The sequence below is a fragment of the Paenibacillus sp. 203 genome, assembly GCF_037027525.1.
GTDB classification, from domain to species: Bacteria; Bacillota; Bacilli; order Paenibacillales; family Paenibacillaceae; genus Paenibacillus; species Paenibacillus polymyxa_B.
Genome location: NZ_JAXCHD010000009.1, coordinates 173014 through 213737, shown reverse-complemented (window position 1 = coordinate 213737; position 40724 = coordinate 173014). Strand labels below are relative to the sequence as shown.

Here is a 40724-nt window from a genome sequence, read left to right as displayed (position 1 = left end):
TCACCCGTCCGCCGCTAGGTTATATAGAAGCAAGCTTCTACACAACCCCGCTCGACTTGCATGTATTAGGCACGCCGCCAGCGTTCGTCCTGAGCCAGGATCAAACTCTCCATTAAAGACCAACCGAAGCTGGTTTATAGAAAGAGCGATAAGCTCATTTTGAAACTGACGAGATAAAATATCTCTTGTTTTGATTTTGCGAACAAAATCGTTTTACTCACTCGTTGTTCAGTTTTCAAAGATCAAACTTGTATAATGTCTCACTTTGTTTCACCACCGCGTCTCAGCGGCGACTTAAATAATGTAACACATAACCTCATTTTTCGTCAAGCTTTTTTTTGAAAATTTATTTTTCCGCTTGATGCAACACGTTTATCCTGCTTTAAACAGTTCTAAATTATTCATGCTGCTTAATGGGGCGAGTTATAACTTAGCACATATTTTATATACTCGTCAACCTAAATTAATAATTTATATTTTGTGACTATCTATAAATACTAAATCACATACAAAAAAAGGAAGAAAAGTCGATTTAACAACCTTTCTTCCTGACAAATCAACCCTGCACATCAAATAAGGGAGTAACGCAGTTCACGATTTTGCCCACGATCCCTAAAATCCCCGGCAGCTGTTTCTCTAATAAGTGAACGATATACCAGTTTACGGAGCACGACGGTAAGATCCAATTGAAGATTCTTTAGCTCTGGATGGTTAATAAGTTCATTTATAGACCAGGGTTCCCGTCTGCTGCCTAATATACGGAATAGCGGAGATGAGCACTCCTCCATTTTTGACATAACTGAAAATTCACAAGCAAGCAATACTAGTTCAACCCGTTGTTCCAAGGTTTCCGTACTTAAGGTGAGTTCGTTATACAGTTTGTCAATCGTTCGATCCAGAGGCTGTACCTGAACCCATAAATGAATCTTTGGATAAATCCCCCGTTCAATGAGTTCAATAGATGCCCAATGATCCAATGCTTTCAGAACACTTTGATAAGCGTCAATGATCCGCCCTTCTCGCACCGCTCTTTTACCATGAACGTAATTGACCAGAAAGCGGGAGAACTCATGAAATCGCTTCTGCTCCCGTAGTGGATCGTTAAAATCAACAATTTCCTGTCTTAAAAAACGGACCCTCTCATCCCGTTCCCAGACAATACGACCTTCTAGCACATAATCTATAATGTTGGCTTGTTCACCAGCGATAATCCATTCCTTCAGACAACTGAGCGTTGCGTACAACACTTGGCATCTTAATCCATTCATAAATAAGTGTTGAATAGAACGAACTGGCTTGGTGCCTTCTCCAATAATTAGAATGAGTTCATCAAAGTCATACAACATCGAACCGTGAAAATACTCTCCCGGCTTTCTGTACGAAATAATACCTATTGAATCTTCCTGCAACATTTCATCATACATTAGGTTTAATTTGGTTAGCTGCACTTCTCCCTCCATATCTGCAAGGCGGCTATGACCGCAAATTGGATATTTGGATACATGTGATCATTTCTACATAAATAAGAAACTTCCTTCTTCAATTGTATAAATTTTTATCTTATTCACTTATTTTTTTCAGTGTTACCCAAGCGTTTTCATCTGCAAAGGTTCGATTCCACGCCCCAATTCCTCCGAGCTTCAGCGATTTGGCAAGTTCTACTCTTGCCTTCAGAGATATCTGATCCTCTAGCCAAATCTTTTTGACCACGCCGTCTTCTGTATACTCGACATAATTCTGGCCTTCAGCAGCTCTAAACTTGGGCTTCAACTTAAATTCGGCTATGATACCGGCTGCTGACTTCATACCAAGTGATTTGGAGGTGACCTTAATCTTCCCTTCTTTGGGAGTCTCGGACCACACGCGAGTATATAACGGAATACCTAAAATCACTTTTTGAGGCGGCACTTCATCTTCCTGAATAATTCGCTTAATTGACGCTTCCGTCCATGGTAGCGAGGCGACAGAACCAGCCTTTGGACTAGCCGCCCAATGCTCATCATATGCCATTACCATGAGGTAGTCTGTGATGGTGCCCAATGATTTTCGATCCAAAAAAGCTGACCACATCTCACTTTGAGATTTAGGCGTAACATCAATGGACAGAATCAAATCATGTTCCCGAGCCATCGGTTTAAGTTCCCGCAAAAATTGGGTGACATTGGGGCCATCCTTCGTATGAACATTTTCAAAGTCAATATTAATACCATCCAGATCATTTTCTAGGGCAAGTGAAATCATCTGATCTACAATCGCCTTTCGACGTTCAAAGGTAGACAATGCTTCAGTTGTTAATTCGGGATTAAAGCTGTTGCTCAACAAGCCCCAAACCTCCATCCCCTTGCGATGTGCCCAGCTGACATAGGCAGGATCTGCCTTGCTTTCTACAGTGCCCTCAGGATCGACGACACTGAACCACGTAGGACTCACCACATTTACTCCAGGCATAGGATCAAACTTGGAAGGATCGGGCTTGCGATTATAGACGGCTTCCCAAGCGAGGTTTACTGGCCTACCCTCCCAATGTTTTTCCGAGATGGACAAATCGTCTTTAGCCGAAGGGATCACAAGCTCTTCTCCTTCAGCGATATGGTCTGACTTAATGTATCCCGTATAGCCATTGTCTAATTGAACAAAATACCAATCTCCTTGTTTGGACCAAATACGTACCTTCGTCCGCTGAGATATATCTGTCAAAATGAAAGATAGGCTGGAGGCTTCTTTACGTAAGGCAATTCTAGCATCCCGTGGGCCATCCTTCTTTTCTACACTCCCCAACCTGACCTTCTCTCCAGCTTTCATTAGGATGACAGCACCAGTTACAGGGTCTTCGTGTATAGAAACGCCGTATACTTCACGTACAGCCTCTATCGGGATATATACCTCTCCACTGATCACCTGAGGGGCTACGCTAAGCGCATATGTCTTACCATTCAGTTCCCCTTGTGCCTTCGAAACCTTCATATAGAGCAGGCTTTGTCTCGTCGCCATAATGACGGATTGGCTATCATCCTCATAGCGAACCGTAGGATCAATTTGACTTTGCACCAATTTAAGCGGCATCAGCATGTTCTTGCCCGAGCTTTGAGCTTCATACCCAGTCAACTTGCCCTGCATAAAAATAGGACGGACACTGCCCTGCCAATCGGGTTTCTCGTGAAGGGGATTACCAAACCATACGACAGTAATTGCGCATATAATCGCTGCAAATAATAGCAGGCTTGCCGCTCCTTTGAATCGTGAACGTTTACGGCGGCGTCTGGAATGATTTCTGGCCAATATTGAACCTCCATTGTATGAACTTTGAATTACAAAAATAAAGTGATTTAAATAAAAAAACGCGGTAAATCCCCGCTTATGGGGAATTCCTCACGTTTCCAATCCATTACAATATATACATACCGCACAAAAAACTTCTATTCCTTGTTTCGTTACGTTTGTTTGTTACTACAAGCTTTGCATACTCCGTGTAACTCCATACGATGTCCATGCACCTCGAAGCCTGTTTCCAACGCGGCATGGCGTTCCACATCAGCCAAATAGGGATAACTGAAATCTTCAATTTTTCCGCATTTTTCGCAAATGATGTGATAGTGCTCCGAAATATTGGCATCATAACGACTGGCGTTATCTCCATAGGTCAACTCATGTACCATACCCGCTTCTATAAACATCTTTAAGTTATTATAAACCGTAGCCACACTCATACTTGGAAACTTGGACTCAAGCGCTCGATATATTTCATCTGCAGTCGGGTGCCCCATAGTTTCCATTAAATAGTTTAATATGGCATGACGCTGGGGTGTTATGCGTACACCTGTCTTCTTCAGAAGTTCCAAAGCATGCTGGACGCGTGCCGCCATATATGTCCACCGCCTTATCCCTTACTTACGATCCTATCAATTACCACGCATCTATTTACAACTTACTTCTAAACCTACTCACATTGTACGGTCTACTCAAGTTTCTTGTCAACGCGCTGTATTGTCGCCGGATGTTCCTATAGAGGTATCTGTCTCAGGAGCTCCGGTTTCAGCCGGAGAGCTTTCAGATGTATCGGGCGCAGTCGTACCCCCGGAATCATCCAAGTCGGGTAACGACGGCATCAGTAACTTTTTAATGGTTAAATCGCTGTTACCCTCTACGTTGATCGCATACTTACCTGTCCCGTTCTGGCCTGAGATACTTTTACTATCTATTTTAAATGGAAAATCGGATTGAAGATTACCATAACTGCTTGAACCCTCTAACTGAAAATCTCCATTCGACGGAAGATCCAATACGATATCACCGACAGCACTGTATATTTTCCAATCTCCGCCCACCTGCTCGCTATGCACTTTGATAGAGCCATTAAGCGAATTTGCATTCAGCTTGGCTGTAGAATTCAGCACATTCATGTCACCATTCTGAGTATCTACGGTGATGTCCCCTTCCGAACGAGCGAGCTGAATATCACCTACCATGGTGTGTAGTGTCACAGCTCCTTCAATATCTCCTGCCTGCATATCGCCACGGTTCGTGCGCACATCTACATCTCCAGAAATCCGATGCAATTTAACCTGACCGTTCAGCGTGCCTCCCTTGACATTGCCGATAGCGTCATTAACGGTGAGATCTCCATTACCGCTCTCGAGCCGAATGCTATCAATAGCATCAACTCCATTCAGGGTAATATTCCCGTTGGAGGTTCTAATCTGCACATTGAACCGTCGGTCCTCCGGCACGGTGATCAGCATGTTCACACGGGGCTGACGTTTGCTTGAAGCTCCGTATGACTGTGCCTCCGGACGAATCTGGATGGTCTTGCCGTCGGTAGAAGTCAGTGAAGAAGCCTGAGCAATCTTGTCCGCTTCGGCAGCAGGCGCTTGATCCACCCATAGAGTCCCACGTACCTCTATATTGGACACAGGCCGTCTGATCAGTGTTACATCACCATTAACCGAATCAACTACTAAATCAGACGTCTGCATAGTTACAGGTACCAGTACACCACCCATATCATACCGATTCTCTTTAGCCTGACTAAAATCCATAGAGGCTGATGTCAGATTGAGACTGACCCGGTTCCACAGATACATATAATGATTTTGCTGGGTCACGATAAAAACCGAGGCTGCCACTACCAAAGCGGACAGAATCCCTTTTAGGTCAGGTCTGAATCGCCTTCCGTTGTCAGACTTGCCTTCTTTCCGATAGTACACAGCAAAAAAAATCAGATATTCCAGTCCCCAAAGCACGAAGATTACGGGCCACCAAACGAGGAGCTGAAGCATATATTCAGTATTTTGAAACACATCTACAATAAGCAAAATGCCTACAGCCATCAACAGAAGCGAAGAGGTGTAGCGACCGACTCTTATTTTACAGTGCACGCCAGCTTCACCCTCTTTCTTTCAACTTTTTACGCTTAAAGGATAGAAAGGCTTCCCTTAGAAAAAGGGATAAACCGATCATCATTAATAAAATGGCCAGTGTCAGGAATCCATAATCCTCAAAGAAGTTGCTCAACCAGCGAGGTTTCATGCGAAACAAAATCATAAGCCCACCGCCTGCCACCATCAGCACAGCAAAAGCAAAGCCTCTCTCCCATGCATAAAAAGGACTACTTTGCTGGCCTTTAGCATCCATCCGTGCATAACGATCTGGCTTACGCCGATAACGAACCATGTAATCTGCTGACTGTAAGACATCATATACATTATAAAAATATAAAACGGGTATGAACAATCCAAGCAAAATAAGTAATGGGATGTTAATCCTCAAGCCATCAGAAGAAACATACAGCATCGCAAAAATATCTAGCAGGAGCAACACAATAAAACTAAGCCCCCTAATAAACAGCCCTAGAAAAAGATGTCCCAGTCCGGGTAACAATGCTGCCATGATAATGGCAATCACTTTGCGAAATTTAGCGTATTTTAGACGCTTCCCCTGTCTGGGTTGTTCCCGCTGTTCCGGCGCTTGTAGCTGCCCAGCCTCTCCAGACGGTAACGGTTGTTCCGAGTTCATGCCATCCTCCCCTTTGAATCCCATGCGTGGCTCCGCTGAAAAATACTTCAATGCTTACATAGTACCCCAATCGGATTTAAGAGTAACTGTTAAAAAAAGGTAGGCTATTACTCAACAGAGACTGCAGCTATATCTTCCCATTGTCGTAAATCAGCTGCAATACGTACGGGATTAAAATCATGACGGGACAGCACCTCTAGGGAAACCTCCATACTCTGCCGATCTGGATGTAATTCGTGAAATGGGACATTTTCATGTTCTTTAATCATTATTTTACGTATTTCCACTTTTTCTTGCTCTAAATAAGTCGAAATCTGCTCCAGCAATCCGTGAGACGACAATCCGTACAATGTAATAAGATGACGCTTGCGTCCACGCATATATCGGAGTTCGACTTTGTTAAATACCCATAAATTTAAAAACACGAGCACCGTTGCCGCAATAGACGGGAAATAAAAGCCTGCTCCGACCCCAAGACCAATGGCAGCCACGACCCAAATGGAAGCCGCAGTCGTTAGTCCGGTAATGGATTTACCTGTGAACATAATCGTCCCTGCACCCAAAAAGCCTACGCCAGTGATTACCGCCGTAGCCAAACGAGCGGGATCTATGCGTACATTAGCTTCTTTAATAAAATCGGCAAAGCCGTAAATGGAGAGTAGCATAATCAGCGTCGAACCAAGACTGACCATAATATGAGTCCTCAAACCAGCTGCGTGATTGGAACGTTCGCGTTCAAAGCCAATGAATCCACCGAGAAGCATGGACAGCAAAAGCCGTAAAATGATATGTGAATCGTCTATAATCCACGGATTATCCATTCAAGTCACTCCTCCCGGTTATGTCGTGCTTCCCACTCCGGGTGCGCGGTTTGTGGGCTTATGTGCATTTTTAATGCCAATTTAATGATATCTCAATGCTATTCCAACTTATGCAGATGGTAGGTGGTTAATTCCACGCCTGGGGCGACCTCCGCCGCAGATACGGGGCGAAAGCCATGTTTTCGATACAATGTCACCGCAGGAGTATTTAAAGTTCCTGTAGAGACGATAAACAACGGGATATTTTGATATTCATTCAAAACATGCTTCATTAAAGAGTCTGCAATGCCTTTTCGAAAATGATCTGGGTGAACCATCATACGTGTAAGGGTAAGCGAATCGGGCGACTCAGACTGCACAGCCAGTGCCCCTAGCAATTCACCTTCCTCCAGCCACCCATAAAAAGACTCTCCACAGCTTCTCAGAGTATCCAATGTATCCATCAGTGGAGGAATCTCATCAAACCCAATCAACTCAGCTTCCAGCCTATAGGCAACGTGCTGTAGACGCCATATCTGACTGACGATATCATCATCTTCCAATGAACATAGGGTAACCATGCTGTTTTCCCTCCTAAGGAAACTCATAAAATGCCATCAGGATTCTAAAGTTTGCTCGCGCCAATCGTTCTCAGCGTCTATGCAAAAGGGGCCTGTCCCTAAAAGACAAGCCCCCTGTCAAATCTATGCCATTAGCGGTTCAGCACTTCCGTCAGCAACTTATTAGCAAGGCCAGGGTTTGCCTTTCCCTTGCTCTCCTTCATCACTTGACCGACTAGGAACCCGATGGCCTTTTGCTTGCCGGCTTTGTAATCTTCGACCGATTGCGGGTTAGCTGCTACAACTTGTTCGACAATGGTCAGGATTGCACCCTCATCACTGATCTGTACAAGCCCTTTTTCTTCAACAATTTGCTGTGGCAGTTTATCACTTTCCAGCATTTCCTTGAAGACCGTTTTGGCGATTTTGCTATTGATCGTTCCCTTCTCCAGCAGTCCGATCATTTCGCCCAAGCCCCGACCGGTCAATTTAACCTGCGACAGCTCTACACCGGCACTGTTCAAATAACCGAGTAGATCCCCCATAATCCAGTTGGATACTGCTTTAGCATCCTTGGTGAATTGAAGGCTATCCTCGAACAAATCGGCCAATGGCTTGGAGGACGTAATCACCTGCGCATCATACTCAGGTAAGCCATATTCCGAAGTGTAGCGTGCTTTACGCTGGTCAGGCAATTCAGGAATCGAAGCACGGATACGTTCTTTCCATTCCTCATCTATATGCAGTGTAACCAGATCCGGGTCTGGGAAATAACGATAGTCATGGGCCTGTTCCTTACCACGCATGGATAAGGTTTTACCTTGCGCCTCATCCCAACGACGTGTCTCCTGTACAATCGTTCCGCCTTCGTCCAGCGTCTGCTCCTGCCGGAACTGCTCATATTCCAGTCCGCGCTGTACGCCACGGAAGGAGTTCATGTTTTTTAGTTCCGCTTTAGTTCCCAGCTCTTTTTGTCCATGCGGACGAAGACTGATATTCGCGTCGCAGCGAAGTGATCCTTCCTCCATCTTCACATCGGATACGTCACAATACTGCATAATGGCACGTATTTTTTCCAGATAGGCCTTGGCTTCTTCCGGCGATGATATTTCCGGCTCCGAAACGATCTCGACCAATGGTGTGCCGACCCGATTAAAGTCGACCAAAGATGCGTAGCCACCATCAACATGTGTTAATTTCCCTGCGTCCTCTTCCAGATGCAGTCGAGTAATACCGATACGCTTTGTCTCACCATTCACTTCAATATCAATCCAGCCATTTTCGCCAATGGGTTGATCGTATTGTGAGATTTGGTAAGCCTTAGGTGAATCGGGGTAAAAATAATTCTTGCGATCAAACTTGCTCACATCAGCAATGGTGCAATTCAGAGCCATTGCTGCTTTCATTGCATAATCAACGGCCTGACGGTTCAATACCGGCAGCACCCCTGGATGACCGAGACAGACCGGACATGTATGAGAGTTGGGTGGTGCTCCGAAGGATGTCGAGCATCCACAAAATATTTTAGACTTCGTATGCAATTCCACGTGCACTTCAAGTCCGATGACCGTCTCATATTTGGATGTAGTTGTAGACATGAATAGGTTCCCTCCTTTTTAGCAAATTACAGCTGCGGACGCTGCTTGTGAAATTCGGTATTTTGTTCAAAAGCATGAGCTACGCGTAGCACGGAAGACTCGTCAAAGGCCTTTCCGATAATTTGTAGTCCGACTGGCATTCCATCTGCAAGACCACAAGGAATGCTGATGGCTGGCACGCCAGCCAAGCTCACCGGAATCGTCAAAATGTCGTTCAAATACATCGTCAATGGATCATCCACTTGTGAGCCGATTTTGAAAGCTGTTGTCGGCGCAGTAGGTCCAATAATTACATCATATTGTTCAAATACACGATCAAAATCCTGTTTAATCAGCGTGCGCACTTTTTGAGCTTTCAAATAATAAGCATCGTAGTACCCGGAGCTGAGTGCATAGGTGCCCAGCATAATCCGACGCTTCACCTCGGGACCAAACCCCTGCGTACGGGACTGATGGTAAAGATCAAGCAGGTTGTCCGGATTGTCAGAACGCACACCATAGCGCACGCCGTCAAAGCGGGCCAGATTGGATGACGCTTCGGATGAAGCCAGCAGGTAGTATGTCGCTACCGCATATTCCGTGTGAGGGAGAGATACTTCTTCCCATACAGCGCCCAATCCTTCCAGCGTTTTCAGTGCGTCGAGCACCTTTTCCTTAACCTGTGGATCTACGCCCTCACCAAGATACTCTTTAGGCACAGCGATACGAAGTCCTTTTACATCCCCGGTTAAAGCGTTCAAATAATCAGGAATGTCTACCTTTGCAGAAGTGGAGTCCTTATGGTCATAGCCTGCAATGGCTTGTAGGACATAGGCCGAATCCTGAACATTTTTAGTAATAGGTCCAATTTGGTCTAAAGAGGAGGCAAAAGCCACCAATCCAAAACGGGATACTAGACCATAGGTTGGTTTCAGGCCAACTACACCGCAGTAAGAAGCGGGCTGGCGAATGGAACCACCTGTATCCGAACCGAGCGTGAAATAAGCCTCACCTGCTGCAACAGCCGCAGCCGAGCCGCCACTGGAACCGCCGGGAACACGTTCTAAATCCCAAGGGTTACGTGCAGGGAAAAAGCTGGAGTTCTCGTTAGAGCCGCCCATGGCGAATTCGTCCATGTTCATTTTACCGAGTGTCACAGTTTGCGCTGCGCGCAACTTGCTAACAACTGTGGCATCGTAAACGGGATCAAAATTTTTCAAAAACTGACTGCCACATGTTGTACGCAGCCCTTCTGTCACAATATTATCCTTAATACCAACCGGCAGACCAAACAACAACCCTCTTTCCTCTCCGGAAATCAGCTGATCATCCAGCTGACGTGCGGATGCACGGGCCTGTTCCTCGTCAACGGTAATATAAGCTCTGATCTTGTCTTCCCGCGCACCAATCGTCTCCAGAGCGTGTCCCACCAGATCACTCACGGAAATTTCCTTTTGATGCAGCTTGTTATGTATCTCGGGCAATGTGTTATTGAACAAGCTCAACTTGCATCCTCCTTTCAAATATGAGATCTATTCCAGAACAGCAGGAACCTTAAACTGTCCGTCTTCTTCTTCAGGTGCATTGCGCATCACTTGCTCATGTGTCAAACTTTCACGAACTTCGTCGTCTCGCATGACATTGCTGACGTGCAGCACATGAGTGGTCGGTTTTACCTGCTCCGTATCCAGCTCATTCAGCTTCTCCGCATAATGGAGAATGGCGTTTAATTGTCCTGTCATCGTTTCTTCTTCAGCCGCGGTCAGATTCAACCTAGACAGCTTGGCTACGTGACGGACATCTTCCGTGGAAATGTTCATACAAAACCCTCCTCATGTATATGAGGATTTTGCAAAAAGTCCAATAAATGACTGGAATCGAATTTTGCAAAATCCTGATATTAAAAAATGCTACACCGAACTTTGAAATAACGTTTTTAATTATAGGATAGAACCCTTTACAATTCAATCTTTGACGCGGTACAGAAGCAAACTGTACATCAATGAGGGAAATGTTGCTAAAAGAATATAAAAAAAGCACCTCTCGGTGCTCTTTCGAGATAACTATAAGAGCTGAGATTGTGCCCATTATATATTTTTAAAAAGAGTCGGCAGTAGCCGACTCCTATATCCAAGCACGCAAATTGACTTGTCTGATAAAATCAGCCTGTGACAACAACTCTGCCGCGGTTTCTTCTTCTTCAGTCTCTACCGAATCAAGACCACCGTTCATTACATGCTTGAACAGTTGCTCATTATGAGTAGCAAGGGCATAATCTATCAGCGCTTCACGCTCAATCCGCTCGGCTTCTAGCTTGAGAATACTCTCCTCCAGCTCGATGTCCCCGGATGGTACAAAAAAATTGCGGTTCACCTTCGGTACGCGAATGACATAGTCAAAAGCATTGTCCGCATTACGGTCGTAAGCAATGATATAACCATGTTCGCCCACAGGAAGATTCTGCTCAAAAGCATCCGCGACGATCATAATTCTAGCTCCTAAATGATGCATCGTTAGCCCCCCCGTTTGTCTGAACTTATCTGCTAAGTCTACTAAAAAAAAAGTAGCTTGTCTATATCATCTATGTATCTTCATAATCGACCGTCTCCACGTCCCAACCTGTGTTCATTCAGCCTCACATGCCAGTTTTGTGAAGGGATTCCGCCCTGTCGTCTCACCTTTTTCCAAGTTATGATCTTCGGTTCGGAACCTACCACAGAATCTTCAATATCTATTATATTGGGAACACGGAAACTACCTCCAATCTCACGTTGTACCCCATATATATGTTTTCTTTTCATTCTTGCTCCCCCTTGTGATCTGACGGCCTCATGCCTGTTTATCCTCTTAATGGGCAAAAAAAAGAACGCAAACCGGGATTCATCCACAGCTTGCGTGCTTCGCGAGTTTAGTATGTAACTTTAATAAATTTATGTTAACAAAAATAAAAACCTTTGTCTATACGTAATTTATAATTTGTTGTCGAAATGGGGCAAAACTTGTCACACCTTTGATTTTGCCCCTCCTGAAAGTTTCATCACATTTACCGGATATACGGATTGTTAGCTTTCTCATAACCGATGGACGTTTTGGGACCGTGACCGGAATAGACTGTAACGTCATCTCCGAGCGGGAACAATTTGTTTTGAATAGAATCGTATAGATCCCGTTCCCGCCCACCCGTCAGATCCGTGCGTCCAACGCCCTGACGGAATAGCACATCCCCGGAAAAAAGATCTTTGCCACACAAAAAGCTGACACTTCCGGGTGAATGGCCCGGTGTATGGAACACCTTGAACGTGTGCCCGATCAGGTTCAATTGTTGACCTTCCGCCAAATCGTATTCGGCAGGACCGGTTGAGATTGGTGGAGATGCCTCTGGCCACATCAAGGAGCCATTCAGCTTAGGAGATGTGAGCCAGTCTTGCTCCAAGGTGTGCAAATACACCGGACATCCTTTGGCATTGCGAATCTCCTCCACCCCTCCAATATGGTCAAAATGGGCATGGGTCAGCAGGATAGCTTCAATAGTCAGAGACTCAATCGCCCTCAGCAAAGGACCCGGATTCATTCCTGGATCAATAATAATGGCGCGCTGTGGATCATCCCCTTGAAGCAAATAAGCGTTCGTCTGAAGTGGACCGAGATTAAAGCTGCGAATAGATAGCACCATAAGTTAAAATCCCGAGATCAGCTCACGTAATTCCTGAACAATCACAGGATGGACCTCGGTTCCCTCCCCATATTTTTCAGCCATTTCTTTACGAGCAACTGCGATTTTTTCTTGATAATCATCGGCTTCCCGATCTGGATTTTCACGTTTGAATTCGATCATAATTTGTTGGACATGTGCAGGGCGTGGTCCCCAGTGGCCAAGTACGTGACCTCCTGTATCCGCAAAAATCACAATCGGTACAGCACGTCCGCCCATTGTCAGGAAGTCATCCATCAGCGCCTGATGGTTTTCCAAGATTAATACTTCGGTCGGAATCCCGCTATTCTCCAGTGCACGGAACACAACTGGCACATTGCGTACCACATCCCCACACCAGTCGGCAGCCAAAATAAGCACGCGCAGATCATCCCGATGGTTCAGGCTTTCAAAATACTCTCGATCCTCTTCGCGATTCCACACAAACTGATCGTACCCAGAGCGGAAGGCTTCTTTGTTCTTTTCCATGCCCTCCATAAACTGTTCAGGGCTTAAGCCCTTTCCGAAGTATTGCGATACATTAGTACGGCTCATGTTATACACTTCCTTTTTTGTTTTTGGACAAAATCCATTTGATAACAAAATAAATGATCAAGAGCGCAAGGGCAACCAGCAAAATCGGTTTGATGTAAGGTGCTGCCACTTCGTCAATTTGCTCCCACTTGTCTCCTAGCAGCATACCTAAATATATAAACAAAACAGACCAAGGTATAATCGCTAGCGTTGTCAAAATAGTAAAACGCCATACGTTCATTCGAGCCAACCCGGCAGGGATTGAGATGGCATGACGCACAACAGGAATAAAGCGAGCTGTGAAAATGACCCCTGTGCCGTATTTGTTAAACCAGGCTTCAGCATGGTCGACATGACTTTTTTTGATAAGTATGTATTTCCCGTACTTATCTAATACCGGTCTGCCGCCATAGCGTCCAATCCAGTAAATGAACAACTGGGCCAGAACCCCGCCAATCGTTCCAAAAACGACTGCGCCAAAAAAATTAATATGACCCGAGGATACTAAAAAGCCACCATAAGCGAGGACAATTTCGCTTGGAATGACCTCAACCATCAAGCCTAGCATAATACCAAAATACCCAAGACTACGAATGATCTCAAACAAATAATTAATGATACTAGATATTTGGTCCAATTCTCTTCCCACTCCCTGCCTGTTTCTCTATTTTCATTAGTGTATCACAGCGGCAGAACAAGTCGCCACTTCGCCCAATAGGGAGGTCAGTGACCCCGGCTCCTCTGCCCGCATAAGTTGGGAGAGAGAGGAGGGGGTACAATATGCCTCCCGGCAAATTCCCCAAACATGACAATTCACAATCCCGTTTACCCACGGCTCGTGGTATCCGCCGCGCATGTACCAAAGAGTTGTATCGAACCTGCAAACGTCTGCCTGTTCACATTGCTCCTGATCTGGTCAAGCAGGGCGAGGAGCTATACTGCCGCAAGGTCGTCGGACACCTTATCTGGATTGCGGAAAACCATAGTAATCGCAAACTACTATGCGACTGGTGGGACGAAGACGTCAGCGAGGAGCTCGCGGCATTGTGGAAGGTAGATCGCGATGTCTTGTGCACCGCTTTTAGAAGCGCCTATGGCGGATAGATGTTTTGCGTACTGCAACCATGAACTGTAAACTACAAAAAAGTGGAGCTACCCCGCAGTGGCCCCACTTTTACTATATTCCTAGCTATGTGTCTGCTTCTTCCCCGCTCCTTCGGGAAGCAAATCCGCACAAGCGCGTTCCAAATAAGGATCAGCATGAATAAAATCCCGAAATGCTGTGTATTCACGCCACAAAACGGATTGTTCTCCCGCCTGCCCTTTGACGGCACGAATCAGAATATTTTTAGGTGTATGCTCCATGTCGATAAATTCCAATAGCTGTGTCCGATATCCCATCATATCCAGCAATTTGGCCCGGATTCCATCCGTTGCCAGTGCAGAAAAACGCTCCTTTAAAATACCGTGAGATAGCAAAGGCTCCATTACCGGATTTTCTAGTTGGCTGAACAGCTCATGCTGGCAACACGGAACCGACAAAATAACGGATGCTCCCCAGCGGACGGCCTTTTCCAGCGCCGCATCTGTTGCTGTATCACAAGCGTGCAAGGTAACAACCATATCCACCTGTTCCAGTTCGTTATAGTCTGCGATATCGCCGACCAGAAACTCCAACTGTCGATATTGCAGCTTTTGAGCCAGAACATTACAGGTTTCAATGACATCTGCCTTCAAGTCCAAACCAACGATCTGCAATGGTCGCTTTTGCTGTACAGCCAAATAGTGATACAGCGCAAAGGTCAAATACGATTTGCCACAGCCAAAATCCACAATCGTCAGAGGGCGGCCTACCGGAAGGCTGGGCAATACATCCTGCACCATTTCGAGAAACCGGTTAATTTGACGAAACTTATCATACTTGCGGGCCAGTACCTTACCATCCTCATTCATAATCCCCAGCTCAATCAGGAAAGGAATTCGTTCCCCTTCTTCAAGCACATACTGCTTTTTGCGATTATGAGACAGGTCGGCTTTACTTTTGCTCGGTGACTTTGTCAGAATGGATACTTTGTATTTTTTACTGATCAGCACTTGGTAGTCTGCATCCTTGGCGCATAAAAGTCCTTGGCGGAACGTGTCCTCAAACAAGGCAGTCATACGCTCATTAGCTTCGTCAGGGGTCAGATTTTCATGAATGACTTTGTTGCTGTAATGAAAAGCAAACTGGTAATGCAGCTTGTTTTTCAATTCCACTGGTTTGATTTGTACTTTAGTAAAAGAAGCATCCTCCCGTTTGCGAAGCTGACTCAGCGTCGCTGTTATGAGGGATCCTCCCGTAGTCAATTGGTATATAAGTTCGCGCAGTGAATCCAAAAGGTACATCTCACTTTCTTTCATGTAATTGGGTGATCTCGGTCAAACCCTCGGTGACTTCCTGGCGTGAAATTCCACCCAGCTCCAGCTCTGCATTGGTCTTATCCAGTAAGTGACTGTAAAACGCCTCCGCTTCGGATAGAAGCTCTGGCTGCTCCCATGCCAATCCAAACCAGACATCGGCGGCTTCGTCCAGCCTGTTTTCTCGCTCGTAATGAACAGCCAACAGTTTGCTGGTTTCAGAGGGAAGCTCATATTCACGCACCAGTTTTACGATACACGCTATTCGTTCAGGCAGGACCTGCAGATCACGAGTCGCGCCATTCGTATCGCTGTACAAATATAAATGAAGAGATTTCATCAAGATTCGTATGCCCTCGTCTGTTCTACTGGTTTCCAGGTAAATCACGGCTTCTTCCTCTAAAATGCGAGCCACCTGCTGGATCTTGTCTGCTTCAATTCCAGGGCCCAATCGGAAAAGCTCAATAATTTGTTCCGGCGGTAATCGTCTGAGCAGATCTGAACGAAGACGAAACTGCTTGTTGAGCAGATCATCTAACTGTTTTAGCGCTTCGACATGTTTATTTTCACGCCTTAGACCGAGCACCGATGCTACTGCGGATGTCAATTCTTCCATCATACTGAGCAAATAATCTTTTCTAAGCAAGCCGTTCCCTTCCTTTCATCCCGATGCCTAGACAACCAGAAACTCTGTCTTCTGATTGTATGACATCCTTGTCTAAAAGCCAAATGCCCTACCATGCAGAAATACCACTTATAACCTTCACCCTCAGTTAATAACATCAATGATCAGGAAGTCAGAATGCTCACGTATGGCAGTGAATTCCTACGGTACAGTACTTTATAGCTGATCATGTGACTAGCGAATGACGAGTTTTTTTAATCAATATTGCTTCTTCGTTAGTGTTGTGTTATTTTTGTTTCATACGAAACAAAAAATAATCAGTATATTTAATCATTCCATAAAATTATTTATAATAATTAATTTCTTTAGAAACAAAATTTATATGAATATTTTTGTGAGAAAGGATGATGGAGTTTGGGTAAACAATTTAGCTCGATATTACCGGAACATCAAGAGTTTATACAGCGGCAGCACATTTTCTTTGTAGGATCAGCACCGCTATCCAAGACAGGGCACGTTAACCTTTCCCCCAAGGGATATGATTCCTTTCGTATTCTATCGGACCAAAGGGTAGCCTATCTCGACTTGGCGGGAAGCGGCAACGAGACAAGCGCCCACATTATCGAGAACGGACGGGTAACAATCATGTTTTGTGCATTTGAGGGCGCTCCCAGTGTACTAAAGCTCTATGGTACTGGTACCGTCGCACTGCCCGATACTAAGCAATGGAATGAACTGTACCCTCTCTTCAACCCGCTTCCCGGTGCAAGACAAATCATTGTTGTGGACGTTCATATGGTGCAGAATTCATGTGGTTTTGCGGTTCCCTTTATGACATACACGAGCGAACGGGAAAAGCTGAAGGAAGTCTCGATTCAGATGGGAGAAGAAGCACTTAAAAAATATGCCTATGAGAAAAATCTGGAGAGTATTGACGGTTTGCCGACAGCGTTTGCCTTTAACAAAAGCAATATAAATTAGACACCTTACACACCTAAAAATAATTGACTACCCAAAAACCGGAACCTTCTAATTATCACATCAGAATTGTTCCGGTTTTTGGGCTTACCTCAGTCTACTTTTTCAAGTTTTGCTCTAAAAATGTCAAGATGGTGTTCGCTAATAACTCCGGTGCCTCGAACAAGCTCATGTGACCTACTTCCGGTAGGCTAACCTGAGTTACTCCGGCCCGATCTGTTGTAAACGTCCGCGCTGGAGGAACCGCCTGATCCTGCTCCCCCGCTACTAAAAGGGCTGGCAATGCAGAAGCCGACAATACATCCCGACGATCAGTACGCTCGCGCATAGCCAGTGATGCTCCTACGGCTCCTTGTGGTGGTGTTTTGTAGCCAATTTCTTTGACTTTAAGTAATTGGCTAGACATTGACTCCACATGATCAGGAGCAAACAGTCCCGGTACGAGTCCATCTACAAAGGTCGTAATCCCCTCCGTTTGGATGGTGGATACAGCCTTATTCCGCTTTTCTTTACCTTCATCCGTATCTGCATATGCTGTGGAATGAATCAGTCCAAAGGCTGTCAGGCGTTCTGCATGTCTCTGCACTGCCGAAAGGGCAAGATAGCCTCCTAGGGAGTGACCAAACCAGGCAGCCTGAGGAATGTCCAATTGTTCTTGAAGTTTAAGCACATCATCTGCCATTTGATCAATAGTATAGGCTCCTAGTGGAGCATCGCTGCGTCCGTGTCCACGCAAGTCTGGAACAATACAACGATAGCTTTGGGATAGCAAGGGAACAACCTCATCCCAGTAGGAAGAGCTTCCGCAAAATCCGTGCAATAGAATGATCGGATCTCCTTTTCCCTGTTCGGCATAGCAGATCGTCGTTCCTTCGCATAATACCTTTTCCATGTGGAACCCTTCCTTCTCTGTATATAATCTATTGGATCTGAATATATTAGTGAGTAGAACATGCTGATGTATATTATTAAGCAGACCATCAATATCTGAAACGGTAACCCTCTGGAAAATCTTGCGAAGCTGTTTTTAAACCAAATTCATAAGCCGCCGCATTAGCAATATGCGCAGCCATGGTCATGACCAAGTGAAGCGACGTCATTTGGAGTGTCCAATAGGGCTTGGGACTGCGCTCATTCACAATCGCTGCAACACTATAATGACCAACAGACGGCAGAGACAGCCCCACCGATCGCGCAGGAGTTAGCGGTTCACGCGCAATAAGAAACATTCCCGTTGAGCCGTGCTGTCCAAGACAAGCATCTATGGCGATCACATGATGATCTTGGGGAATGCACTCCAAGTATGAAACCAGATGATCTGCATCACAGGGCTCCGTCATTGTGCCAATCACGTGCGGAAAGCCTTGCTCCTTGAGCATGGTGCCTACCAGTGGCCCGAGTGAATCACCCGAGGAGCGATCTGTACCGATGCAAACAAAAGTCAACTTATCTATAGCATGCTGATGATGAATTTCTCGGAAAAACGGCGCAAGTCCATCTCGATCTGTTTTCTTTACATTATGTTCTAAGGACGAGCGACCAGGTGCGGAAGCTCGATTATACAAAGACAACTTTGTCCATCCTCCTTGATTCGGTTGTATATCAGTAATCTGGCTTTCAGTACATTCTACAACAAAAACATGATACAATACAGGCAACTTCCCCTGTTATGAAAGGATGGAAAATTAACGATGGATTTGTCTGTACCGTCTCATGCCAACATTGAGTATATGATTGAGGGTATTAAAACCAAGCTCCGTATGGCGAGTGGTGCTGCTATGCAGGCATCCGCTTTCTCGCTGGAGCAATACGAGGACATCCATGATGTCTATGATATGGTGATAAGCAAGCCTAACCTGAGCATTTCAGAGGTTGAAGCTATTGTTTCTGAACTGGGTAGATTGCGTAAGTCCTCCTGAATTAGCTTATAGTAATACAGCTTAGCTGTATTACAACCTATCATCATGAACAACAGCCTTCATGATAGTGGCCCTGTCAGCGTAAATAAAGCTCGTATCTCCGCTCGTCTCAACAGACGTGCAACGCGGGATACGAGCTTTATTTTTTCGATTGCATATATGCATTTCCATACACTTTTTCACTCACTCAAGGATGCTTCAAGGCAAATCCGCAAACACCAATTCAGATATATCCTCATTGCCTGTTGCTCGTATCTTTAATGTACAGCTTTTTTGAATTCGCGCGGCATCGCCAGGCCCTAACTGAAAATCCCCATCCTGGCACGTAACTTCCACATGACCGCTAACTACATAGATGTGGGTGCGGCGCTCCTCTTGCTGCGGATATTCAAGCTGCTGTCCTTTTTCCAATCTGCTCAGATACAGATTTATATCCTGCGCGATGGATAACGCTCCCTCCACTTCTGAACCAGACACAACAGGCTGAAGCCGATTTAGACGTTCACTGTGCTTGAATCTTTGCACTTGATAAGAAGGCTGAATGCCAGGACTCTCGGGTAAAAACCACATTTGCAAAAAACGAACCGGTCTTTCATCCCCAGTATTTCGCTCTTCATGTTCAATTCCGGTGCCTGCACTCAGAACCTGGATCGAGCCGCTTTTCAAATCCTGCTCATGTCCTAGGCTGTCGCTATGATGCAATTGACCTTCAATCACGTAGGTGACGATTTCCAAATCGTGATGCGGATGTTTTTTGAAGCCTTGCTGCGGTTCAAGCTCATTATCATTATGGGCTAGCATACAGCCAAAATGGGCATTGCTCGGATCTTCATAATCGGCAAACGAAAAGCTAAACTCACTATGAATCCATCCTTTATTTGAGGTATGTCTTTCTGCCGATGTCACTATTTTAATCATCCTTAACACCTCCATGGATTACAGTTCCGTAAAGCAGCTTTGCTTCGTGATGACTATTCCACTTCCGGCCCTGGCATTACAAACGCTGTGATACGATCCCTTTACCCCGGGCTTATATGCCTCAATCAGCCTGTCGTCTCCGTCGGGTTTTGCTCTTAAGTTCATTATTAGTTAAGTTAATAGTACGAAAAATTGAATCTATCACAGCCATAAGGAGGAGATTTATTACATATGCTATCTCATGAACCCCAACCATCTCGGTTCCTACCAAGCTATTTGCGTCGTAGTCTGTATGCATCTATTATCATGATCGCTGTGTTGCTTCTCATCGCCTACTCTGTGAAGTGGATTGGCACAGCTCCTTTTCTATATTGGGATGAACGCATACAGGATGCCGTTTTTCCAGACACAGCAGCTGCTCGTTACCAACTGCTAACCATCGCTATATTCATTACATCTTTCGGTTCATTCCGCATGTCGTTGATCATCGCCCTCGGTGCTGCTACCTTGTGTTGGGTCAGCCTTCGTTCAAAAGCTTATTCCTTTGCGATCCTAAGCAGCTTTACGGCGATGTGGGTGCTGAATACGCTCATTAAGGAAATTTTGCAACGGGAACGCCCGTCACTTCAACATTTGGTTGAAGCCGGGGGTTATAGTTTTCCCAGCGGTCATGCGATGATTTCCATGGGATTTTTCGGAATGGTATTTGCCATTTGGGCCATAGAACGAAAGATTCGTGGGCGTTCGCTCTTTCTTCCGTGCGCTCTGGGTGCACTACTGATTCTCTTGATTGGATTAAGCCGCGTATATCTAGGCGTTCACTTTCCTACAGATATTGTGGGCGGCTATATTGCAGGTATAATTTGGCTGGTGTTTACCGTTCCTGTGATCTATTGGCGAGCGCGCATGAAGCTTCCTTCCACTCCCCACCGGTAAATGTCTGAGTCGGCTTTTTGTTTCACTCCGGGTCACGACGTTTATATACGAAGTAAGCAAGGCTCAGCAATATCGAAGCTCAGCCTTCATTAAAAACGTTATGGTTTTGTGAACTTAGGATAAGGGAGGCGATCCTTGTGTGGGGAATTGTACTAAGTATTGTAATGGCTATTATTATCGGATTGATTGGCGATGCACTAGCTGGTCATGAAATGCCTGGCGGCATTGCGGGCTCTATGATTGCTGGATTTGTAGGAGCTTGGCTAGGTGTCATGCTATTGGGAGACTGGGGCCCGGTCATCGGAGATTTTGCAGTCATTCCAGCCATACTCGGAACCGCATTGTTCGTGTTCTTGCTCGGACTGGTGTCCAGGCTATTAAGAAGGGCTACCTAAAATTTTATATATATTTTTTTTATTCTTTAATTCTATAAGAGGAGTGATATAACATGAGTAACATTGACAATCAAAATATGGCAAGTACTTCAGGTTTTGCAAAAGGTTTATTTATTGGAGGTTTGATTGGTGCTGCCGCAGCCCTGCTGTTCGCGCCGAAGCCGGGTCGTGATTTGCGTAGTGATCTGTCTGATAAAATTACAGTTGTCTCTGATAAAACAAAGGACGTGGCATCTGTAGTGAGCAGCAAAGCGACCGATTTGGCCAAAACCGTTTCCACCAAAACAGCAGATGTAGCCAAAACGGTATCCGAGAGCAAAGACAATATCGTATCCAGCGTAACCAAGGCTTCTGCAGATGTCGCTAATGAAGCAGCCAAAGCGGATAAAGAAGTTATGGATGCAACGGCTCAAGCGGCCAAGGATACGCAAAAACAATTGAATGCAAATTCCTAATAGCTACACATTCTGATGGCAAAAAAATAAGCCCTACACTGAACAGCCAGCATGCAAGAAGCTGGCTGTTTTTAAATGATAGAAAGGCTGGGATGACGATGAACAAGCCAAATTCCTATGGAGATGATCTTACCGCGAACAACAAAAGAACCTTTCATCCCCTACAGGCTCAAGATCAGCCAGATGAAGTTTCATCCAAGCAGACTTCTTCTACTCATAATCATGTTAAAACACATGATCAGGAGAGGGACTTTGATGTAAATGAGCATCCTTTTGAGTTGCGCCATGAGGTCAAGCGGCTTAACAAACGCTTAGATCAAATAGCAGATACGCTCGAAAGAGCAGAATTCAAAGATATTCTGGAGAACTACTCCAGCACTAAAAGAAGAATTATGAGCAATCTGACCGCAGGCATTGCACGTGGTCTCGGTCTTACGCTGGGTACAGTGGTCATACTCGCCTTGCTCGCTTGGTTGCTCAGTTTCCTGGTGCAATTAAATCTTCCGGTCATCGGAGATTTCATCGCCGAATTATTAGGATATATCAAAATGAGCCAAGGTACTAAGTAATTGTCCCTATCTCATTTAAAAACGATCCATCGTAACCGGTAATAGACTCCTCAAAGAGCCTCCAGTTACGATGGATCATTTTTTATTTGTAAATTGTAACAGCTGTAATCAGCCGCTACAATTTGTTGCGCTTGTTAGCCTTCAATAAGTCTCCTGTCCACCCCTTCATCATCAGCCAGCCGTACATTCCCGCCATACTTAGCAATGTGGCAATAATCACGGTGGTAAAACCCCAGCCTGTTTTAATCCAAGGCAGATTTTCAAAGTTCATGCCCCATATAGCGCCCACTACGGTTGCTGGTGTAAATACGGCGGTGACAATGGTCAGCGTCTTCGTAATCTCATTCCCCCTAAATGCGGAAATGGCGTCGTCAATGGAGATCAATGTGTCGATTTCCTTTTCATAATGCAGGAAAAGTCCTTCCATCCGAGTAACACGGTAAAGTAACTGCTTAAAAAAACGATTCTCCTCCAGTTGATCCAGATATGCCTCCCGAGAAGCCGTCACCAGCTCTGAAAAAGGAATGAACATATTGCTCCAATACAACAGCTCGAAACGTGCATTCAATATAGAATCCATCAGCGTACGGGCATTCCTTTTCTCCATCTCCTCTTCCAGTCTTCTCAGGTTGATCTCGAACTTATCCATACCTGTATGAAAATAATGAAGCACGGCTCTCGCCAATACAAACATGCCGTCAGCTGCATCCTCACACTGTTCCAGCATTTTTTGGCGTTCCGCGGTGTGCATGATTTCACGGGTATTTTGATCCAGATTTAACGTCACTAACTTTTGGTTTAGAACCAGAAAATAAAACTTGTTGCAATTACGCTGACTGTCGATCTCCTCCTGAACGGAGTAGATTAGCGACCCGTACATTAAGGGCTGATTGCCATCTGGAAAGCGCACAGATATAAAGCTGGATGGACTGTCCTCTACCTTGTCCAGCCATTCCGCGGCTTCTGGGAGCTTCTCCTTCAAGTGCTGTATGACCGAATCTTGCCAATTCCCAGCACTGATGTCCCACCATTCCCATCCTCCACGAAAGGAAGAAATCTGTTCAAATGCTGTCATGGATTCCAACCTTCCTCCCAACCTTTTTCGCTTTATAAAAAGGACACGCTTCCCATATCGGAATAACGTGTCCTTACGATGTGACGCCAAATATGTTAAGCCAAGAATTCCGCGGTCTTCTCATGAAATAGAGGAATTAGACATAATCTGCTTCAGCTTTTCTGTTGCCCGCTTCTGAATACGGGAAACGCTCATCTGCGATACGCCCAACGTCTGTGCAATCGCACGTTGAGATTGACCGTCCTGAAATGCCAGAAGAAGCACCTTTTGTTCCTGCTCCTTCAGTTGGCTTAAAGCCTGCTGCAAATCCATTCGTTTTTCCACAGTGTCATAATCGTTAGCATCCGAGCTAATGAGCTCGCCTAACGTAGCTGCACTCTCTTCCTGGGATAAAGGCGAGTCCAGTGAAACATAGTGATAGCACTCACGGCCTGCAAGCACCTCAATCGTTTCTTCCACGGTAAGATCCAAATAGGTCGCAATCTCATCCACATTGGGTGAACGTTCCAATTTAACGGTCAGTTCATCAATAGCATGTTGAACAAGCGCACCCTTTTCCTTAATACGGCGAGGAACCTGGATGTACCAGGATTTGTCGCGCAAATAATTTTTCATATGTCCCAACATACTTTTCATAGCGTACGGTTCAAATGGGATACCCAAGCTGATATCGTATTGCTGAAGCAGACGTATCAAAGCCATCTGACCGGTCTGATATAAATCCTCGTATAAGTCCGGACGGTTACGGGAGATCTTCCCGGCAGCCATCTTGACCATTGGCTCATACTTGCGGATCAGCACGGTAGCAATCTCGTTATCTTTGGTTTGCTGGTACTCCCAGATTAGACCAACGGCTTCATCCATCGACTCCGGGGGAGTTACCTTTTCATTCATACTCTTTCCTCACTTCTGGTTAGGCGCTTTACCAGCACCACTTCGGTGCCTTTTCCTGTCTCATTCAAGATATGGACATCGTCCATAAGCGCCTGCATGAGATAAAAGCCTAATCCGCCTATCTGCGCATCATTCAACTCCTTGTCATGCAAGGATGCGATACGGGACGGGTCCTCCACACGCTCAAAGCTCTCCCCTTCATCTTTGACACGAATGGACAACGAAGCTTCATCAAATTCAAATGTCACTTCCACGACTCCCCCCTCATGACCATATGCATAAAGGACAGAGTTATTACAGGCTTCCGATACAGCCACTTTCATGTCTTCAATATCCTCATAAGAGAATCCCATTTTCGCGGCAATACCGTATAAATTTAATCTTACAATATCAACAAAGTCAGCAGTTGCCGGCAAATTAAGAACTACTTTTTGAATTTGAGCATTCATTTCTTTTTCTTTCCTTTCCTATTGGGAATTCTCCTGGGGGACAAAGAATTTGGCAATACCGGTCATATCAAACAGCTTTTGAATTTGAGGCGGTACCTCTTGGACAGCAAAGCGAGATTCCATCCCATGCCTTGCTTTTAAAATGGATAACAAGATACCAATACCCGTGCTGTCAATGTATTTAAGGTCTCTCAAGTTAATAATCAAATCTTGGCTGGACTCCCCCACCAAAGGCTCCATCACCAGACGAAAATCAGGTGCTACCGAAAGATCCAACTCTCCACTCAGATAAACGGTATTTACGCCATCGGTTGTTTCTGTAATTGCATTAAATTTCTCATTTTTATTTGTATTCATAGGCCTACTCTCCCGAAAAAAGATTTCCCTACATACTAACCCATTATACGAGCGTTTGAATCACGGTATAACTTTTTAAACACTACCAAATGCCACCATCTAGGCTTCATTGATTTGATCTTTACCCGGCTGCATTGGAAAATGGTCCGGAGAATGCCGTAGCAACGCCTGTTTTACACTGCTGATTTTAACGGGCTTACTAATATAATCGTTCATCCCAGCTTCAATACATCGAGGCTGAATACCCTCCATGACGTTAGCCGTCATGGCGATAATGGCAGGTTGGGATCTTCCCGCCAATTGTTCACGCACTCTACCCGTACACTCCAGACCGTCCATCACAGGCATTTGCAAGTCCATAAAGATATAGTCATAGTCCTGATTCGCCATGACCATATCAAGCGCCTGTTGCCCATCTGCTGCCACATCTGAAGCTAAACCGAGCTTATCCAGTATATTAACCATTAGCTTCTGGTTGATCGGATGGTCATCCACCACCAGTACAGGTTTACGACTTGGAGACTCCTGATGTGGAATTTCCCAATCGTGGCTGGACTCCCCCTCCAGTTCATTTTCCTCAGCAAAGCCAAGCTTCATTGTAAAGTGAAACGTCACGCCTTGTTCTCCGCTCGTATCTACACGGATATCTCCGCCCATCATATTCACCAAGGTTTTACAAATGGCAAGTCCTAACCCGGTACCACCATATTTACGCGTCATTGAAGAATCCAGTTGGGAAAAGGGCTGAAATAGCCTTCCGACCTTAGCCGAATCAATGCCAATGCCTGTATCCTTCACAGAAAACTCAACGGTAAGTCCATTGTCGCTTTGCTCTTTGACAGATGCGAAGACATATACCCCGCCCCGGTCTGTAAATTTGACGGCATTGGATACTAGGTTAATCAACACTTGTCGCAATCGCCCCATATCTCCATATAACACCGGTGGCATCTGTTCATCGAGAAAATAAACCAGCTCCAAGTTCTTTCGGTTGACTTCTACTGTAAACAGGCTGAAAACTTCCTTGATACAGGAAACCAAATCAAAAGGATATTCCTCTACCTCCATTTTGCCTGACTCCAGCTTGGTAAAGTCCAGAATATCATTAATGACCGCTACCAGCGCGTCTGCGCTACGACGGATGATATCAGCATATTCCTGCTGATCGGTCTGCAGCTCTGTCTCCATCAGCAGATCAATCATGCCAATAACACCGTTCATTGGTGTGCGGATCTCATGGCTCATCATTGCCAGAAATTCTGTTTTGGCATTGGCAGCAATCTCTGCTGCCTCCTTGGCGGCAATCAGTTCGCTGTTCATCTTCTCGAGCTCCTGCGTCTTGTGGTGAAGCAGCATGGACTGTGTCTTCAAGCGTTTGTTTGTCAGATACATTTGCACGAAGCCTTCAATTTTAGACTTGAGAATTTGAGGGATGAACGGCTTCACCATATAATCAATACCACCAGCTGAATATCCCGCAAACAAATGCTCCGCTTCCTTGCTGTTAGCTGAAATAAAGATAATCGGAATATCCTTTGTTTTCTCTCTGGCCTTGATTAACTTCGCAGTCTCAATTCCATCCATACCCGGCATCTGCACATCAAGGACTACAAGTGCGAATTCATCTTTTAATAGACATCGCAGCGCTTCTTCCCCGGATGTGGCTTTTACCAGATTATATTGTTCACTCTCCAGCACTGCCTCAAGAGCGAGCAGGTTCTCAGGTCTGTCATCTACCAGCAATATATGAATCGGTTCATGAAGCCCCATGGAATCCTCCTAAGCATCTCTATTTAATCTTCCGGTATATTTTTTCTATCCGGTCCAGCGGCTCGTAGGAATCACTATAATCGGTAAAATGTATGGATTCCTTGGCCCCAAGCACCAACACACCAAAATGACTCAAGCTATCATAAAACAACCCATGTACATGGTTGCGAAGTTCGTCGTTAAAGTAGATCATGACATTCCGGCAAAAAATCACATTGAACTCGTTAAAAGACCGGTCTGTCGCCAAGTTGTGCTCCGCAAAAATAATATTTTTCCGTAAAAAAGGATGAAACATCACTGAATCATACTTGGCTGTATAATATTCAGAGAACGATTGTGTGCCCCCGGACTCCAAATAATTTTTGGTATACAGCTTCATTCGGTCGATCCCGTATACGCCTTCCTTCGCCTGCTGTAAAGACAGGTTATTCATATCCGTCGCATAAATGCGAGCCTTATCATATAAGCCTTCTTCATGCAGCAAGATCGCCATAGAATATACTTCCTCACCAGTGGAACAACCTGCATGCCAGATTCGAATGTACGGATACGTTCGTAAAATAGGAATGATTTTCTGCCTGAAGTTCAGAAACAGCTCCGGGTCACGGAACATCTCGGTCACCGGAATGGAAAGGCTTTGTACCAGTCTATCGAAGGCGCTGCGATCATGCAGCACCTTCTCCTGTAGTCCTGATATCGTGCTTACATTCTCGGACTGCGCATGATAATAAACACGCCGCTTAATCGAAGGCAGAGCATAGTTACGAAAATCGTAGCCGTACAGCCGATGTATACCTTCCAGCAACAGCTCAATCTCAATCATTTCCCGCTCAGTATCATTCGATTTCACTTCATTAGCAGCATTATCCGCCATATCCTTAGATGTCATAATCTCTCTCCAATTCCTAAATAGGTTTTGCCTATGCCGCTCCAATCATGTGTCGATTTATATTACCCATTTTTTTGGGTTACGAATACAACCAAACCCGCATTAATGATAAAAGCTGTTCGGTTTGAATCGGTTTTTTCACATAATCGGAAGCGCCTGCCTCAATACACTTGGAACGATCATCCTTCATGGCCTTGGCTGTCAGGGCAATAATAGGCATCTTCTCGAATTGTGGCATTAGCCGGATACGTCGCATCGCTTCATATCCATCCATTTCCGGCATCATCATATCCATCAGCACCAGATCAAAATCAGGTGTCTGTTCCAGCAGTTCCAGTGCTTCTCTTCCATTTTCCGCAAAGGTAACCTCCATACGATAGCTTTCCAGCACACTGGACAGAGCAAATACATTACGAATATCATCGTCTACCAATAATATTTTTTTACCTTCAAACAGCTCTTCCTTGTTGTATAGCTTCTGCAAAATTTTGCGTTTGTCCTCTGGAAGGTTCGCCTCTACACGATGCAAGAACAACGTTGTTTCGTCCAAAAGCCGTTCCGGCGATTTAACATCCTTAATAATAATAGACTCTGCATATTTACGAAGTTGCGTTTCTTCTTTGCTATCCAGATCTTTGCCTGTATAAATAATGATCGGCAGATCAGTTAGCTGCTCATTCTCTCGAATACGATCCAGCAGTTCAAAACCAGTCATATCGCTCAGCATCAGATCCAGTACCATGCAGTCATACCGCTGGGTAGCCAGCTCATTTAGTGCTTCCTGACCTGTCGATACCGCCGTAATGGCAACATCATCATGATCGATCAGCTCAATAATGGATTTACGCTGATTATCATCATCTTCAACCACAAGAAGACGTTTGACCATCTGGTCCGTATACGATTTGATATGTGAAAATGCCTTATCCAGACTTTCCTTCGAAGATGGCTTTTTGAGATAGGCAATCGCGCCCATCATCAAGCCCTGCTTCACATCATCTATGACCGAAATAACATGCACTGGAATATGACGTGTCGATGAATTTCCTTTTAGCTCGCCCAAAATGGACCAGCCATCCATCACAGGTAATTGAATATCTAATATAATAGCGTCCGGCAAATAAGACCGAGCCATGTTGAGCCCATCGTCTCCTTGGAGAGCGATCAGGGCCTTAAAGCCCCGGCTACGGGCCATATCGTACAAAATATTAGCAAAATTAATATCATCCTCAATAATCAGCAGCACTTTATCCTGCGAGGTAATCTCGTTTCGGTCATCCCCCGGATGTATAATGTCCGCCGCTTTGTTTTTCGAAGGCATCTGATATAATGGCAACCGTTTTGCAGGCATAATCATGGGAAGATCTGTCTCTGCCGAGGCTGCGACATTCTCAAAATCCGAATTCACAACCGTACCGTTAAATTCCTCTCTCGAATGAGAATCCATATCCTCAGCCGTTGGCGTTTGTTCCGGCAAATACAGTGTGAAGCAACTGCCCTGTCCCTGCTCGGATTCCACCGTAATAACGCCGCCCAACAATCTGGAAAGCTCGCGGCTGATCGACAGACCTAGTCCTGTCCCTCCGTACTTCCGGCTGGTTGTACCGTCTACCTGCTGGAAGGCTTCGAAGATCAGATCCGTTTTATCGGAAGCAATCCCAATGCCCGTATCACGCACGGATAGAGCCAGATAGGATCTTCGTGGATTTAGCAGACCGGGAAGCTGTTCTCCGTTTGCCCGGGATACATTGAAAGTAATAGAACCTTCCGTGGTGAACTTGAACGCATTGGACAGCAAATTACGTAAAATTTGTTTGAGACGATAACCGTCACTGATAATGGCATCCGGCAGGTTCTCTTCGATTTCGGTATGCAGTTGAAGCTCACGTTGGGCTGCAACCGGAGCAAAATTCTGCTCCACAAACAGTTCCAGTTCCTTCAAGTGGACCGCTTCATGGTTAATATCCATTTTTCCAGCGTCCACTTTGGATAAATCCAGAATTTCATCAATCATTTTCAACAAATCGGCGCCTGACATATAAATGGTTTGTGCATATTCCACTTGCTTTGGCTTGAGATTGCCTTCCTTGTTCTCAGACAAGAGCTGAGAAAGAATAAGCAAGCTATTTAGCGGAGTGCGTAGCTCATGAGACATATTGGCCAAAAACTCGGATTTGTATTTGCTTGTAATTCCTAGCTGCATTGCCTGTTGCTCCAACTGAGCTCGTGCATGTTCGATCTCGTCGTTCTTTTCTTCTACTTCTCGAACCTGTTCTTCTAGCGCTCTAGTTTTGGCAATCAGTTCAGTATTAAAATGCTCCAATTCTTCTTGTTGACGTTGTAACAATTCCTCTGAACGCTTGAGTTCTTCTGTTTGCTCCTCCAAATTTTCGTTGGAGCGCTTGAGTTCCTCTTGCTGAGTTTGTAGTTCTTCGGATTGGCATTGCAATTCCTCAGTAAGTGCCTGAGATTCGCGCAGCAATTGCTCTACACGCATCCGTCCCTTGATATTGTTCAGAATGATCCCCAAGCTCTCTACTAATTGAGCAAACAGCTTGGTTTCCAGATCACTGAAGCGATCCAGTGACGCTATTTCTACAGCACCGATACACTCATCCTCGAACAAAATAGGAAAAATCATAATTCCCACGGGCTTACTTTCTCCTAAGGCAGAGCCTATGGACAAATATCCGTCAGGAGCCTCTGTAATCAAGATCGGCTTACGATCCAGAACACATTGTCCGAGCAAGCCTTCGCCCACAAGGATAACGTCCCTAATCGAATTTTCGCCAGTCACCTTTGCATAGGAACCGTATAACTTAAAAAGGTTGTCTTCTACATCTTTCCCTTGCAAATAGATGGCTCCATAGCTGCCTCCCAAGATGGGCGTAAACTCACTAATGAACATCTGAGCAACCTGCTCCAGTGAATTCACACCACGGAACAGCTCAGTTACCCGAGCAGTATTGGCATTAAGCCAAGTTTGATCCTTCTGCGTTTGAAGGACAGAATGCTCAAATCTCCGCTTTTCTTCCAAGTCTCCGGCCATTTGTTGAAATACACGAGCGACCTCCCCGATTTCATCCTTGGAAGAAACACTCATTCGGCTAATGGCCCTGTATTTTCCCTTGCCAAAACCATTAATCATGAGATTAACGATATTTAGACCTTTGGCAATGCTTGGGAGCACCCACAAAATAACCAGTAAGCCCATGATCAGACCGGCGGCCATCAAAATTGTGGTAATCTGCACAGATTCCTCATAAGCCTGATTGGCTTGCTTCATGTCGTTATCAATCTCCCGATCCTGAAAAACGGCAAGGGCATTAATGCTATCCATTGCCTCCTCTTGTGCAGGCAAACCAGTACTATTGCGGAAAGCGTTAGCCTCATCAATGCGATCTTGTCCCAGTAAGGAAACTAACCTTTGTTCGTAACTTAGAAATTCATTCCAGGCGACGGCTACCCGATCAACCTGCTGCTGCTCTTCACTAGTGCCTGAATTTGTTTGCAAACTTGCCAGCACTTTCGTTCCAGTAGCAGAAATATCATCAAGCTCACGTTTGGCCTCGCTGACGGAGGAGCCAGGATTCAAGATCAGGTTGGCCATAACTTTGGCCATATCATTCACCTGACCGCGAATAGCCGTTGTTTTCCGGACCTTCATATATCGGTCCTGGTAAACCTGATTCAGCTGCTCATTCAGGCTCCCCATACGGTCATAGCTGATTAGCGTCAGCACAAGGAGGATTGCCATAAGCGATCCAAAGCCGATCAGCAGTTTATTTCTGATTTTCATGCAAGCTCTCTCCCTCTTTCAATGAAATCCAGATCAGGCACTTATCATCATCACGATCCTGTGGCACCTCATTACGAAAAAATGCATCCAGCATCGCTTCTTCATTCCATTCCTCATACTTACGCAGACACCCAGTCAGATACTCCAACTGCTCCTCATATTCACCTTCCACCGCCTCCAGCAAACCATCCGTATACAAAGCGATGTGTCCAGTTCCTTCATAATGAATCGTGTGCATTTCTGCATCAATCTTATCAAACAAACCAACCGGGCTACATGCACGGTCAAATTTGGTAATGCTGCCATCCTGGTTAAACAGCAAACCGGGAGGATGTCCCGCATTTACATAGTCAATTCGCCGTGAACGGGTATCAATCACCATATAAATCGCCGTAAAATAATACTGTACCAGCTGCTTGCCCAGATCCAGTTGATTAAAACGGCGATTCAGCTCTTGTATGACTTTCTCTGGCTCCACATATGTGGTCACCGTATCCTTAAGTACAGACGCAATGAACATGCAGAACAACGAGGAAGAAATGCCATGCCCCATCATATCAAGCAAAATGATGGCATATCGCCCCTCCCCTAGCGGATACCATGAATATAAATCCCCCGCCAGTTCAAAGGAAGGCTGATAGAGCGCATTCACTTGCAGCACTGGGTCATGGATGGCAGGACTAAGCACCGCCTGCTGCACCATCGCGGCCAGCTTCAACTCATCCTGAATTCGCTGATCCCGATCCTTATGCCAGTCCTTCTCCTGTTTGAGACGCAAGGCAGACCGGATTCGCGCCATGAGCTCTACCTTGTTGATCGGCTTCGTGACGTAATCGACGGCTCCCACATCTAGTGCTTCGGCCAATTTTTTGGAATCGCCTACCGCCGTTACCATAATAATCGGGATATCTTTTAAATGCTCATATTCCTGCACAATACTGCAAGCTTCAATGCCGTCCATTTCAGGCATCATCATATCCAACAGCACCAGATCAATATCGGAAGGACGGGGCCTGAGACTAATGGTACGATCGCCGATTCCCAGATGCTCCAACATTTCTGCGGCCGAGCTAGCAGAGATCACATCCCGATAATTTTCTTTTTTCAGTATTTCACGAATAATAATGACATTCGTCGGGTTATCGTCAACAATTAGAATTCTCATTGGCCTCTCCTTATCTGTAACTCATGTATTATACTATACCTACTTAAACGGCAACACCCTTGTTGATTGGAAGTAGTGTTTCCGTAAGAAGGCATTCCAAAAACATAGATAAGGAATGAGGCTAAAACCCCATTCCTTATCTATGTTTTTGGAGGACCCGCGAAACACTTGTGCTGCGGTCAACTTCCTCTTTTTCGAATCTAATGTCACTTTGCTTTTATGGTGAACAGCAATATCACGCTTTTTTAGCAATGACCAGCACTTTACCCTGATCCAGTTCTTTTTCATAAAAGTCAGCTTCGGTATCTGTAAATCCCAAAGAAGTAATTTTAGCGCGAAGCTCATCGCCACGGGAACGGAACAAGTTGGCTAATGAATCGAAAACGCCCTCTTCCTTAATCCCGATTTCCTTGGCATCCACCGTATCGGCAATACGATCTGTCCGATCCTGATCATGAGCGAGCACGAACACATCCTCATAACGATAGCCCGTGTTACGCAACTCATTTACTGCTTCAACGGCTTGTACACCGTTATCTACCACTTTGGCATAAGATTTATGATTGGTCTGATTCATGTTTCTCACGCTCCTTTAAGGATTGACTTCTCTGACTATTACACTTCACATATCCATTTGAAACTTCCATGTTATGTCACGCCTCAAAAAAATCGATTACCACTCCGTTTCATCAAAAAACTCAACATACTTAGGTTTATCAGAATTCTCATCCATAAACACTTTGATTGCACGTTGTCCGCGTACATAGACCTCTCCGTCTTCCGCTGTGAATTGCGAGCCACCCAGCGCCTGATCCAACGTTTTCCGTTGCAGCGGCAGCCACTTATCATTTACCTTGATTCGACCAGCAGCAGGATCTACATGCACATAAGAAACGACGTCCTCACGCATACCTACGACAACATCTGGATATTGGTATTCTGTAGAAAGCAGCAGCATATCCTTTTTGACTCGTTGTGGCTTGCCTAGCTTCTTCAACACATCCGCACGGGTGTCATCCAATGATATGCCATTTAAGGTATGAAAATCTGCTGGTACAGCATGTGGAGCGGGTATCGTCTGCACAGTCCTAACCATATGCCCCGCTGTTTGCGGGGAAACGGTTTGCTGAACCGTATCCTGTCCGGAAAAGGGAGTGAGCAAACCAGCAGCTAGTAATAACGTCTTCATCATAAATCTCACCCTTTCAATGAATTTCCTGTAGTTTACGATTCAGCCACTATGCATGCTACTGACGCATTTTCTGCCACACCCCAGCAGCGATGTCTACATAACCCAACCAGTTTTTAGCCGATTTGGCCGCAGGCTCCTCATAAGTCGCATTGTAGCTCTGAACCGTCCGCTCCGTTGCGGTCAAAGGTCTATTCGGTGTCGTTGCCTTGATCGCGTGATCCGTTCTGGAGGTATTACTCGCCGCGCTATGCGATTTCTGAAACCGTGTCATTAACGCTGTTGAAGCCTGCTTGGCAGCCAGCGTCACTTCGCTGAGTACCTCTCCCAAGTTTCTAACCGATTCCATCACTGGCTCCACTTGCTTCAATTTATGATCAACGTCTGCGGTGATGTCATTCGCATGTCGAACCGTTTGTTTTACTTCATAACTCAGTTCATCTATCGTTTTTTGTACATCCTGCAAGGTTTGAGTCACCTTATCCAGAGAGCCTTGTGCTGCTTTTAACGTTTTGATGAGGAAAATAACGAGAACTGCAAATGCGATAGCAATAATAAAAATGCTGACCTGTGTTAACATAGCGTAACCTCTCTTTCGTCTTTCACGATGATGTTTATGATTACTGCATAGTTACCCTTTAGATTCAGACACGAAACAACGTCCAAGCTGGCTTCTTCTCCGCTCCAAACGTTATGATTCACGGACTCTCGCACCGTTTAAAACACCATATAACGATGGCACAGCCACGAATAATCTATAGAAGTCACTGTCATCTGCAACCACGCTCTATCGGAGCGTGAGTATGCCACATTATATACAACTAAAGGAGGATACAGAACATGCTAAAATGGTCCGCTTTATTCTTAATTTTTGCTGTGATCGCCGGGATCTTGGGTTTTTTTGGTATCGTCGTGTCCATAGCTGCTACAATCGCTAAAATATTATTTGTGATATTTCTGGTATTGTTCGTCATTTCACTCTTTACCGGAAGAAAACGGGTTTCATAGTTATCGGATGTTAGCTGCACAAGAGCAATATTCTAAATGTTTATAAAAAAAGGATGTTCCCACCCTGGTTAACAGGGCTGTGGAACATCCTTTTTTGATGCAGCTTTTTAACAGTTAGCGGCGCTTTATTGAATCACGCTGCCCCCAAACAGGAAACGATCCTGCCAAGGCTTGCTGAAATCCGTAACTTTTACACCGCCACCCGCTACAGAAAACGTATGGAGAAGCTTGTTGTCTCCCAAATATACAGCTACGTGTGTAATCGTTTGGGAGGAGTTATCCAAGGACGTGTACGCCCCGGAAGATGCATTATAATTTGTAAAGAAGAGCAAATCGCCACGCTTCAGCGTAGTCATGTCCGTATTCGGCTGACTGTTTTGCTTGATCCACTCACCCTGTGAACGAGAATCTGCCGGAAGCTGGATACCTACAGCCTGACGGAAAATTTGACGGGTAAATGCCGAGCAATCAAAAGTAGCCGTACTGTTGCGATCTGAACCATATTCATATGGAGTTCCGAGATAAGTCATCCCCGTGTTAATAACCTGGTCTATTGCAGCCGCTGCATCACCGGAAAACATGTTCATAGTTGACACAGGAGAGGCTGTCGCAGGTATTACGGTAGTATCAGGAGTGGTTGTCACCGGGGCAGACACAGGCTGCTGCACAACAACGCCCTCACCAATACGAATATACTGTGGAGACGAGCTGACGTAGCCCACCGTACCATCAGCTTTGGTAACCTTGAACCAATAAGCATTACTTGGGTCGGTAATCGTTACGACATCCCCTGCATTCAAATAGCCCAAAACCTCGGAAGAAGTGGATGCCTCCGCCCGCAAACGAACGGACGTTTGAATCGTGGCTTTCGTTTGACCGGCAGAACTATTCACTGAGGCCACTGCCTCTTTAGCTGAAACATTTTTAACTGACTCTGTGGCTTCCGATTTACGAGTAGTAGACGGGGTGACAGCAGCAGCGACGCTGGTAGCGCCAACTTTTATGTACTTGTCGGAGCTGCTAGTGTATCCGGTTACTCCATCAGAAGTCTTGATCTTATACCAATAGCTGTTCGTTTTCTCCAATACCGTTACGGCCTCTCCCTGCTTCATAAAGCTGACTACATCCCCTGTAGTCGAAGGACCGGATCTAAGCTTTACAGCCGCCTGAATAACCGCCTTCTGTCCTGTGGATGCTGTTGATGCCGCTGCGTCAACCTGACCCGGCGCCACATGAATTGCTGCCAACAGCGCGGCTGACGTCATGAGCATTCCCATCACGCGTCTTCTCAATGTTGCACCTCCTGGCTGTTTTTACGAATTTGAAGAGCATATCCAATTCCGACGAATATAGCCGGACATGCCTTCATTATAGTAAAAGCAGCAGGAAGAGAGATATAATCCAAACGTCACAAAAGGAAGCGTATACGCCTTTTACATATAGGTCTAAAGTCACTTTTAATACTAACAATTTAATAATTAATCTATAATTTGGGTTCTACATGGACATGGACATGCATCGTGTTATGAACCTCTTGCAGGCGTTCCTCAATCCGGTCGCTGATCCGATGCCCTTCAATCAGGCTGAGTTGCGGATCCACCTCAATGACCACATCCACCAGCGCATGATTGCCGTGTACACGTGCCTTAACGTCCCGAATCCCCTCTACTCCAGGTATACAGGCAATCGTACTCCGTAAGTCAGACAGTTCTTGCTCATCAAATCCATCGGTCAAGCTGTGCGTGGAATCCTTAAAAATATCCCACGCTGTTTTACATATGATGAATCCTACCGCGATCGCAGCTACAGTATCCAGCCAGGGTAGCCCGAACTGTGCGCCGATAATGCCAACTGCTGCCCCAACACTGACAAGTGCATCCGATAGGTTATCCTTGGCCGCTGCCAGCAAAGCCTTATTGTTAATTTGCCGTGCCAGTCTGTTATTGTAAAGGTACACTCCCAGCATAATCACCGCACAAATCACAGCTACACCCGCGGAGGTGATATTCGGTATTTGCTTTCCGCCCTTAAAAATGCTCCCGATCCCATCAATAAGCACCTGCAAACCGACGACAGCCATAATAAAGGACGCCAACAGCGCCGCGATCGTTTCTGCCCGAAAATGTCCATAGGCATGGTCAGAGTCCGGTGGTTTTTGGGAAATTCTCAGCCCCACCAGTACAGCAACCGACACGACAATATCGGTGACATTATTGAAGCCATCCGCCCGCAACGCGCTAGAAGCAAATATATATCCGCTAATCAGCTTAAAGGCGGACAGCAAGAGATAAGCAGCAATGCTCACCCACGCCCCACGCTCACCTTTTCGTATTTCTTCATAGACATTTACCACAACGTAGGACACTCCTTCAAGTATATAGTTTCCAGCAGAACGATCTCACCGGGCCCAAAATAAAAATAGCAGCATCGCTGCCCTGAATAATAACAATTTGTCTTTGGTTAACTGTTATTTTCAGGATAGCAGACGAACTTTGTGTGGGTCTAGAGAAACAGTCTTTCCGCTCTGCATCGCTGTAGTAACAACGAAAAAGTATTGCCAGACCCCATTCCTGTAGGTTACACAAAACATTTTTTCCTTCACACAAAAAACAGACGTTTTCTCTTCCACCCCACCCGAGATGTGTGTTATCATTGTTGCCCTTGTCCCTTCTTTTAAAAACGTATAAAATGAGGACACAGCCGCGTTTTTCTTCAATCCAGCATGATTGACATGAACCTGGCGGCAACAGGAGGAATTTATTCATGAGCGATGCCAATGAACCACGTAAAGTTAATCTCGCAGATGCCATTCGGGAAAAGCTGGCACAAAAAAAACAGCAGTCCGGCGCTTCACAGCAGGGCGGCTTTCAAGGCGGTTCCACCAAAACACTGAAAAGCCAAAATACGAAGAAGCCGAACAACCAACGCCGTCGTACAGGCGGATCATAATCCACCTCATAGCCTTAATAGGGTATCAAAGGTCTGGCGTACCTCACTGCCAGAACCAAGTAAGCTATGGGCAGGTACAAAAACGAAAAAGAGGAGTCTCCCTGCCATCTTAATGGCCTCAAGGAGCTCCTCTTTCGTTTATCTAGTTATTTGAAGTTAGCCGGTTTGAAGTTTAGCCAATTTCTACCGGATACATACGTTCACGCAACTTTGTGATTTCTTCATTTTCCAAGTACTCATCATAGCTCATCGTACGGTCGATTACGCCGTTTGGTGTAATTTCCACGATGCGGTTCGCGATCGTTTGAATAAACTGGTGGTCATGGGATGTGAACAATATAGTACCATCAAAATCAATCAGACCATTGTTCAGCGCTGTGATGGACTCCAGATCCAAGTGGTTGGTCGGTTCTTCCAGCAGCAACACATTGGCACCGTTCAGCATCATTTTCGCCAGCATACAGCGAACCTTTTCGCCCCCGGACAGCACACTTGCTTTCTTAAGCGCTTCTTCACCAGAGAAAAGCATACGTCCCAAGAAGCCGCGCAGGAACGTTTCGTCCTGATCCTTGGAATATTGACGGAGCCATTCCACAAGATTCATGTCCACACCTTCGAAATAGGTGGAATTATCTTTCGGGAAATAAGCCTGGCTAGTTGTAATCCCCCAAGAAAATTCTCCGCTGTCTGCTTCAATCTCGTTCATCAACACCTGGAAGAGCGTCGATTTAGGCAAACCGTTCGGACCCACAAACGCGATTTTATCGCCCTTGTTCACTACCAGACTGAACTCGTTCAACACTTGCTCGCCTTCAACGGTTTTACTGAGACTGTCTACGGTCAGCAGTTGTTTGCCCGCTTCACGCTCAGGCTTGAAGTTAATGAACGGATATTTACGGTTTGAAGGACGGATATCGTCCAGCGTAATTTTATCCAGTTGTTTTTTACGTGAAGTTGCCTGTTTGGATTTGGAAGCATTCGCGGAAAAGCGCTGAATAAAGGCTTGCAGTTCCTTGATCTTTTCTTCCTTCTTCTTGTTCGCATCACGAGTCAATGCAAGCGCAAGCTGGCTGGACTCGTACCAGAAGTCATAGTTGCCGACGTACATCTGGATTTTACCAAAGTCGATATCCGCAATATGCGTACATACCTTGTTCAGGAAGTGACGGTCATGGGATACAACGATGACGGTGCCTTCATAGTCCATCAAGAAATTTTCCAGCCATTGAATGGATTCGAGATCCAAATGGTTGGTAGGCTCATCAAGCAGCAAATTGTTGGGACGACCAAACAACGCTTGAGCCAAGAGAACGCGTACCTTGTCGTTCCCGCTCATCTCAGACATATTTTTATCATGCAGGTCACGCGGAATACCAAGACCGATCAGCAATGCAGCTGCATCCGGCTCGGCATCCCAACCGTTCAGCTCTGCAAATTCGCCTTCCAGTTCACCGGCACGCAAACCATCTGCTTCGGAAAACTCCGTTTTAGCGTACAACGCATCCTTTTCCTTCATGATTTCATACAGACGCGTGTGACCCATAATAACGGTTTCCAGAACCGGGAATTCATCGTATTCATAATGGTTCTGCTTGAGGACTGCCATCCGTTCGCCCGGTGTCATGTGAACCTCACCAGAATTGGCTTCGATTTCACCAGAAAGAATTTTCAAAAAGGTGGATTTACCCGCGCCATTCGCCCCAATCAGGCCGTAGCAGTTCCCAGGAGTAAATTTGATATTTACGTCTTCAAAAAGTGGGCGTTTACCATAACGAAGCGTTACGCCGCTTGTACTGATCATATAAGCATACCATCCTTATCATTAGTAAAGTGCTAAACACAAAATTACCGACGGCAATAGTATAACACACAAAAGATCGGATTCGAACCGTAGTATAAGCATAACTGCCCCTGAATCTCATCCAATATCTTATAAATAAAATAAAAAATGCTTCTGTCTCCACGATTGTCACCTGACAAACACATGGATCAGAACCATTTTCATGTTTTAAATTCGCCGTGAGGACAGACGCGTTATTCAGTCGCAGCATTGATTGTTCTGTGCGTCGTAAACGTCAGGAAACCCCGACACCTATCGGAATGAGGTACATGCCCGCTTCATCATCCTGTTTGATTACGACCTCCACGTCATAGACAGCCTGGATCAGCTCAGATGTAACGACCTCTGAAGGTGGGCCGTTCGCTATAATACGTCCTTCCTTCATGGCAATCATCACATCGCTATACCGAATAGCCTGATTGATATCATGCAGCACCATCACGATGGTCAGTCCATGTTCCTGGTTTAACTGCCGAATGAGCTCTAAAATTTCAAGCTGGTAGTACATATCCAAATAGGTGGTCGGCTCATCCAAAAATAAAATTGGCGTCCGCTGTGCCAAGGCCATTGCAATCCATACACGCTGCCGTTCTCCTCCTGAGAGCTGATCTAACGTGCGAGTTCTACGCGTGTTCAGATTAGTACAGGCTATCGCCCACTCGATCGCTTCCTCATCCTCATCACGTCTCGCTGTGAACATATTCTTATGCGGCAACCTGCCGAAGCTGACGAGTTTTTCTACAGTCAAGTCGGAAGGTGCCTCGTTCTGCTGATGGACTACCGCCAGTTGACGGGCCAGCTCCTTGGGCTTGTAGTGGGCTATCTCCTTGCCGTCCAGAATCACCTGGCCCAAGCGGGGAACAGCATTGTTGGACATCACGCTGAGCAGCGTCGATTTGCCGCATCCGTTGGGACCAATTATGGTCGTAATCCGTCCCGACTCAATAACAGCATTAATAGCGTGCAGACGATCC

General features: G+C 45.5%; 44 protein-coding genes and 1 rRNA gene (1 of these 45 running past the window's edge). 9 read left to right on the top strand and 36 right to left on the bottom strand.

Annotated elements, in window-relative coordinates; all coding sequences use genetic code 11:
• The 16 genes from WA407_RS20735 to WA407_RS20660 form a co-directional block, all read right to left on the bottom strand.
• Positions 1-116 (bottom strand): 16S ribosomal RNA (locus WA407_RS20735); the annotation flags it as partial.
• 453 nt (positions 117-569) lie between these two features.
• Complete coding sequence (locus WA407_RS20730) at positions 570-1424, bottom strand: nucleotidyltransferase-like protein (RefSeq protein WP_235309971.1); 855 nt, start codon at positions 1422-1424, stop codon at positions 570-572.
• A gap of 136 nt (positions 1425-1560) precedes the next feature.
• The gene (locus tag WA407_RS20725) at positions 1561-3279 is read right to left on the bottom strand and encodes a glycosyl hydrolase family 18 protein (protein WP_336078275.1); all 1719 of its coding nucleotides are present in this window, start codon (positions 3277-3279) and stop codon (positions 1561-1563) included.
• A 152-nt stretch (positions 3280-3431) separates the two neighbouring features.
• Complete coding sequence (locus WA407_RS20720) at positions 3432-3863, bottom strand: Fur family transcriptional regulator (protein WP_013311903.1); 432 nt, start codon at positions 3861-3863, stop codon at positions 3432-3434.
• Positions 3864-3971: 108 nt separating this feature from the next.
• On the bottom strand, positions 3972-5375 hold the full coding sequence (locus tag WA407_RS20715) for a DUF4097 family beta strand repeat-containing protein (RefSeq protein WP_336078274.1): 1404 nt from the start codon (positions 5373-5375) through the stop codon (positions 3972-3974).
• Between the two features lie 7 nt (positions 5376-5382).
• Complete coding sequence (locus WA407_RS20710; RefSeq protein ID WP_069290370.1) at positions 5383-6036, bottom strand: hypothetical protein; 654 nt, start codon at positions 6034-6036, stop codon at positions 5383-5385.
• Positions 6037-6119: 83 nt separating this feature from the next.
• Positions 6120-6833 (bottom strand): MgtC/SapB family protein, encoded by a 714-nt coding sequence (locus WA407_RS20705; protein WP_235309968.1) that lies wholly within the window; start codon positions 6831-6833, stop codon positions 6120-6122.
• A gap of 98 nt (positions 6834-6931) precedes the next feature.
• On the bottom strand, positions 6932-7393 hold the full coding sequence (locus WA407_RS20700; protein ID WP_069290371.1) for a GNAT family N-acetyltransferase: 462 nt from the start codon (positions 7391-7393) through the stop codon (positions 6932-6934).
• Positions 7394-7524: 131 nt separating this feature from the next.
• Positions 7525-8970 carry an Asp-tRNA(Asn)/Glu-tRNA(Gln) amidotransferase subunit GatB gene (gene gatB, locus WA407_RS20695; protein WP_013311908.1) on the bottom strand — a complete coding sequence of 482 codons (1446 nt, stop codon included), beginning with the start codon at positions 8968-8970 and terminating at the stop codon, positions 7525-7527.
• Between the two features lie 26 nt (positions 8971-8996).
• Positions 8997-10454: an Asp-tRNA(Asn)/Glu-tRNA(Gln) amidotransferase subunit GatA gene (gene gatA / locus WA407_RS20690; protein ID WP_235309967.1), complete on the bottom strand. Its 1458-nt coding sequence runs from the start codon at positions 10452-10454 to the stop codon at positions 8997-8999.
• Positions 10455-10481: 27 nt separating this feature from the next.
• Entirely contained in the window at positions 10482-10769 is a 288-nt protein-coding gene (gene gatC, locus WA407_RS20685) for an Asp-tRNA(Asn)/Glu-tRNA(Gln) amidotransferase subunit GatC (protein ID WP_013311910.1), read from the bottom strand.
• A gap of 304 nt (positions 10770-11073) precedes the next feature.
• Positions 11074-11460, bottom strand: a complete 387-nt coding sequence (locus WA407_RS20680) for a hypothetical protein (RefSeq protein ID WP_061831452.1) — start codon at positions 11458-11460, stop codon at positions 11074-11076.
• 80 nt (positions 11461-11540) lie between these two features.
• Positions 11541-11750, bottom strand: coding sequence for a hypothetical protein (locus WA407_RS20675; RefSeq protein ID WP_254329557.1), 210 nt, complete (start codon positions 11748-11750; stop codon positions 11541-11543).
• A gap of 242 nt (positions 11751-11992) precedes the next feature.
• A complete protein-coding gene (locus WA407_RS20670; RefSeq protein ID WP_254329556.1) occupies positions 11993-12622 on the bottom strand; it encodes an MBL fold metallo-hydrolase in 630 nt (209 codons plus the stop codon).
• A gap of 3 nt (positions 12623-12625) precedes the next feature.
• Positions 12626-13195, bottom strand: coding sequence for a thioredoxin family protein (locus WA407_RS20665; protein ID WP_061831455.1), 570 nt, complete (start codon positions 13193-13195; stop codon positions 12626-12628).
• 1 nt (position 13196) lies between these two features.
• Positions 13197-13811, bottom strand: coding sequence for a DedA family protein (locus tag WA407_RS20660; protein WP_013311915.1), 615 nt, complete (start codon positions 13809-13811; stop codon positions 13197-13199).
• Between the two features lie 143 nt (positions 13812-13954).
• On the opposite strand from WA407_RS20660, the gene WA407_RS20655 reads away from it, so the two are divergent.
• Positions 13955-14278, top strand: coding sequence for a hypothetical protein (locus WA407_RS20655; RefSeq protein WP_013311916.1), 324 nt, complete (start codon positions 13955-13957; stop codon positions 14276-14278).
• An 81-nt stretch (positions 14279-14359) separates the two neighbouring features.
• Here the strand turns inward: WA407_RS20655 and WA407_RS20650 are convergent, their stop codons facing one another.
• Both WA407_RS20650 and WA407_RS20645 read right to left on the bottom strand, forming a co-directional pair.
• Positions 14360-15574 carry a class I SAM-dependent methyltransferase gene (locus tag WA407_RS20650; protein ID WP_254329555.1) on the bottom strand — a complete coding sequence of 405 codons (1215 nt, stop codon included), beginning with the start codon at positions 15572-15574 and terminating at the stop codon, positions 14360-14362.
• Positions 15561-16217 (bottom strand): DUF6483 family protein, encoded by a 657-nt coding sequence (locus WA407_RS20645; protein WP_268820123.1) that lies wholly within the window; start codon positions 16215-16217, stop codon positions 15561-15563. Before WA407_RS20645 ends, WA407_RS20650 begins: the two co-directional genes overlap by 14 nt.
• A 393-nt stretch (positions 16218-16610) precedes the next feature.
• Between WA407_RS20645 and WA407_RS20640 the strand changes: the two genes are divergently transcribed.
• The gene (locus WA407_RS20640; RefSeq protein WP_061831457.1) at positions 16611-17177 is read left to right on the top strand and encodes a pyridoxamine 5'-phosphate oxidase family protein; all 567 of its coding nucleotides are present in this window, start codon (positions 16611-16613) and stop codon (positions 17175-17177) included.
• Between the two features lie 94 nt (positions 17178-17271).
• Here WA407_RS20640 and WA407_RS20635 read toward each other — a convergent pair whose 3' ends face one another.
• Together WA407_RS20635 and yyaC are read right to left on the bottom strand one after the other, a co-directional pair.
• Positions 17272-18066 carry an alpha/beta fold hydrolase gene (locus WA407_RS20635; RefSeq protein ID WP_336078273.1) on the bottom strand — a complete coding sequence of 265 codons (795 nt, stop codon included), beginning with the start codon at positions 18064-18066 and terminating at the stop codon, positions 17272-17274.
• Between the two features lie 88 nt (positions 18067-18154).
• On the bottom strand, positions 18155-18745 hold the full coding sequence (yyaC, locus tag WA407_RS20630; RefSeq protein ID WP_023990265.1) for a spore protease YyaC: 591 nt from the start codon (positions 18743-18745) through the stop codon (positions 18155-18157).
• A gap of 120 nt (positions 18746-18865) precedes the next feature.
• Between yyaC and WA407_RS20625 the strand changes: the two genes are divergently transcribed.
• Positions 18866-19093, top strand: coding sequence for a DUF1128 domain-containing protein (locus WA407_RS20625; RefSeq protein WP_013373034.1), 228 nt, complete (start codon positions 18866-18868; stop codon positions 19091-19093).
• Between the two features lie 198 nt (positions 19094-19291).
• On the opposite strand, the gene WA407_RS20620 is transcribed toward WA407_RS20625, so the two are convergent.
• Positions 19292-20011: a pirin family protein gene (locus WA407_RS20620; RefSeq protein ID WP_336078272.1), complete on the bottom strand. Its 720-nt coding sequence runs from the start codon at positions 20009-20011 to the stop codon at positions 19292-19294.
• 231 nt (positions 20012-20242) lie between these two features.
• Here WA407_RS20620 and WA407_RS20615 point away from each other — a divergent pair, with 231 nt between their 5' ends.
• From WA407_RS20615 to WA407_RS20600, 4 genes are all read left to right on the top strand, one after another.
• A complete protein-coding gene (locus WA407_RS20615) occupies positions 20243-20947 on the top strand; it encodes a phosphatase PAP2 family protein (protein WP_336078271.1) in 705 nt (234 codons plus the stop codon).
• 137 nt (positions 20948-21084) lie between these two features.
• A complete protein-coding gene (locus WA407_RS20610) occupies positions 21085-21342 on the top strand; it encodes a GlsB/YeaQ/YmgE family stress response membrane protein (protein ID WP_013311925.1) in 258 nt (85 codons plus the stop codon).
• A gap of 53 nt (positions 21343-21395) precedes the next feature.
• Positions 21396-21797: a YtxH domain-containing protein gene (locus WA407_RS20605; protein WP_023990268.1), complete on the top strand. Its 402-nt coding sequence runs from the start codon at positions 21396-21398 to the stop codon at positions 21795-21797.
• A gap of 92 nt (positions 21798-21889) precedes the next feature.
• Positions 21890-22366, top strand: coding sequence for a DUF5665 domain-containing protein (locus tag WA407_RS20600; RefSeq protein ID WP_165179367.1), 477 nt, complete (start codon positions 21890-21892; stop codon positions 22364-22366).
• 115 nt (positions 22367-22481) lie between these two features.
• Here WA407_RS20600 and WA407_RS20595 read toward each other — a convergent pair whose 3' ends face one another.
• The 11 genes from WA407_RS20595 to WA407_RS20545 form a co-directional block, all read right to left on the bottom strand.
• Positions 22482-23441 (bottom strand): magnesium transporter CorA family protein, encoded by a 960-nt coding sequence (locus WA407_RS20595; protein ID WP_254329548.1) that lies wholly within the window; start codon positions 23439-23441, stop codon positions 22482-22484.
• A 120-nt stretch (positions 23442-23561) separates the two neighbouring features.
• The gene (locus WA407_RS20590) at positions 23562-24335 is read right to left on the bottom strand and encodes a sigma-70 family RNA polymerase sigma factor (protein ID WP_013311929.1); all 774 of its coding nucleotides are present in this window, start codon (positions 24333-24335) and stop codon (positions 23562-23564) included.
• On the bottom strand, positions 24332-24784 hold the full coding sequence (rsbW, locus tag WA407_RS20585) for an anti-sigma B factor RsbW (protein WP_061831463.1): 453 nt from the start codon (positions 24782-24784) through the stop codon (positions 24332-24334). The genes WA407_RS20590 and rsbW overlap by 4 nt, the downstream gene beginning before the upstream one ends.
• Positions 24785-24802: 18 nt before the next feature.
• Positions 24803-25141, bottom strand: a complete 339-nt coding sequence (locus WA407_RS20580) for an STAS domain-containing protein (RefSeq protein ID WP_023990272.1) — start codon at positions 25139-25141, stop codon at positions 24803-24805.
• Positions 25142-25240: 99 nt separating this feature from the next.
• Positions 25241-26911, bottom strand: coding sequence for a response regulator (locus WA407_RS20575; protein ID WP_235309958.1), 1671 nt, complete (start codon positions 26909-26911; stop codon positions 25241-25243).
• 19 nt (positions 26912-26930) lie between these two features.
• On the bottom strand, positions 26931-27800 hold the full coding sequence (locus WA407_RS20570) for a CheR family methyltransferase (protein ID WP_235309957.1): 870 nt from the start codon (positions 27798-27800) through the stop codon (positions 26931-26933).
• A gap of 79 nt (positions 27801-27879) precedes the next feature.
• Entirely contained in the window at positions 27880-31599 is a 3720-nt protein-coding gene (locus WA407_RS20565) for a response regulator (protein WP_336078270.1), read from the bottom strand.
• The gene (locus WA407_RS20560; protein WP_235309955.1) at positions 31583-32764 is read right to left on the bottom strand and encodes a PP2C family protein-serine/threonine phosphatase; all 1182 of its coding nucleotides are present in this window, start codon (positions 32762-32764) and stop codon (positions 31583-31585) included. Before WA407_RS20560 ends, WA407_RS20565 begins: the two co-directional genes overlap by 17 nt.
• A 235-nt stretch (positions 32765-32999) precedes the next feature.
• Positions 33000-33341 carry a general stress protein gene (locus WA407_RS20555; protein ID WP_023990277.1) on the bottom strand — a complete coding sequence of 114 codons (342 nt, stop codon included), beginning with the start codon at positions 33339-33341 and terminating at the stop codon, positions 33000-33002.
• A gap of 96 nt (positions 33342-33437) precedes the next feature.
• The gene (locus WA407_RS20550; protein WP_254329543.1) at positions 33438-33956 is read right to left on the bottom strand and encodes a hypothetical protein; all 519 of its coding nucleotides are present in this window, start codon (positions 33954-33956) and stop codon (positions 33438-33440) included.
• A 55-nt stretch (positions 33957-34011) separates the two neighbouring features.
• Positions 34012-34533, bottom strand: coding sequence for a DUF948 domain-containing protein (locus WA407_RS20545; protein ID WP_254329542.1), 522 nt, complete (start codon positions 34531-34533; stop codon positions 34012-34014).
• A 260-nt stretch (positions 34534-34793) separates the two neighbouring features.
• Between WA407_RS20545 and WA407_RS20540 the strand changes: the two genes are divergently transcribed.
• The gene (locus WA407_RS20540) at positions 34794-34961 is read left to right on the top strand and encodes a DUF1328 domain-containing protein (RefSeq protein ID WP_028541846.1); all 168 of its coding nucleotides are present in this window, start codon (positions 34794-34796) and stop codon (positions 34959-34961) included.
• Positions 34962-35086: 125 nt separating this feature from the next.
• Here WA407_RS20540 and WA407_RS20535 read toward each other — a convergent pair whose 3' ends face one another.
• On the bottom strand, positions 35087-36253 hold the full coding sequence (locus WA407_RS20535) for a C40 family peptidase (RefSeq protein ID WP_336078269.1): 1167 nt from the start codon (positions 36251-36253) through the stop codon (positions 35087-35089).
• Positions 36254-36444: 191 nt separating this feature from the next.
• On the bottom strand, positions 36445-37314 hold the full coding sequence (locus tag WA407_RS20530) for a cation diffusion facilitator family transporter (protein ID WP_235309951.1): 870 nt from the start codon (positions 37312-37314) through the stop codon (positions 36445-36447).
• 410 nt (positions 37315-37724) lie between these two features.
• On the opposite strand from WA407_RS20530, the gene WA407_RS20525 reads away from it, so the two are divergent.
• Positions 37725-37910 carry a hypothetical protein gene (locus tag WA407_RS20525; protein WP_029517162.1) on the top strand — a complete coding sequence of 62 codons (186 nt, stop codon included), beginning with the start codon at positions 37725-37727 and terminating at the stop codon, positions 37908-37910.
• A 172-nt stretch (positions 37911-38082) separates the two neighbouring features.
• Here WA407_RS20525 and WA407_RS20520 read toward each other — a convergent pair whose 3' ends face one another.
• Complete coding sequence (locus tag WA407_RS20520) at positions 38083-39711, bottom strand: ABC-F family ATP-binding cassette domain-containing protein (protein WP_235309950.1); 1629 nt, start codon at positions 39709-39711, stop codon at positions 38083-38085.
• A gap of 274 nt (positions 39712-39985) precedes the next feature.
• A protein-coding gene (locus WA407_RS20515) for an ABC transporter ATP-binding protein (protein WP_235309949.1) crosses the window boundary here: on the bottom strand, positions 39986-40724 show its 3' portion. It continues 41 nt past the right edge of the window; only the last 739 of its 780 coding nucleotides appear in the window; the start codon falls outside the window, past its right edge — the gene reads right to left on this strand; the stop codon is at positions 39986-39988.

Bases quoted from the DNA above. Each gene is read 5' to 3' on its own strand.
- WA407_RS20730 (WP_235309971.1), bottom strand. From the start codon at position 1,424: ATGTATGATGAAATGTTGCAGGAAGATTCAATAGGTATTATTTCGTAC.
- WA407_RS20720 (WP_013311903.1), bottom strand. From the start codon at position 3,863: ATGGCGGCACGCGTCCAGCATGCTTTGGAACTTCTGAAGAAGACAGGT.
- WA407_RS20710 (WP_069290370.1), bottom strand. From the start codon at position 6,036: ATGGGATTCAAAGGGGAGGATGGCATGAACTCGGAACAACCGTTACCG.
- WA407_RS20705 (WP_235309968.1), bottom strand. From the start codon at position 6,833: ATGGATAATCCGTGGATTATAGACGATTCACATATCATTTTACGGCTT.
- WA407_RS20700 (WP_069290371.1), bottom strand. From the start codon at position 7,393: ATGGTTACCCTATGTTCATTGGAAGATGATGATATCGTCAGTCAGATA.
- gatB (WP_013311908.1), bottom strand. From the start codon at position 8,970: ATGTCTACAACTACATCCAAATATGAGACGGTCATCGGACTTGAAGTG.
- gatC (WP_013311910.1), bottom strand. From the start codon at position 10,769: ATGAACATTTCCACGGAAGATGTCCGTCACGTAGCCAAGCTGTCTAGG.
- WA407_RS20680 (WP_061831452.1), bottom strand. From the start codon at position 11,460: ATGCATCATTTAGGAGCTAGAATTATGATCGTCGCGGATGCTTTTGAG.
- WA407_RS20675 (WP_254329557.1), bottom strand. From the start codon at position 11,750: ATGAAAAGAAAACATATATATGGGGTACAACGTGAGATTGGAGGTAGT.
- WA407_RS20670 (WP_254329556.1), bottom strand. From the start codon at position 12,622: ATGGTGCTATCTATTCGCAGCTTTAATCTCGGTCCACTTCAGACGAAC.
- WA407_RS20665 (WP_061831455.1), bottom strand. From the start codon at position 13,195: ATGAGCCGTACTAATGTATCGCAATACTTCGGAAAGGGCTTAAGCCCT.
- WA407_RS20655 (WP_013311916.1), top strand. From the start codon at position 13,955: ATGCCTCCCGGCAAATTCCCCAAACATGACAATTCACAATCCCGTTTA.
- WA407_RS20650 (WP_254329555.1), bottom strand. From the start codon at position 15,574: ATGAAAGAAAGTGAGATGTACCTTTTGGATTCACTGCGCGAACTTATA.
- WA407_RS20635 (WP_336078273.1), bottom strand. From the start codon at position 18,066: ATGGAAAAGGTATTATGCGAAGGAACGACGATCTGCTATGCCGAACAG.
- WA407_RS20625 (WP_013373034.1), top strand. From the start codon at position 18,866: ATGGATTTGTCTGTACCGTCTCATGCCAACATTGAGTATATGATTGAG.
- WA407_RS20620 (WP_336078272.1), bottom strand. From the start codon at position 20,011: ATGATTAAAATAGTGACATCGGCAGAAAGACATACCTCAAATAAAGGA.
- WA407_RS20615 (WP_336078271.1), top strand. From the start codon at position 20,243: ATGCTATCTCATGAACCCCAACCATCTCGGTTCCTACCAAGCTATTTG.
- WA407_RS20605 (WP_023990268.1), top strand. From the start codon at position 21,396: ATGAGTAACATTGACAATCAAAATATGGCAAGTACTTCAGGTTTTGCA.
- WA407_RS20600 (WP_165179367.1), top strand. From the start codon at position 21,890: ATGACGATGAACAAGCCAAATTCCTATGGAGATGATCTTACCGCGAAC.
- WA407_RS20595 (WP_254329548.1), bottom strand. From the start codon at position 23,441: ATGACAGCATTTGAACAGATTTCTTCCTTTCGTGGAGGATGGGAATGG.
- WA407_RS20590 (WP_013311929.1), bottom strand. From the start codon at position 24,335: ATGAATGAAAAGGTAACTCCCCCGGAGTCGATGGATGAAGCCGTTGGT.
- rsbW (WP_061831463.1), bottom strand. From the start codon at position 24,784: ATGAATGCTCAAATTCAAAAAGTAGTTCTTAATTTGCCGGCAACTGCT.
- WA407_RS20580 (WP_023990272.1), bottom strand. From the start codon at position 25,141: ATGAATACAAATAAAAATGAGAAATTTAATGCAATTACAGAAACAACC.
- WA407_RS20575 (WP_235309958.1), bottom strand. From the start codon at position 26,911: ATGGGGCTTCATGAACCGATTCATATATTGCTGGTAGATGACAGACCT.
- WA407_RS20570 (WP_235309957.1), bottom strand. From the start codon at position 27,800: ATGACATCTAAGGATATGGCGGATAATGCTGCTAATGAAGTGAAATCG.
- WA407_RS20565 (WP_336078270.1), bottom strand. From the start codon at position 31,599: ATGAAAATCAGAAATAAACTGCTGATCGGCTTTGGATCGCTTATGGCA.
- WA407_RS20560 (WP_235309955.1), bottom strand. From the start codon at position 32,764: ATGAGAATTCTAATTGTTGACGATAACCCGACGAATGTCATTATTATT.
- WA407_RS20555 (WP_023990277.1), bottom strand. From the start codon at position 33,341: ATGAATCAGACCAATCATAAATCTTATGCCAAAGTGGTAGATAACGGT.
- WA407_RS20550 (WP_254329543.1), bottom strand. From the start codon at position 33,956: ATGATGAAGACGTTATTACTAGCTGCTGGTTTGCTCACTCCCTTTTCC.
- WA407_RS20545 (WP_254329542.1), bottom strand. From the start codon at position 34,533: ATGTTAACACAGGTCAGCATTTTTATTATTGCTATCGCATTTGCAGTT.
- WA407_RS20540 (WP_028541846.1), top strand. From the start codon at position 34,794: ATGCTAAAATGGTCCGCTTTATTCTTAATTTTTGCTGTGATCGCCGGG.
- WA407_RS20525 (WP_029517162.1), top strand. From the start codon at position 37,725: ATGAGCGATGCCAATGAACCACGTAAAGTTAATCTCGCAGATGCCATT.
- WA407_RS20520 (WP_235309950.1), bottom strand. From the start codon at position 39,711: ATGATCAGTACAAGCGGCGTAACGCTTCGTTATGGTAAACGCCCACTT.